Genomic DNA, 57,671 nt, shown 5'->3' with positions numbered 1-57,671 from the left:
GATGTTTTCTCCCCAGCCGCGATTTTCTAAGCGCCCATTGATATGGATCCTGACGTGGTACGTGCCAGGGTGCGGGGTAAGTGGCTGGCTGATGCCGGGCCAGCGTTCTGCGGCCCCGGTCCAGAGGTAGAGATCACCAGTTACCGACGAAACGTAAGTGTCAAAGACCTCGGCCCATCCTTCTGTGGGACGGGCAGGCGCGCTGGCTAGCGTTTCTACGCGTATTGAAACTATACCGCTCTCGGCTCCGGTGCAGACGAATATTATTTTCCCATCCGTAGCGGGCTCAATGCAATCATCAGGGAGGATTGGCCACAATGGCAGTCCGCTAGGTTGATCCATTATTGTAAAGTGTCCCCAAGGGTCACCGCTATCCTCTTGGATTAACTTGTCAAACACATTCACCTCCGAATTCTGGGGCGAATACGACTGGGTGGGCAAAGGCTCCCGGTCATCGGATTCATTGTATCCGCATGCGACCAGAAGTGGAACGATGAAGAACATAATCATGAAAACAAACTTCATCGTTCCGCTTCTAAGGCTTATACTCCTCAGGCCTGCGGGAAATGGCGCCGACAGGGAGGTAGTAACGTTGCCGACGCTCATGCCCGATCGTTACCCTTCTGGTCCGTTTATGCCGAGCAGGAACTATCCCTCTGGCAAGGCGCTGAAATCTGCATCCACATAGAATGTGCCATTCTCAAGTACCCTATTGTATAGAACCACAATTGGTCCCGCGTCCGGACTGGTTGTGAGAGGTGACGAGATAGCAGGCTGTATCCGGCGCAGTGATATTCGTTGGGATAGCGCAATGCTGCAGCTAGTGCGGGATGCTTGAAAAGCCCGAGACTATTATGAGCACGAAGATCGATGTTCCTGCCACCCCAGCAAGCAAGGACCATCCGAACGTCGCCGCTGGTGGAAGCCAGCGCTTCACACCGAATGCGATAAGCCCAGCGCTAATTGCAGGCAGAGTGAACAATCCGTACCAAGGCATCACCATCCCTGACTGGACGAGTATCCGGATGAGCAGCGTCCAGAGGATGACTCCTGCGAATAATCCCAGCAGGACTTGAGCTATCCGACCGGGATAATAGGAATGACTGTTGCGTGCGCCATCTGTGGTGCTATTCAAAAATCACTTCCTTCACTCAAATTGGTTGCCGCGCAATGGTTCAGTGACAGCCGCTCCGCTTGCTGAGGCGCTGAGCACGTGAAGTTTTCATTGGGGCCGCCGGCGCGGCGCTGTGTTTGTTGAGGACCTGGCGGGTGGCTGGGTTTGTGGCCTCATCCGGGGCCCGTTGCGTCAACCCACCCCCGGGCGCTGTCGCGCGTCCCCCAATTTCTTCCGCTCCGCTCCCTGAAATTGGGTTCTGGCGAGCTTCTGGTTCTCGCCTCCACGGTTGTGGCCCTCCGTACGGCGTACATCGCGCTGGAAACTGCGCGAACTAACCGAGGCGACACTCGGGAAGACCCGCCGCACGAGGGCAACAACTAAACACCAGGGCTGGGTGCGGAACAACAGTTACATGCCCGGCCCGCCTCCATCGTAGGACAGCACGGGAAGGAATGCGGGTTATATGGGAGCGGATGACACGCCGCGATCAGCCCTGGGTACTTCGCGATCCTAAGACCCGACGCAGCAAGGAAGAGCGCAGGGGGAACCACGCGACACGGCTGCTGTTAGCCTCCACTCGTGAACTCACGCGAATCAGCCCTGGCGCGGTTGCGCGGAGCCTTCGTGGGTTCATTGTCCGGGGCAGTGAGTATCGGCGCGCACGGGGCCGGCGGCGGTGGCATACCGCCCACAACTACTGCGATCCTCCTGCTGGTGGCGGTTAGCGCAGCGTTGGGCGCGGTGGTCAGCGCGCTGCGAGTCACCCAGTGTCAGCGCAGTTGTCTGGTGGCTGCGATCGCGGCCGGTCAGGCGATCGGGCACGTCACGCTGGCGACCGCCGACCATGCGGCCGTCGCGCACCAGCACGCGCACACGCTCGTCCCATCCATGCCGATGATCGCCGCGCACGCGGCGGCCATCGCGCTGACCGCCTTGCTTGTTCGCTTGGCAGAGCGGGCGTACCTGACGGCGTGCGCTCTCTTTTTGCGCATCGTTCTGATCGTCGCGGCCCCACCCAGTCCGGACGCCCAAGCGTGGACTGCGAAACCCACGCATCGCGCGACGCTTCAACCGTGGTTGCTCACATGTGCTGCCGGTGGGACACGCGCCCCTCCGTCTGTGGTCTGAAAACGTCTTCGACGCTGCGAGCCCAGCAACACGATGCCTCGTTCGGGGCGTGGCTTTGTCAACGGCACTGCGCGAGCGGCAGTGCGCGGGTGCCGTTCCGCGAACGACGTGCGCACATGGCGCTGTGTCCGGCGCTCATGTGGTGCACGACGACTGATCCAGAAGAGAGACCACGGATGTCTTTGCATGACGTGCAACAAACAACGGTGACAGCGGCTGAGCCGTCACCAAAAACCACGAGAACATTACCGTTGCGGGCGCTGATTCTCCGCCTGCACTTTTATGCCGGAATTCTCATTGCTCCCTTTCTGCTCATCGCCACGATCACTGGAGGTTTGTACGCGCTCGCACCCGCGCTCGAGAAAGTGCTCTACCGGGATTACCTGACAGTTGACTCGAGTGGCCCGGCTCTGCCGCTGCACGAACAAGTGGAGGCCGCCCAGCGGAGCGTGCCGAACCTCACGGTGAGTGCGGTCCGTCCGGCGGCAGCTCCAGAACGAACGACCTGGGTGCTGTTCGACGATCCGGAACTCGGTGAGTCGGAACGCCGGGCCGTGTTCATCAATCCGGGCACCGCCGAAGCCACCGGGGAGTCGGTTGTGTATGGCAGCAGCGGTGCACTGCCCATGCGAGCCTGGATCTCCCAACTGCACCGGCACTTGCATCTCGGCGACCCGGGCCGGATCTACAGCGAACTGGCCGCATCGTGGCTGTGGGTCGTCGCTTTCGGTGGTGTGTATCTGTGGGTAGCGCGGTACCGAACGGAGCGGGCACGCAATCGTGAGACTGCGCGGTTGCTGACGGTTGACCGCGGAAGCGCCGGGCGTAAGCGCACCCTGAACTGGCATGGCGTCGCCGGAGTCTGGATCGCTGCGGGTCTCGTGTTTCTCTCCGCCACCGGGCTGACGTGGTCGAAATACGCTGGCGAGAACATCGGTGACTTGCGCACGGCTATGAGCTGGACCACCCCACAGCTCGACCGCACACTCACCGGCACCGACGACGTGGTCGCCGGCGGTGGCCACCACCACGGGCACGGCGGCGGTTCCGCGACGGATGCTGATCCGGGGGTGCTCACCCACAGCCTCGAGAACCTGGACTCCGTCCTGGCGACAGCGCGAAACAACGACATCTCGGGCCCGGTGGAAATCGCGATCCCTGGGGCCGCAGACACTGCATTCAGCGTTACTCAAACGCGGCAGCCGTGGCGGTTCGCGACGAGCGCGGTAGCTGTTGATGGCGAAACCGGGGCGGTGACAGATGTGAACCGTTTCGAGGACTGGCCGGTCGCCGCGAAACTCACGGCCTGGGGTATTTCGCTTCATATGGGTCTGCTGTTCGGGCTGTCGAACCAGAGCGCACTCGCGCTTCTGGCGGCGGTGCTGGTTACCGTGATTGTGCGGGGATACGCCATGTGGTGGCAGCGGCGGCCGACCCGTGGCAACCGTCGTTTCGGCAAGGCACCGGCGAGGGGTGGACTGCGCGGAGTCTCACCGGTCGTCGCGGTGCCGCTGGTGGTATGCGCTGCACTGGTCGGTTGGTTTGTGCCATTGCTCGGGGTGAGCTTGCTCGGCTTCCTCGCCATCGACGTCCTGCTGGGCGCTGTCAACCGTCACGAAACCCGCCGGGCGGAATCCCGGCGAAACGTCACCAGCGTGTAATAACCCATCACTAGATTCATGGGTTATGGCGGTGACGAAAGTAATCCGGGGTGCCCACATCGTGACAATGGATCCTGGGCGGCGTGAACTCACAGGCAGCGTCGTCATCGAGGGCAACCGCATCACGGCAGTGGGGGAAGAACCGGAGCTTCCGGAACGCACCACCGTCATCGACGGCCGCGGTTGCGTCCTCACCCCGGGACTGGTCAACACCCATCATCACCTCTATCAGTGGCTGACGCGGGGCCAGGCAGTCGATCACGACCTGTTCAACTGGCTGGTCTCGCTGTACCCAGTGTGGCGCGGTATCGACCCGGACATGGTGTACACCGCGGCGGTCGCTTCGCTCGCCCAGTTGGCGCGCACCGGTTGCACCTCGACCACGGACCACCACTATGTGTTTCCGAAGACGCATCCCGGCGACATTCTGGGCAGCGAAATCACCGCAGCTGCGGCGGTCGGCGTGCGTTTCCACCCGACGCGCGGATCCATGGACCTCGGACGCAGCGACGGTGGCCTTCCGCCGGACGAGATCGTGCAGGACACCGACGAGATACTCGAGGCCAGCGAGAAAGCGATCAGCGATTGGCATGATCCCGCACCCGGCTCGATGCTCCGGATCGGGCTGGCGCCGTGCTCGCCATTCTCTGCGAGCGCTGACCTGCTGCGGGAATCTGCGATCCTTGCGAGGGAGCGGAACGTCCGCCTGCACACGCACCTCGCTGAAACACAGGCTGAAGTCGAATTCTGCGAGGCCCACCTTGGCGGGAGCCCACTCGAGTATGTGAGCAGACTCGGATGGACGGGTCCAGATGTCTGGTTCGCGCATGCGGTTCACCTTGACGATGAGTCCATAGCGGCCCTGGCCGAAACGGGGACAGGTGTCGCTCACTGCCCCACGTCAAACGCGCGGCTAGGAGCCGGAATCGCGCGCGTCCGTGAACTGCGGGCTGCGGGTGTTCCGGTAGGACTCGGCGTTGACGGTGCCGCGAGTAACGAGGGCACGTCGATGATCGAGGAGGTGCGGCACGCGCTACTGTTCGCCCGGGCACGTGATGGCGCCGACGCGATGACGGCACGGCAGGCGCTCGAACTCGGCACCCTAGGAGGTGCGGCGGTGCTGGGCCGGTCGGCGGAACTCGGCTCGATAGAACCGGGGAAACTCGCGGACCTCGCGCTGTGGCGCATCGACGGGCCCCTTCACACTGGCATCGAGGATCCTGTTGTGGCGCTCGTCATGGGCGCTCCGCCACTGGTCGAGCGGCTGATTGTCGACGGGCGTGTCATTGTAGAAGAAGGCAACGTGGTGACGGCCGATGCCGAGAAGGCTGCGAAAGTCGTGATCACCGCGCAGAAGGTGCTGTGGCAGCGGGCGGGGGCGGGCTGATGGATCTACCGACGATCACGACAGTCGAACAAGCTCGCACTCGGGCCGACCTGCGGGGTATGTCGCCGGACTGCGCGTTCCTCGCAGGTGGTACGTGGCTGTTCTCCGAGCCGCAAAACCAGCTGAACAGGCTCATCGATATCACGACGATGGGCTGGCCGCCGCTCACCATTCGCGACGATGGACTGGAAATCGCTGCGACGTGCACCATCGCACAATTGGTCGCGCACGATTATCCCGCGGAGTGGGCGGCAGCGGTGTTGTTCCGGCAGTGCGCGGACTCGCTGCTCGCATCCTTCAAGGTGTGGAACGCCGCGACGGTGGGCGGCAACATGTGTATGGGCCTGCCTGCGGGGTCGATGATTTCGCTCGGCGCCTCGCTCGGGGCAACACTGCGCATTTGGTGTCCGGACGGGGCAGAGCGGACAACCTCGGTGCTCGAGTTCGTCACCGGTGTGCAGACGACGTCGCTGCGGAGCGGGGAAGTGCTTCGCAGCATTCACATTCCGGCTGCTGCGCTTACCAGCAGTGTCGCGTTCCGGCGCATTTCGCTTGCGCCGCAAGGCCGGGCCGGCTCAGTTGTCATTGCGCGGGAAACGAGCGACGGACCGGTCCTGTGCATCAGTGCTGCGACGAAACGCCCGTACCTCATCCCGGCTCGGAGCGGCGTTGACGAGGCTGTGCCCGAGTCAGCCTGGTATGAGGACGCGCACGGCGCCGCTGACTGGCGGCGCAGCGTGACCGCACTGCTTGCCGCGGAAGCACTCGCGGCGCTCGGCGGTGCAGAATGATTACTGTCAACGGGCGTGGTGTGGCGGATGAGCCGCGGCCGGGGCAGTGTTTGCGCACGTTTCTGCGGGAACACGCGCAGTTCGACGTCAAAAAAGGTTGTGACGCAGGCGATTGCGGAGCGTGCACGGTGCTCGTGGACGAGCAGCCCGTCCACTCCTGCATCACTCCTGCCTACCGGGCTTCCGGTAAGACTGTTACCACGGCGGCCGCACTGAACCATCCCATCCAGAACCAGTTTCAGGAGGCGATGGGATTCCAATGCGGCTACTGCACTCCGGGCATGGTGGTAACAGGGAGTGCACTGACACCGTCGCAATGTGCTGATCTGCCGCGGGCACTGAAAGGAAACCTGTGCCGCTGCACCGGATACCGATCCATTCGCGATGCGTTCGCGGGAAAGGTCGCCGAATCACCCCGGCCGCCCGCAGCCGCCCAGATCGTCACTGGTACCGAGCCTTATACGCTCGATACGAGCGTGCCGGGTCTGCTGCACGTCGCGATCGTCGCGAGTCCGCACGCGCATGCGCGGATCACCGAGATTGACACTGTCCAAGCCGAAGCGATGCCTGGTGTTGTCGCCGTGCTGACGTACAAGGACAGCCCCGCCACGCGCTATTCCACTGCGCGCCATCACTTTTACACCGATGATCCGGAAGACACGGTTGTTTTCGATCGCGTCGTCCGCCACATCGGTCAACGCGTCGCTGCGGTCGTCGCGGATTCTGTGGGCGCCGCGCAGCGTGCCTGCGCCGCGATCCGGGTCGAGTACCACATCCTCGACGCGGTATTCGACCCAGAGGAGGCCTGCGCAGCGAACGCGCCACAATTGCACGCGGACATCGCCGCCCGGAATACAGTGGCGGAGCTGCACGGCGAAACCGGCGACGTCGCGGCAGCCCTCGCGGAGGCACATGCCGTGGTGCGCGGAACATGGCACACGGCGCGGGTGCAGCACGTGCACATGGAAACTCACGCATCAATTGGCTGGCTCGATGACGCTGGGCGGCTCGTAATCCGCACAAGCAGCCAGGTGCCGTTCCTGACACGAGACGAGTTGGCGCGCATCTTCGGCCGAACCAGGGAGTCGGTGCGTGTGTTCACCGAACGGGTAGGTGGCGGCTTCGGCGCGAAACAGGAAATGTTCACCGAGGACGTCGTTGCGCTCGCGGTGCTCAAAACGGGGCGGCCAGTCCAATACGAGTTCACGCGCACTGATGAGTTTTACCGCTCCGCCTGCAGGCACCCGATGCGGGTCACTGTCACCGCTGCTGCAGACGAAAATGGAACGCTGACAGCACTTTCCGCGGAAGTGCTGTCCGATGCCGGAGCGTACGGCAATCACAGTCCGGGCGTCATGTTTCACGGTTGCAGCGAGTCGATCGCGCAATACCGATGTGCGAACAAGCGGGTCGACGCGCGTGCCGTCTACACCAACAACCCGCCCTCGGGTGCGTTTCGGGGTTACGGCCTCGGACAGTTGATGTTCGGAATTGAATGCGCCCTCGACGATGTGGCGCGCAAGCTGCGTATCAATCCATTCGAGTTCCGGCGCCGCAACGTCGTCCGTCCCGGTGATTCGTTCGTTGACGCTGTAGTACACGACGACGATTTGATGTTCGGCAGTTATGGCTTCACAGAGTGCCTTGACCTTGCGGAGCAGGCATTGCGGCGCAAGGATATTCCGGAGCTTCCCCAGTACATGCGAGTGGGCGAGGGGATGGCCGCCGCCATGATCGCGACGATTCCGCCCCGCGGACATATTGCGGACGCGTCGGTATCGGTTGAAGAGGACGGGACGGTTACGGTGCGCGTTGGCACCGTAGAGTTCGGCAACGGCACGACCACTGTGCACGCCCAGCTGGCGGCCCGCGTTTTCGGCATCACCCCCGATGCGGTTCGTATCGCGCAGAGCGACACTGATGTGGTCGAGCACGACACGGGAGCGTTCGGCTCAGCCGGGATCGTCGTCGCGGGCAAAGCGGTGTATCAGGCAGCGCGTCACGCTGCGGATCAACTGTGCAAGGCGGCGCGGGAACTCACTGCGGCCAGTGACGTGCGGATTGAAGGCGGCGCCGTGGTCTGTGATGGGCACGCGATGCCGTTAGGCGAGGTCGCGGCACGGTACGGCAGAATCGAGGCGTCCGCGCGACACGACGGCACACCGCGCTCCGTCGCGTTCAACGTGCACGCGTTCCGGGTCGCCGTCGACACACGCACCGGCATCGTGACGATCCTGCAGTCCGTGCACGCGGCAGACGCGGGAACCGTGCTGAACGAGGAACAGTGCCGCGCGCAAATTGAAGGTGGTGTGGCGCAGGCGCTCGGCTCGGCGCTATGGGAAGAGATTCCCGTTCAGGAGGGACGGCCGCTCGTTGATACGCTGCGGAACTATCACATTCCACAGTTCGCGGACGTGCCAGAAACTGAGATCTATTTCGCTGACACGCATGACGAGTTCGGCCCGCTTGGTGCGAAATCGATGAGCGAATCGCCATATAACCCTGTCGCGCCTGCCCTCGCGAATGCTATTCGCGATGCTATCGGGGTGCGGGTGCGGGAGCTGCCGATGAACGCGGTGCGGGTATGGCGCGCTTTGCAGGAACAGGCGCCCCATGAGTAACGAGGGGTAGGTAGTGCTTTTCAGTGACCAGGTGCAAAACGTACAGTTTGGGCATCGATTTGTACGATTCGTACCGGGGTCTCGAACAGCTATATAGGGGTCGACTCACGTCCGTCATGCTTTCGACCTACGCGGTGGACGCGAGACCCGTGGGAGGACGCCCACACCGTCAAGTGGTGATATGTTTTCCGGCGCAGGAATGGCGGCGGCTCGAGTACTAGGTCTACCCCTCTTGTGATCGTTTTCTGCTGTCAAGGACTGCAGTGCTGTTACTTAGTAATCCACAGGCGCCCCATGAGTAACGAGGGGTAGGTAGTGCTTTTCGGTGACCAGGTGCGAAACGTACAGTTTGGGCATCGTTTTGTACGATTTGTACCTGGGTGTCGAGCACGTATATAGGGGGTACTGGGGCAGCGCGATTACGTCGGGGGCGGCGTCATCGGCCAACGCGTGATCGACTTCGGCCGCGGAGCCGCGTAGCTCCGCACCTTGCTCGTTGACAGGCGCAACGCTACAAGTGTTTCAGCTAACTTCACGGCTGCGGCAACGCCATCCACGACGGGTACTGTGGTCGCCTCCCTGATCGCGTGCTCAATTCCAGCCATTCCGCCACACCCAAGGACAATCACCTCGGCGCGGTCGAACTCTACAGCCGCTTTTGCCTGAGCGACAACGGCGTCGATCGTGCGCGACGGCGCCTCATCCAGGTCCAGAACGCCAAGTCCGCTCGCTCGCACCGATGCGCACCGGCTTGCCAGTCCAGCGAGTTTCAGCCTGTCCTCGATCATCGGTACCGCACGATCCAGCGTCGTCACCACCGAGAATGTCCGCCCAATAAGGCAAGCGGTGTGAGCTGCGGCTTCCGTGATGTCGACGACGGGAACGTCAAGAAGTTCCTGCAACCCTTCGCGGCCATGCTCACCGAAACCGGCGAGGATCACGGCATCGTATTCGCCGCGGTACGAAACCACACGGTCCATCACCGCCACCGCTGCCAGGTAGCTCTCGAAGTTACCTTCGATTGAAGGTGCCCCGAAATGTGGAGTGAGAGCGATTATTTCAGTACCAGGCGCGGCAGCGCTGCGTGCTTGTTTGCCGATCATTTCAGTCATCGCGTCGGTTGTGTTGACGTTGACCGCGAGAATTCTCATCAACTCTCCAGGCTCACGGCAGCGCTCTGCTCGTCAGGGGTGAACCGGCGGCACGCTGGCCACCATGTCATCACAGCGTAGTAGCACACTGCGGCTGGGACGAGACCGGCGTAGAACGAGAAATCAGGGAACGAGAAGGCCGCGACGATCCCGGCGGCGACGGCCACGAGCGCACCGTAGTTGACGCCGCGGAAGGGGCCAGACCCGTTGTAGAGCAGCCGCAGATCAAGTGTCCGCTTCCTGATGACGTAGTAGTCCACCACCATAACCGCGAAGATCGGTCCCAGGAACGCGGAATACGTTTGCACGAAGATCTGCAGACCAGCAGCTGATTCGTCGCGCACCAGCAGCCAAGGGAACGTCGCAAAAGCGAGCAGGCCGACCAGGATCGTCGCGACACGAAACGGCACCTTGAAGATGTCCATCAGCACGTATGTCGGCGGGACGACGTTGTTGAGGACATTCGTGGTTACCTGCGCGAACGCGATGAAAATCAGCGTGATGACGAGCAGGGGAGTGTTATCGACGGCGTTGGCGAAAACCTGAATCGGATCGACCACGCCGGTGGCCCCGGAGACCATCAGCCCGATCAGGCCCATGAACAGCGTTACGGGCAAGATCGCTGCCGTGTAGATCGTCAGCATACGGCCGGGCCCGGTGCCGGGAGTGTGTTCCCGGGAGTAGTCGCTGACATTGAGCATCATGGTGGCGTAAATCCCGAGGAACAGCATGGTGGCACCCCAGAATGGTGTGCCCCACGTCCCCTCTGCGGAAAGCAGATTCGACTGGATTTCCGCACCGTAGCGGTTGATCACGCTGAAGAACATGTAAATGAGGGCGCCGAGGATGAAGATAGAGCCCACGTTCTCCAGCCATTTAATGCCTTTGAATCCAAATACCGAGAGTGCAATTTGCAGGAACTGAAAAGCGATGAAGAAGAACACGAGGTTGTCGAACCCGAACAGTACCGCTGATACTTGGTTGAGAGCCGCTGCGCCAATCCAGCTCTGAAAGCCGTACCACACTAGGGCGGGTACCGCTCGGATGATCCCTGGTATGCGGGTTCCACTGAAACCGAAGGAACTCCGCGCCTGGACCATGAACGGTATGCCGTACTTGTATCCAGCCGCGCCGTTGATGACGAGTCCTGCTCCGATCACTAGGCAGCCGAGTGAAATCGCAAGTACCAATTGCAGCAAATTTAGTGTGCCGACGAGGCTTGAACCCATGGTAAAGGTGCCGATCGATACACAGCCGCCCATCCACATCAGCAGGTACGACGTGCGACCCACAATGCGGACTTTCTGCGGCGCCAGCGTTTCCCCGCCTGCAGTTTTTTCCTGCACTGCGGCGGGATAGTTTGCATCCTTTGCTGGTTGTCCAGCGGTGTCGGGAATCAGCATTTTTCACCTGCTCGCTCGGTGCTGTGGTGGAGACCTCGGTATCTCACCGTAAGAAAGGCGTGTTGCGCCGGCGTGCCCGAACGTCACGTGTGTGTGAAGTGCCGAATATATTCAGACTGGGAACTCTTTCTCGCGGATGCGCGTTCCTCAGTGGCCACGAACGGAAGGGGACCACGTGACCACATCCGCCCTGACAAGAATGGATGCCGAGAAAGAGTTCGACCGGCAGCGCGCCGTTCTCCACGACCTCCTCGTCGCGGAAGGACAATCAGCCGATGTTCTCGACGAGTTGAACGCGGTGCGCGAGGCGACGATCGACCAGGTGACAGGCGCTCTGGTGCCGGAATCTGCACGCGTTCCTTTTGCACTGGTACTCACCCGCGAGGTGCTGCCCGTCTCGCTGGCGGTGCCGCATCTGCGTCTCGGAAAGCAAGAGGGCTTCCTCTCCGCGGACACCGCGGACATCGACACGTTCAGCCCGATCGAGCAGGTCGGCATCCCGGAGCGCCCGGTGTATGCCGTCATTGACATCGATCGTGGCGCAGCGACCCGCAACTGGACACCTGACGAGGCCATGGCTCAGTTCGCGAAGGACAACCGCAGCCCGCTCACCGTGGAAGAAGGCACCGCGTTCCTGCTGCACTATCCGAAATCGCTGGAGAAGAACAATTGCTTTCAGATGCCCGGGTCACGATGTGGCGATCGCCGCGTGCCTGGTCTCTGGATTAGCAACCGCAAACCGAAACTTGGGTTCTGCTGGGCTGGCAACCGGCACACGTGGCTAGGCATCGCCTCCTGCGCCACGAGAATCTAACGTCTCACGACGCCGGGTGTACCCGCCGCCAATGCTCCGCGATATCGATGCGGCGGGCCACCCACGCGTCCGCGTGGTCCTGCACGTATTCGAGGAACCGTTCAAGCGCGGCGGCACGCGACGGACGGCCAACGAGCCGGCAATGCAAACCCACCGACAACATCTTCGGTGCCCCCTCCGCGCCTTCGCGGTACAGCACGTCAAACGCGTCGCGCAAGTGCGCGAAAAACTCGTCCCCATTCGCGAACCCAGCCGGTGACGAGAATCGCATATCATTCGTTTCCAGCGTGTACGGCACCACCAGATGGTTTGAGTAATCCTCGCCGACAGGTACTTTCACCCAATACGGCAAATCGTCCGCGTAGGAGTCCGCGTCGTACACGAACCCGCCGTGCTCAACAACCAGCCGCCGGGTGTTCGGTGAATCGCGACCGGTGTACCACCCGAGCGGCGCATTGCCGGTCAGCCGCTTGATGATCTCCACGGCTTCCGACATGTGCTGGCGTTCGGCGTCGATATCGGAATCCTGGTAGCTGATCCATCGCAGACCGTGACTGGCGACCTCATGCCCGAGTTCCCCAAACGCGGCCGCAGCCTCAGGGTTACGTTCAAGCGCCCGTGCCACCGCGAAAACCGTCAACGGCAGGCCGCGCCGCTCGAACATGCGCAGAACGCGCCATACGCCCGCACGTGAACCGTACTCGTACAGCGATTCCATACTCATATGCCGGTCTGGAAATGACTGTGCTGGAACGATGTCGGACAGGAATGTCTCGGAGCCAGCATCCCCGTCGAGCACACAGTTCTCGCCGCCCTCCTCATAGTTGAGGACGAACTGAACCGCGATCTTCGCGCCGCCCGGCCACTGCGGGTGTGGCGGATGCGGTCCGTAACCGATCAAATCACGAGGGTAAGCCACCACGTCACCTCGATTCGGCCAGGGCGGCGAGCCCGGCGGCTGTCAGTGTTCCCCACGCGCGGAACCTGCTGAGTCCGCCATCTGGGAAGATATCGAGCCGCAGGTCGGTGACTTTCGGGGCGTCGTGGACACGGAAGCGGTGGCGGGTATCCGGCTGCAACGTGACTCGGGGCAGCACGTCAACCCATTCGCCATGTGAGAGTCCCTGGACCGTCGCCGCGCCTGGTGCGTTGAAAAGGAAGCAGGTGGTGTCGAGTTCGAGGACGCGCAGTTCGCCCTCTCCCGCGAGGTGAATTTCGACCCAATCATTACTGGACTCCCATTCACCAGGGGCGAATCGCCGCCGCGCAGTTTCCCAGCCGTCGCCCATCACCCGTGCGTAGCCGGGCATCAGGAGGTTGTGCGGGGAACTGTAAAACCAGTTCGAGCAGCCGGTGACGTACGCGCCGTTTTCCAGAGCAGCGAGATCTACGGGTCCCGCCCGCAGAAACTCTGGGTCAGGCCGTCCATATCCGTGGACGCGCAGGCGCGCAACGCCACCGTCCGGGTACATCGTGAGCTTGACGTGCGTAAAGCGGCCCTCATTGGAAACTGCGAACAGGTTGGGCGAGTCACCCCGAACCGCAGCGCGGGGCACCACGGTTTCCCACGTCGAGTCGGTGCTCAGTTCGTCCGCGCTCGGGTAACCGGCCACCGTCGTTGCTTCAACGGAAATCTCGGGCGGATAATTGCCTTTGAAGAACGCGGTATCGACTACCACTCCGTGAATCACACCAGGCACGCCGAGGCGAACAATTGCCTCATCCTGCCCGGGCTCCCGCCGCCTGCGCGTCTCCCAGCCGTCGTACACCTGGCCCTTGTGGCCGAACGTCGCTGGGGAGAACCCTGGCGCGGTGGGGCGTATCAGGTTTTCTTTCTCCGCGAACGATTCGTCCGTCGCCCACACCACGGAGCCTCCCAGTGTCCGTGCCGCGAGATCAGGGAGTTGGGTGAACTCTGGCGCCTTTGATGGTGCGCTTCCCATGTTGTTCAAAAATCCTCCGGTACCGCAAAGTGGCGCTTATCTGGAAATATCGGGCAGCGTGCGCTGCACCAGCCCTTCCAGTATCTCTGTGCTGCTGTGTGGGCTCAGCGCGAGCACATCAGCTTCGCCGAACGCCCCGCAATCAAGACCCCGCAGAATCACCGTCGCAAGGGCCTCGGCAGTCGCTGGTTCGTCGACGACGCCGCCTGATCGGCGCTGCAAGTAGCTTTCGAGCCGTGGCGCGGCGACTTCGAGTGATTCCCAATAGAAATCGAACGTGGCTAGCCAGCGGGTCGCGAGATGGCCCGGGTGCATATCCCAGCCCTGCAAAAACCCGTACGCAAGCGACCGCTGCACGAGCCTGTGGTGGTTTCGCAGCGCCCCTGCCTGCTGCGCGGCATCTCCTGCCGGGACGATCTGAGTCGAACCGTCACAGACCCACACCCCGGTCTGCGCCGCGGCAACGAGCATCGCGGCTTTCGCGTGGTCGGCCACCGGGTGATCGAGAGACTGGTGCTGAGGCGCGATCCCGCACGCCGCACTGTAATCGTAGGTGCCGAAATGCAGTCCCGTGCAGCGCCCTTCAGACGCATGGACCGCGCGGGCGAGCGGCACTGTTCCGTCTGCGGCGAGCACGGCTTGCGGTGACTCGATTTGCAGCTCGAACTTCAGTGAGCCCTCATCGAGGCCATGCACGCGCTCGAACTCGCGGCACAGCGCCACCACTGCCGGCACCTGGTCGGCATGCCGCAACTTCGGGACTGTGAACACGAAACCAGCAGGGACGCCGCCGGCTCCCGCGAGCACCGCTTCGAGTGTCTGCACCAGCCGGTGCCGTTCGTGTGGGGCGAGTCCTTTGGGGCGAATACCGCACGCAAGCGGGCCGTCTGGCTGGCGGCAAAGACTTTGCAAGGCTTCGCCAGCGCGCAATGCGTGCCGATTCTCAATCGCGTCATCGTGCCAGCCGTAACCATCCTCGAAGTCGAACCGCAGATCGTGGATGGGCCGGTCGTTGAGCTGGGTGAGCACCCGCGGCAAGACACCGCGCTGGTCGAGCGAGGCGAGCAGCTCCTGATGATCGTCGGCTAAGCCCTGGGCCTGTGCTCCCCACGCCTGCGGCACACCTGCTGATGCGTCAGCACCGCTGACGTACACGGTGTGCGGTGGCTGGCCGCGCCGGAAGGGGACGGGATAGTGCTGATCGAGAAATGCGTCGACCGGCGCAAGCAAAGCGTCGAGGTTGATCATTTCTTCTGACTGCTCGCTTTCAGCGTCGCCTCAAGGGACGCAAGCAGATCCGAAACATCCTTGTCGAGTTCCTCAGCAGCAGGTTCGGGAGGTGTGTACGACTCGCCCTGAGCGAGCTTGTTCTCGATGAGTTCGCGCAACTTTTCCTGATACTCATCGGTGTGCTGGTCAGGCTCGAAGTCTTTCGTCATGGCATCGACAACCTGTTTGGCCATGTCAAGCTCAGCCTTGCTGATCTTCGCCTCCTTTTCGAGTGACGAGAACTCTGGGTCGCGGATTTCATCCGGCCACAGGAGCGTCTGCACAGTGAGGGTTTTGCCTTTGACGCGCAGAGCGGCAAGCCGTGTTTTGTTACGCAACGCGAAATGCGCGATCGCGATGCGGTCGGTGTCTGCGAGCGTCTTCTGGAGCAGCTGGTACGCCTTTGTGGATTTGCCGTCCGGTTCCAGGTAGTAGGACCGATCGAACATAAGCGGATCAATTTGCTCGGCGGGAACAAATTCCACGACTTCGATCTCTCGCGTGATGTCGGCGGGAATGCTCGCGAGGTCCTCGTTGGTGATGATCACCATCTCGTCATCCTCGGATGTATAGGCTTTGGAGATGTCGCGAAATTCGACCTGTTTGCCGCATTCTTCGCAAACACGGCGGTATCTGATGCGCCCCCGGTCTTCAGCGTGCACCTGGTGGAAACTGATGTCGTGGTCCTCCGTGGCTGCGTAGACCTTCACGGGCACGTTTACGAGCCCGAAAGTCAGTGCACCTTTCCATATAGAGCGCATGATCTTAGTATTGCCCACAACCTGTTCCGGGGACACCCAGCGGAAGGGTCTGAATGTCGAAACTCGTCATCGACGGATACACAATCGCCGTCACCCACCTCGACAAAGTTCTTTATCCGGAAACAGGAACGACAAAAGGTGAGGTGATCGCGTACTACGAAGCGATCGCGCCGGTGATGCTGACTCATATCCGCGACCGGCCCGCAACGAGAAAACGATGGCCTGACGGGGTCGCAGCCGCGCCGTTCTTCGAGAAGAACATTCCGTTCTCTGCGCCGGACTGGATACCGCGGCTACCGCTGGAACACAAGAGCCGAACGGTCACCTATCCACTGCTGAACTCTACGGCCACACTAGTCTGGATTGGCCAGCAAGCCGCGCTGGAAGTGCATGTACCCCAATGGATTGCGCGCGCGGGCAAGGCGGGGCCTGCGAATCGAATCGTATTCGACCTCGACCCTGGCCCAGGCACCACACTCGCCGACTGCGCGGCTGTAGCCCGCCGTATCCGGGAGATCTTCCGCAGCCTCGGCTTGCAGGTCCACCCAGTGACGTCCGGCAGCAAGGGCCTGCACTTGTATGTGCACCTTGACGATCCAGTGTCCTCACCCCAAGCGTCGAAGGTGGCGCAGTCGGTGGCCGCGAGCCTCGAGAAGGAAACACCTGAACTCGTCACTGCGACAATGTCAAAGGCCGCACGGCCGGGAAAGGTGTTTGTCGACTGGAGCCAAAACTCTGCAGCGAAAACGACAATCGCGCCGTACTCGCTGCGCGGTCTGGCCCGTCCGTACGTTGCGGCGCCGCGAACGTGGGACGAACTGGACGATCCGGAGCTCGCGCACCTCACTTTCTCAGAGGTTCTGGGTCGCGTTGACGAGTTGGGTGACCCCTTGTCTGCGGAACCGCACAAAGTGGCAGCTTCAGGTCCTGACCGGCTCGCGTTATACCGCGCGAAACGGGACCGGGCGCTTACGCCCGAACCCGTTCCGGACACCCAGGACGATCCGGGGGAAGAACACGGTGAGCCGGCGTTCGTCATCCAGGAACACCACGCCCGCCGGCTCCACTACGACTTTCGCCTCGAACGGGACGGTGTGCTTGTGTCGTGGGCAGTGCCCAAAAACATCCCCGAATCACCGGATGTCAACCACCTGGCTGTCCACACTGAAGACCATCCACTGGAGTACGGCAGCTTCAGCGGCGAGATACCCAAGGGCCAGTACGGCGCAGGCGAGGTGTACATCTGGGATCACGGGACGTACACACTCGAGAAGTGGCGTGACGATGAGGTGATCGTCGAGCTGCACGGCGAGCGTGCGCAGGGCCGGTACGCGCTGATCAAAACCGGGGGCAAAAACTGGCTGATGCACAAAATGAAAACGGAGGCTGAGAAAGCGGTCCGCGGGCGCGGTGTGCCGCGGGGCCTGTCTCCGATGCTTGCGAAGTCCGCGGCCATCACTGGGCTCGACTCCGCCGAATGGGCCTTCGAAGGCAAATGGGACGGCTACCGGGCGATCGCGGAAGTGGGAGCCGACGGAGTGCGTCTCCTCAGCCGCAGCGGCCTCGACATCACCCGCGACTATCCGCAGCTGCGCCAACTCGCGGATGAACTGCGCGGCCATGAGGTTGTGCTCGATGGGGAACTCGTGGGGTTCGATGCGGGCGGCGTCACCAGTTTTTCGCGCTTGCAGGAAGCGCCGCGTGAAGCCACATATCTCGTGTTCGACGTGCTGTATCTCGATGGCACGATGCTGACGCGGAAGCCCTGGTCGGACCGGCGAAAGGTGCTGGAGGTGATCGCTGGTCTGCTGCACTGTGCAACCGTTCCGCCACTGCTCACGGGTACAGCGGAAGAGGCGATCGAGGAATCGGAGAAGCAGGGCTGGGAGGGCGTCATCGCAAAGCGCCGCGACTCGCTGTATCTGCCGGGCCAGCGCAGCACTGCGTGGCTCAAGCACAAGAACTGGCGCACACAGGACGTGATCGTCGGGGGCTGGAAACCCGGGGAAGGGGGTCGTGGCGGGGGAATCGGTGCGCTGCTCGTGGGCGTGGAGCGTGGCGGTGAGCTTCGCTATGCGGGACGAGTGGGGACGGGCTGGTCCGAGAAGCAGCGGACCGGCCTGTTGCAGCGGCTCAGTGAACTTGAACAGGGTCATAGCCCGTTCGCGGACTGGGACACCGAACCGGAATCCAGGAACAAGCAACTGCGCGACGCGGTGTGGGTGCGCCCCGAACTCACCGGTACCGTTCGCTTCCAGGATTGGACAACTGCAGGACGGCTTCGCCACCCGGTGTGGCTGCGCGGCTCAGTGCCAGGCTGAAATCTCCGGGCGCTCACGCGTGATGTGGAGCGTGTCCGGCGCAGGAGGGTTGTGCGACCGAACCGGCTCGGCGGCGGCCGCGGGCTGGTTCAGATCACCGTCGCGATGTTTTGCTCGAGATCGCTTGCGGAGCGCGCCGGTGAGGAAAACTGCGACGACGATGATAACGATGATGAGATAGACGAGCGGGTAAGCCACCCTGACAAGCGTCACCAGGCCGGGCTGTGGCGGCAACAGCATGAACGTGCCGATCGCATAGAACACACCCGTGGGCTGACGTTCGTCAATGAACTCCTGAATCCAGCACGCAGCAACAAGGTACAGGGCTATCGGCAGTAGCCAGGCTAAACGCGCGGCAACTGCGCGGTGCTGGACTCGCACGGCGTAGTCACACAGGATGATCAGCAGCGGGACGAACCACACCCAGTGGTGGCCCCATGAAAACGGAGACACCATGCATGCGGTAAGCCCAGTCAGAGTCAGCGCTAGCAGTTGGTGCCCCGCCCGATGTGCCAGCCAGATCGCGGTGAGACCGAGGAGCAGCACCACGACGGTTGCCGCGCCGACAGCCGCGAGTGGCGGTTCCGGCACCCGCAAGAGATGGGCTAGCGCGCCCGTTATTGACTGGTTGGCCGGCGAGTTGATTTCGCCGACACGTTCTGATTGCAGCATGGTGCCTTGCCAGAACGTCAGTGCATCGCGCGGAATGACCAGGAATCCGACGGCGACTGTGGCGGCGAAAGCCACTGCTCCCGTGACGAATGCCCGCCACTGTTTGGTGAGCGCCAGATAGACGAAGAAGAAGCCGGGGGTCAGTTTGATCCCTGCCGTGATGCCCACTGACCACCCTCGAAGCGCACTACCGTGCCGGCGGGTGAGATCCCAGATCAATAGTGCCATCAGTATGAGGTTGATCTGCCCATACCAAATGGTGGTTCGAACCGGCTCCAGCCACGTCACAATGAAAGCGAGATAGGTGCTGACTACCAGTAGTTGCCAGCTGACGCGGTATCCCAACGCGCGCCAGGAAAGCACGATGGTCAGCCAGAGTGCGCCGATCGTTGCCGCGGACCATGCTGCGATGAGAATTGTTTTCCCGAAACTGGCGATCCAGGCCACTCCAGTGAACAGCACTGCAGCGAACGGCGGATACGTGAAGGGTAAGTCTGTGAGGACGTTGCCGTCGTAAAGCGGCACGCCCTCGCGAACCCGAACGCCGCCCGCGCCGTAGACGAGAACGTCGACCATGTTCTGGAAGAGTCCCCAATGCTGCGCCGAAATCGGAACGGCACGAATATGGAGCACCACCACGAAGACCGAACCGAGGAGCAGGCCTGCATGTGCCCACAAAGGGATGCGGAACTCTCTCAGATCGCTGTGCGACCGTGTCGCACCCGCAGCGGCGATAGCCATTAAACCCCCTGGACAGAGCTCATTCGCTCAGCATGTAGGTTAACTCCTTAACACGGGAAAACCGAACCCGGAAACGCCGATTTCGTCACTCCCGTACACAATGTGGTGTATGGCAACGACACCTAAAGCCGCAAAGCCGACAACACATCTCACGGATGAACAACTGCGTGAACTCGCGGACACTGTGGCAGCTGGCAAACGCGCCACGGTCTACCTGCGTGAACCGCTGCCGGGACAGGGTCTCGAAGCGGGCGCGTCCGCCCGGGTGGTCGCCGTCGATGGGCGTACGGTGATTGTTCGCCCGCGCGGCGTCGATGACGAGATTCCATTCGAAGCTGAGGAGCTGCGCCGCACCAAGGCGGCCCCCGCTGAACCAAAGAAAGCCCCGCCAGCCAAATCCAGCACCCGGAAGGCGCCCAGCAAACGCGCGGCCGGGGCCCCCGCCGAACCGCCCCGGCCTCCGGAAGTATCAGTGCCGGCACCCGTGCGCCGGCGCGCAGCCAGCAAAGCGGGCCCTTGCGCGCTCATTCTCCGGTCCGATGAATCCGGCGAGTGGACACTTGAGGTGGAGCGGCCGGGTGGGCAGCAGCTCAAGCCCGCACGCATCCAGCCGGATGTTGTGGTGCGTGCGGTGCGCGAGCTGCAAAACCCGGCTGCCGTCAAGACTGTCGAAAACGCCTTAAGCGCCGCGCGTGAGGCCGCTGCCAAGCGCGTCGACGAACTGAAAAGGAAACTCCAGGAAGCGGAGTCCGCGCTGAATTCGCTGGACAGCGACGGCTAGCGGATCCGCTGACTGGACCCGGTTTGCCACCCGAAGCAACTGATCTCGGGCAGTATTGGCGGCATGAGCGCGGAAATGCTGGACGTCGGTGGTACGCAGGTGCGGTTGTCGAATCCTGACAAGATCTATTATCCGCGGCTCGGTGCGTCTGGCGGCACGAAGCGGCATCTGGTGGAGTACTACCGTGCCATGGCTGATATTTCCGGGCAGGGGCCGATCCTCGCTGCGTTGCGTGACCGTCCGACAAACCTGCAGCGGTTCCCGGACGGCGTCGAAGGCGAGGAGATATACCAGAAGCGTGTACCGGCGCGGCGCCCGGACCACGTGAAGTCGTGCACGGTGACGTTTCCCTCGGGCCGAACGGCGGAGGCGTTGCGCGTGACCGCTGCAGCCGACGTCGTGTGGGCCGCGAACCTGGGGACAATTACCTTTCATCCGTGGCCGGTGTTATGCACTGACACGGACAGGCCCGATGAGCTGCGTGTGGACCTCGATCCTCAGCCGGGTACCGGATTCTCCGAAGCACGGACCATTGCTCGAGATGTCCTCAACCCGATATTAGGAGAGCTGGGGTATGAGGGCTTTGTGAAGACGTCGGGCGGCCGCGGCATACACGTCACGGTGCCGATCGAGCCTCGCTGGGACTTCATCCAGGTACGCAGGGCGGGGATTGCCCTCGCCCGCGAAGTGGTCCGCCGCAGTGACGACCTCGCCACCGCGGCATGGTGGAAGGAAGAGCGCGGTGAACGCATCTTCATCGACTACAACCAGAACGCGCGCGACCGCACCGTTGCCTCGGCATATTCGGCGCGCAAGACGCCAATCGCGACAGTCTCCGCGCCACTGACGTGGCAGGAACTTGATGCTGCGGATCCGGATGAGTTCACGATCTCGACGGTGCCGGGTCTCGTGAGCGAGCGGGGCGATCCGCACGCGAATCTGCACGAGCGTCAGTACTCACTTGACCCGTTGCTTGAGTGGTTTGCGCGCGATGACGACAACGGGGAGGGTGAACTCCCGTATCCACCGAACTATCCGAAAATGCCAGGCGAGCCGAAGCGTGTTCAGCCGAGCAAGGACCGTGACCGGCCGAAGGACTGAATGGGGACCGACTCGCGCACGAAGCGGCCGATTTCGCGAATCGCGCGTGACGATTCCGGGACAAGTCCGGCAGCGGCCTGGAACACGTGGACTTGGCGTTCCCACACCTGCAAGCTGACGTCGACGCCGTAATGCGACAGCCGTTCCGCCATGATCTCGGAGTCGGAGTAGAGCATTTCGGTGGAGCCTACCTGCAGGAGTGTGGGCGGCAGGCCGCTGAGATCACTATCCACGGGGCATACTCGTGGGCCTGGCTCGCCGCCAATGAGCAAGCGCTGTTCCACGCGGTCGGCATACTCCGTGAATACGTTGAGGACATCTGCGGCGAACAGCGCGCACTTGGTCGAGTTTTCGTGCGCCAGCTTCGATGCGGGATTCAGGTTCGTAAGAGGGGACAGCGCAACGAGCCCGGCTGGCATGGGCATGCCTTGCGCCCGCAAGGCCAGGGTGACCATAAACGTGAGATACCCGCCAGCCGAATCGCCCGCGATGACGATCTGGTCGGGCCGGTAACCGCGCCGCAGCAGCCAGCGGTACGCGGACACGCCGTCTTCGATGGCGTGGTTGATCGTGTGCCGCGGCAGCATCCGGTAATCAACGCTGAGTACTGGGGACTGCGCCGACGCAGAGATCAGCGAGACCATGCGCCGGTGGGTGCGGAGGCCGCAGGTGACGAATGCGCCACCGTGCAGATAGAGGACAACGCGATGAGTGTTGACGTCCTCAGCGCGGACCCATTCGGCTTTGCACTGGGGTAACTGGACGGGCCGGTATCGGGTGCCGGGTACCGGAGGCAAGACCGAACCGGCGAGGTCAACGATGCCAGTCGGCCACGGCAGGTGTGGCCATTTCGCCCACACGGACAAGAACGGCCGCACTGTGAGTCGCAACGTCGACGCGAGGGCTACCGCCTGTAGGCTGACGCCGACATAATTCTCGCGCACGATGTGGGAGTGCTGCGGAAATGCCTGCGCGGTCGCGGTGTTCCCCACGAGACGGAGGGGGCGCGTGTGACGCATGTGGTTAGACATCACTCTGTCGCCTCCGTTCGTCGTCGTACGGGTCAGGTCGATGTAATGTACAACGGATCATCGTGAAAAGCATCACTTCGTTACGTAGTTGTTTCTTAAACGTTTCGTATGTGACCAGCGGTCCACGGCGCTCTGGGGGGAAGGCGAACGAATGGCTCTGATGCTGCCGCAAGACTTTATGTTTCTTGCAATTGAGAGTCGTGAACATCCCATGCATGTTGGTGGACTCGAACTCTTTTCTCCGCCGGAAGGTGCTGGGGCCGAGTTTGTCCGCGAACGCTACCAGCAGCTACTCGACACGCCGGAGGTCGCGGATAAATTTCGGCGCCGCCCCGGCACGCCTTTCAATACGCCGAGAAATCTCTTCTGGACTACCGACAGCGATATCGATCTCGACTATCACGTCCAGCTTTCCGCGCTGCCGCAGCCGGGCCGCATACGCGAGCTGTTCGCGATGACGTCCCGGTGGCACAGCTCGCTGCTGGACCGCCACCGGCCGCTTTGGGAAGCGCACGTTATCGAAGGCCTCGAAGACGGCCGGTTCGCCGTCTACACGAAGGTTCACCACGCGCTCATCGACGGGGTGTCTGCGCTCCGGACGCTGCAGCGGGTGCTCCTCGAAGATCCGGAGGCTGTGGGGACGCCGGCTCCGTTTGCGCCGCAGACGCGAAAGCAGAAGGCCGGGAAAACGGCCGTATTCAACCCACTGGGTCTCGCCAAAGCTGGCGCCGACCTCGTTGGTGACGTCGCGGGCGGGGTTCCGGCTGCTGCTCGCATCAGCTGGCAAGCAGTGCGCGAACGCGACATGGTGCTGCCACTGCGCGCCCCCCGCACCATGTTCAATGTTCCGATCGGAGGGGCGCGCCGGTTCGCCGCACAATCCTGGCCGATCGAGCGGATCAGGGAAGTGGGGAAAGCGACCGAGTGCACACTCAACGATGTTGTCCTTGCGATGTGTGGCGGCGCACTGCGTGACTACCTGATCTCTCAGAACGCGCTGCCTGACGAACCTCTCATCGCGATGGTGCCGGTCTCGCTGCACAGCCTCGTCGCTGAGTCCAATGGCGGCAACGCGGTGACAAGCGTTCTCGCCAACCTCGGAACCCACCTCGAGGACCCTATTGACCGTCTCGAATGCATTACGAATTCGATGCGTCAGGCGAAGCGAATGCTTACCGGATTGAGTCCTTTGCAGGCGATGGCTGTGGGTGCTTTCATGGTCGCTCCACTCGCGTTTGCCCCGTTTCCGGGGTATGTTTCGCACGCTCCGCCGCCGTTCAATATTGTGATCTCGAACGTTCCAGGGCCTAAGAAGCCGCTGTACTGGGATGGCGCCCGCCTCGACGGGATCTACCCGCTGTCGATCGCAATGGACGGCTTGGCGCTGAACATCACACTGACCAGCAATGCTGGGAACCTGGATTTTGGTGTTGTCGGCTGCCGGAAGTCGGTGCCGCACCTGCAGCGGATCCTCACTTACTTAGACGATGCACTGGTGTCTCTGGAACAACGAGTAGGTAAAGAAACCGCATAGTTTTCTTTGTGACTTTCACTGCACCGGTCTTCCGCTCTCCGGCCTGGGCTTTTACCCTTTTCTCAGGTCGGAGCGCCGCGATTCACCTGTTTTCCGCGTCGGCGCGCAACTCTCCCCGACTAAAAACAGACAAAAGGGAGATGGTGGAATGCTGGCGTCACCGCAGAAAGGTACCGCACTGGCTGGTTCAGTCGCGGTGTCCGAACCGCGGCCGAGCGGCGCCGGTTCCGCACCCGAGGTAGCTGGCGCGCGCCTGCTCGACGACCGTCAGCCGCCCACGCGCGCCGCCACGCACCACGTGGCGGCGAAAGGGAAACAGCCGCGTGTGCAGTGGGTGGACATCGCGAAAGGCATGACCATCGTTCTCGTCGTGCTGCTGCACGCCGTGAACATGCTCGTCACCAAGGACCTCGCGCCGGATTTCTGGCGCACTATCAACGGCGTGCTGCAACCGATCCGCATGCCGCTCTTTTTTGTGGCGTCCGGGTTGTTCGCACAAGGCATGATCGCGATGACGTGGCCAAAGATGCTGCGCAGTCGCGTCGCCCACCTCTTCTACCTATACGCGCTGTGGCTGGTCGTCTTCTTCGCCGTCCACAACGTTTTGCCCGCTGAAGTCCGGCATGACGGGTACGCAACCCTCGCGAATATCGTGAGCGGGCTATACATACCGAATAGCGCGCTGTGGTTCATCTACGGCCTGGCAGTCTTCGCGGTCGCCGCGAAGCTGATCACCAAACTGCCGGTAGCTGTTCAGCTGGGTGTGGCGGTAGCACTGAATATCTATTCCCAGTACTTCCCGGTTGTCAGCTGGTCGTGGAACAACCTGGCTGAGTACTTCGTGTACTTCCTGCTCGGCCTGCACCTGCGAACCGTGATTATCCGGATCAGTAACCGGAACACGCTGCTCTGGATCTCCGCTTCGGTGGCGCTCTACGCAGGCATCTACTACCTCCTCAAGGAAGCCCTGCCCGTCGGAGTACCTGGGCTGAAAGTCGTGCTTACGACGGCGGGTCTCGTCGCGGGTGTGCTCGTCGCGTCACGCCTCGCCGGTACCTGGTTCGGGGGGCTACTCAACACCGTCGGCAAGAACACACTGCCCGTGTATCTGATGCTCGACATCGTGATCGCGATACTCGTTTACGGCCTCATCAAGGTGCCGATCGTCGCAGAGTTGCCCGCGCTTCAGCTGGCGACACCTGCGCTTGTGGTTATCGCCACGATCATGCTGGCGCTGTACCTGCACAAAGCACTTGTTGCGATGCGACTGACGTGGCTCTTCGAACTGCCGCCCAAGCTGCGGGGCACTGCGCCGAAAGGCCCTGCGCTGGCGAAAAGCGCTTAGGCTTCCGGGGCCGAACGGCCCGAGCTTGGGGGTGCAGGCGGACGGCGACGAAATGGGAACCGGGCGACCAGGTCACCCACGGTGGTCCCCGGTGCGACGAGGTCTTGCAGCGTAGCGATTCGGGCGTTCAGCATATCCAGGGCAGGGCCGATGCGGTCCAAGGCCGGCCCTAGGCGATCGAGGGTGTCGGTCAGCGCAATGAGCCGTTCAAGGGTGTCGCGTTCGGTGACTTTCGCGAGTAGGCCTTCGCGTTCAAGGAGTCTGTCGAGCGGACCGTCACGCTCGATGAGCCGCTCGACGACGCCGTCTTCCCGGGCGAGTTGCTCCAGCAGGCCGCCCCGCTGAAGCAACCGGTCTACCGGCCCGTTGGGATCCAGCATGCCGCTTTGCACGATGTGCTGCAGGACGGATAGCTGGCCGCGGACATCGACAGTGTGGACGGTCTCGGTAGCCCGGCTGCTGATGCCGGTAATGGCGTGGGCGGCTGTCTCGCGTGCAGCGGCGGCGATCGATTCCGCGGCTCGCAGTGGCACGCTGAACAGCCCAAACATTGCCACTACCAGATCTTTACGCGCTGGTCAGGATCGAGGAACAGCGCGTCACCCTCCTTGACATCAAACGCTTCGTAGAAGTCGTCGATGTTGCGGATCACGCCGTTGCACCGGAACTCCGGCGGGGAGTGCGGATCCGTTGCCAGGCGACGCTCAGCCTCTTCGTTGCGGACCTTCGTCCGCCATACTTGAGCCCAGCCGAAGAACACCCGCTGCAGGCCCGTGAGGCCATCTAGCACGGGCGGCTCTGAACCATTGGTGGCGATCTTGTATGCCTTCAATGCGATAGCGAGGCCACCCAAATCGCCGATATTCTCCCCGATAGTGAAGTCGCCATTCACTTTCTTGCCAGGCAATGCCTTGGGCTCAAATGAGCTGTATTGCGCAATGAGTTCGGTTGTCCGCACGCCGAATTCTTTGCGGTCCTGCTCTGTCCACCAATTCACCAGATTGCCATCGCCGTCGTATTTTGATCCCTGATCGTCGAATCCGTGCCCGATCTCGTGTCCGATGACCGCGCCGATGCCGCCGTAGTTGGCTGCATCGTCAGCCTCGAGGTCGAAGAACGGTGGCTGCAGAATGGCAGCGGGGAAGACGATTTCGTTCATCCCGGGGTTGTAGTAGGCGTTGACGGTTTGGGGAGTCATGAACCACTCCCCACGGTCTACCGGGCCACCGAGCTTCGCAAATTCACGGTCATGTTCCGCAGCGCTGCCCCGGCACACGTTGCCGTAGAGGTCCGTGCGATCGATGACGACATTCGAGTAGTCCTTCCACGCATCGGGGTAGCCGATCTTTGGTGTGAACTTCTCCAGCTTCCGCAACGCCGCTTGGCGTGTCTCCGGGCTCATCCATTCGAGAGTGGTGATGCTTTGCCGGTACGCTTCGATAAGCGTGTCGACGAGTTCCTGCATGCGCGACTTTGCTGTGGGAGGGAAGTGCTGCTCGACGTACAGCTTGCCGACCGCCTCACCCAGCAGGTGCTCGATGAGCGATACGCCTCGCTTCCAGCGGTCTCTGATTACCTCCGCGCCGCTCAGGGTGCGACCGTGAAAATCGAAGTTGGCTTCGACAATATCGTCGGTGAGATATGGCGCGCGGGTGTTGACAATTCGCCACTTCAGCCACGCTTTCCAGCTGTCGAGCGGCAACGTGGACCATAGTTCGCTCAGTGTGCGCAGGTAATCGGGCTGCCGAACGACGACTTCAGCGAAGTGAGATTCGGTGGCGCTTAGCCCTTGAATCCAGCTCCGCCAGGGAAAACCAGGGGCAGTCACGACGAGTTGATCGAGGGTGAAGAGGTTGTAACTGAGCTCGGCATCCCGCCGCTTCACCACGTCCCAGTGCCCAGCGGCAAGCTGCCGCTCTAGTTCGTAAACCTGCGAGGCGGCCGCCGGTGTCTCACAAAGCGAGAACATCCGGTCGATGTGTGCAACGTACTTGTCCCGGATCTCGGCGTACTGGCCGTCACGGTAGTACGACTCGTCGGGCAGGCCGATGCCGGATTGCGAAAGATAGACGAGGTAGCGGTCACTCTTCTTCGCGTCGGTATTGATGTAATAGCTGATGGCACCGCCCGCGCCCGCGCGCTGCAGTGACCCCATGAGTTCTGCGAGTGCCTCCGGGCTGTCTGCCGCCTCGACCATCTCGAACTCGGCGTGCAGCGGCGCAAGGCCGCGCTCGCCGATGCGCGCGACATCCATAAAGCTCGCGTACAGCCCGCCGATACGGCCCGCGTCGGAGTCTGGCTCTTCCACGGCGGCCGCAGCGTTTTCGATAATCGCGCGCACATTCTCTTCAGCCTCATCGAAGAGCTTGCGGAACGCGCCGTCGAGAGCCCGGTCCGCCGGGATCACGTGCTCCGTCAGCCATTTGCCGTTGACGTGCTCGAACAGGTCGTCCTGCGGGCGCGTCAATGGGTCACGATGGTCAAGGTCGATCCCGGACTTCACGCCGGCCTGGACTTGCGGTTCAAGTGCGCTACTCACCCCACCATCTATACCTGGTTAGCGCAGGCAGCGGCTAGCGGTAATTGGGTTGGTGCCAGCGAATTCTCGTACCAGTTGTGAGGCGCTGCCGAGTGTGCAACGATCCAAACCCGGGGGTAATGGCGCACGGCGGCGCGATGACGGCAGAGGGGGCCAGCACAATGAGCGGTTTGCTGGACGCTGCGTTCAGTTTTCCCGCCGTCATTTTCACCTTCGCATTTTTCGTGGTGGTCGCTTACTGGCTCCTCGTCCTCGTTGGGGGTGCCGGTCTCGACGTCTTGGACGGCGACGCTGATACGGACGCAGCGCCGGGCTGGCAGCAGGGGCTCGGCCTCGGTGGCGTTCCGGTGACGATAGCGTTGTCGTTCTTCGTGATAATTGCCTGGCTGGCTAGCATCGTCGGCGGCGTTCTTCTGATGGACAGCGCAGTGAGCGGCGCCGGCCTCGTGGCCGCTCTGATTGGCGTCCTGGTGTTTGCGCTATGCATTGCCATGGTGGGCACACGTGTGTTGATTGCGCCGCTCAAGCGTGTGTTTCATCAGGTGCCGGCGCAGTCGCGCGCTGATTTCGTGGGGAAGATATGCGTCGTCAGAACCTCCAGTGTGGGGCCTGATTTTGGGCAGGCGGAGGTGACGTCACCGGATGGATCGTCCGCGATCGTCCAGGTCCGTCAAACCGCCGAACATGCGCAGGAGACACCGCTGCGAGCGGGAAGCTCTGCTTTGATTTACGACTACGACGCTGATGGCGAGTTCTTCTGGGTCGCGCCAGTAGATCCCGCGCTCGACACGTTCAGGCCGTAGCGAGGCCCGGAGGAAAGAGGAAACACTGTGGATACGATCGCTGCCGGCTTAGGTGTGGTCATAGCGGCCATCCTGCTCACCGTATTAGCGGTGATCTTCATGGTGACGCGCCTCTACCGCAAGGTGCCGCAAGGCAGCGCATTGATCGTCTCGAAGCTGAAGAAGGTTGACGTCACCTTCACCGGCGCTGTGGTGCTGCCCATCCTGCACAAGGCCGAAACGATGGACATCTCGGTCAAGACGATGGAAATCGAGCGCAGCGGCCACGATGGCTTGATCTGCCGCGACAACATTCGCGCGGACATCAGGATCACGTTCTTCGTTCGCGTCAACAAGACCATCGAGGACGTCATCAAGGTGGCACAAGCCATCGGTACCGAGCGGGCGAGTGACCAGTCCACGCTGCAGGCCCTGTTCAACGCCAAATTCTCGGAAGCGCTGAAGACGGTTGGCAAGCACCTCGACTTCGAAGACCTGTACACCAAACGGGACGAGTTCCGTGATCAGATCGTCCGGGTAATCGGCACCGATCTCAATGGTTACAGTCTCGAAGACGCCGCGATCGACTACCTCGAGCAGACTCCGATGTCCCAGCTCGATCCGAAGAACATTCTCGACGCGCAGGGCATTCGTAAGATCACCGAACTCACGGCGATCGAGAACGTCCGCACGAACGACTACCGGCGCAACGAAGAAAAAGAGATCACCCGCCAGAACGTCGAAGCGCGGGAAGCGATTCTCGAGCTGGAGCGGCAGCAGGCTGACGCGGAAGCGAAACAGCGCCGGGAAGTTGAAACGGCGGTAGCGCGTGAGGAGGCTGAAACACAGCGTGTGCAGGCGGAAGAGCGGCTCAAGTCGGAAGGCGCTCGCATCCGCACCGAGGAACAGATTGGTGTGCAGGCCCAGAACCAGCAGCGCGAGATCGCGGTTGCTGAAAAGAACCGCGAACGCGTCATCGCGGTCGAAACCGAGCGCATCGAGAAAGACCGCCTGCTCGAAGTGATCAACCGCGAGCGCGAAACCGAGCTGCAGCGCATCGCTAAGGACCGTGAGGTCGAAACGGAACGCCGCTCGGTGTCGGAGGCGACACGGGAACGGATCGCCGTCGATAAGACTGTCGCGGAGCAGGAAGAGAGCATCAACCGGCTGCGCGCCGTCGAAGCTGCGGAGCGTGACCGCCAGGCGATCGTCATCCGCGCCGAAGCCGAAGCACAAGAAAACCTCGTTAAAGACATCAAAGCTGCCGAAGCGGCAGAGGCGGCGGCGAAACACAAAGCGAAAGAACGTCTCACGCTTGCCGAGGCAGCCCAGCAGGCTGCCGAGCTTGAAGCGCGCGCCAAGATCCGGCTCGCTGAGGGACAGCAGGCCGAAACAGCGGCCCAGGGTCTCGCTGAAGTTCAGGTGCGTGAACGCGATGCGGACGCGATCGAAAAGGTCGGCCGCGCGGAAGCCCAGGTTGACCGCGAGAAGGCACTCGCCGCTGCCGACGCTGTCCGGGAAAAGCTGAAAGCCGAGTCGGAAGGTCTCACTGAGAAAGCTGACGCGATGGCGAAGCTCGATGCTGCGACCCGGGAGCACGAAGAGTACCGGCTGCGACTCGAACTCGAGAAGGACGTTCGGCTCGCGGGAATTGATGTGCACAGGCAGGTCGCTGAACACCAAGCCGCTGTGCTCGCAGCCGGTCTCAAAGAGGCCGACATCAACATCGTCGGCGGTGAGAGCGTCTTCTTCGACCGCCTCATGGGATCCATCGCGCTCGGCAAGGGCGTCGACGGATTCGTCAACAACTCCGAAGTCGCTCAAGTCCTCGGCAAAGACTGGCTGGATGGGACGCAGAGCTTCGCCGGAGACCTGTCGCGGGTCCTCGAATCGGCCGGGACGGAAGACGTCAAGAACCTCACCGTTTCTGCCCTCCTCTTGAAGCTCATCAACCAGGGCGGCCCGCAGGCAGAAGGTTTGCGCCAGTTGCTCGGCAACGCGCGGAAGCTCGGGCTGGCCGACGTCCCGGTGGCAAACGCTAAGCCATGACGTCGTCCACACCGGTCAGCTCACCCGAAGCCCGGACTGGCGAGGCCGAACTTGAGGGCGGCACTTATGAGGTGCTGCGCAGCCGACTCGCCCAGCACGCGGCAGAACTCGCCCGCCGAGCGGAAGCACTCAACGCGAGACGCGTCGAGGTGTTCGGCGGATCAGAACTCCGCCTGATCGGAACCGAACGCATCCGGACTGAACACAACTGCGTCCCTCGCGACATTGTGGCGCTCCCATCAGGGGGCGAGGGTGGCCTCATGCTGTTCGGCTACAACGTGTTCATTGGCCTGAAGCCGGAAACAACTGTCGACGACGTCTTCTCGCTGCACCGATTCGTACGGGACGGTGATACGTTCCGCTTCGACGAAGCTCCCGACGAGATGCCAGGCTTGTTGCGGGACAGCACCTTTCAGCGGCACTTCGCTGAGCTGTACCGCTACTATCGCGAAACGCGACTGCTGCAGCTTCGACGAGTGGAAGGGAAGCTGCTCGCAATCTTCCAAACCGGTGTGCGCACCGAAGATGTCAAGGTGCTGAGGTGGCGAATCAGCACCGACGGCACCGTCACGTATTTGGATAACCGCGGCGAACGCGATCACGTCTTCCCGGCGCAGCACGACTTCGAGTGGACTGAAACCACCCGCGACGACCACGTTCTGGGCCGCCATCCGCATATCTCGATTCGCGGCCAGGTGTTCGTTGAAACTGTTGGCGGCAACCTCACGATCAAGGTCGAAGACAACTCGGAGAGCGGCGAGGGCATTTATCAGGAGCCCGTTGACGAGCCGCTCCAGAGCCTCGCCGATGCGGACGTCCACTTCGCGGAGGTGGGTCCGCTCATCTTGCTGAAGATCCGGCCCTACAACGAGAAGATCTGGCGCTATCTCGTTTTCAACACCCGCACGAAAGACATTGAGCGTCTCGACGGAATCGGGCAGGCGTGTCGCCGACTGCCCGAGGATCAGGGCCTGATCTTTCCAGGCGGCTATTACCTTGAAACCGGAAGCGCACGCACGTTCGACACCGATACGGCGGACCTCGAGTTCGAGCGTGTGATTCGCTCCGGAAACGGTGAGGATGTCCTTTACGTCTTTCACGCCCGGAAAGAGGGGCGCACGCTGCTGCTTCCCTACAACGTCATCCGGAAAGAAGCCGCGAATCCCGTTCCGTGCCATGGGTATTCGCTGTTCGATGACGGCACGCTCGTGGTGTTCCGGGCAGACTCGGATGAGCCCACTCGCGTCCACCCGATGCAGGTGTGGCAAACCCCGTACGAATCCGACGTCTACGCTGCGGCACAGCCCGCAGGCACGGGACCGCTGGAACGTATCGGCAATGCCGACCTCGTGCGCGGTATCTCCGACTGCCTTTCCCTCGCCCGTATGGTCGGTGAAATGACACCAGCCACAGCGGTGTTCGAAGCGATGATCGCCGCCGCCACGCGGGCAAGCGATCACTATCACTGGCTTGGCAGTGAGGAAGCGGGCGACCTGCTCCAGCCCTTACGTGACCTCAAAGAGACCGCCGAGCGGGTGATCGACGAATTCGAAAAGGTGTCGGCGCTCACGGCTCAGGCAGACCGCGCAGTGGATGAGTCTGAAGCCGAAATCGCCTCACTTATCCGGATCAGCCGGGGGAGCGCGCCCCGGTCAGCCGACGGCTGGGTAACGCTGCTCGCCGACCTCCGCAAACAGCAAGGCCACCTCATCACGCTGCGCGATATGCGCTACGTGGACACAGCGCGTCTCGAGGGGCTCGACGAGCAGCTGTCAGAGGCGCTCAGCGACTCGGGCCGCCGCGCAGTCGAGTTTCTCAGCGGTGACGACGCGTTCGACAGCTTCCACCGCGACATCAGTCAGCTCATCGATGATGCGGACAGCATCGACACCGTCGCGTCGGCCCAGCCGATTACCGCGCGACTCGCGGAGCAAGCTGATGGTCTGCAGGTCGTGACGCAGATTGTCTCGTCACTGGAGATCGGTGACGCGGTAGTGCGCACCCGGATCCTCGAACGAATCGGGGAGGTGCTCGCAGGCGTCAACCGTGCTCGCGCCACGGTTGAATCCCGCCGGAAAGAACTGCTGACGCGCGAAGGCCGCGCGGAGTTCGCTGCCGAGTTCGGGCTACTGGGGCAAGCGATCACGGGAGCACTTGCAGTGGCGGACTCCCCGGATGCATGCGACGAACAACTCGGCCGCCTGCTGCTGCAACTCGAAAACCTCGAATCCCGGTTCAGTGAGTTCGACGAGTTTCTCGACGAACTGAGCACCAAACGCGAGGACGTATACGAGGCCTTCTCCTCACGTAAACAGGCACTGCTGGACGAGCGGTCCCGGCGCGCGGACCGGCTCGCGGACTCTGCGCAGCGCATCATCGCCTCCGTCAGCCGCCGCGTCGCGGGGATGAACACGGTCGACGAGGTAAACACATACTTCGCGTCAGACCCGATGGTGGCGAAACTCCGCAGCCTCGCCGGTGACCTGCGGGAAATCGGCGACTCGGTCCGCGCGGAAGAGATCGAGGGCCGCATCAAAGCCGCGCGGCAAGAGGCCGGCCGGTCGCTGCGGGACCGTCAGGACCTTTACGCCGACGGTGGCGAAACCATCCGATTGGGGAAGCACCGGTTTGCCGTCAACACGCAAGCCATGGACCTCACACTCGTGCCACACGGTGCTGACGGTGACACTCGTATGGCCTTCGCGATCACCGGCACGGACTACCGGGCGGACGTCACAGACCCGGAGTTTGCGCAGACAGCGCCCTACTGGAACCAGCTGCTCGTATCGGAGACGAACGATGTGTACCGCGGCGAATACCTCGCTGCGGCGCTGCTTGCTGAGGCGGAGCGTGGTGGCACGGCCGACGAACTGCGCGAAGCCCTCGTCGCGGACGGGGAGCTAGAGGCCCTCGTCCGGCGCGCTGCGGAGGCACGCTATGACGAAGGCTACGAGCGCGGCGTCCACGACCATGATGCGGCACGCATACTGAGCGAGGTCCTGCGTCTTCATGCGGGTGCAGAGTTGCTGCGATACTCGCCGGGTGCGCGCGCGGCAGCCCAGCTTTTCTGGGCTTATGGGCCGGACGGTCCGGGTGCCGAACAATTCTCGGCGTGGGAGACCCGCGCTGCATCGTTGCACCGGGCCCGCAACGTTTTCGGCCGCACCGAAGCTGTGGACGCACTCGCAGACGAACTATCCGCAGCTGTCACGCGCTTCAGTGCGGCCCACGACATTCTCGTTGCACCGGGTGATCAGGAACTCGTGGGCGAGTATTTGTTTGAAGAGCTGGCTGCTGGTTCCGCGCGCTTTGTCAGCAGCAACGGTGCCCGCACCCTGCTGGACCGTTTCCATCGTGCCCTCGGCGGCGCGGCCGCAAAGTCCAGGATGGATTTCGACGAGGATTTGCGAGCACTGGAAGGCGACGTGTCCGCGCGTCTGCAGTTGGTGCGTGCATGGCTGACTGCATTCATCGCCACGCGCGACTCCGCACCCGATGAAAGCGCCGCAACCGAAGGCGACCTCGCGGAAGCTGTCGCGATAGAAGTCACCGGCACCCGTCTCGACCGGTACGAATCGTCTGCGAGTATCACCGGCACTGCCGAACCGATGCTGGGATCGCACCCCCGCATTCAAGGCCGGAAGCTGACCTTCCGGCTCGACGAATTGCTGGCGAGGACCGGGCATTTCCGCGCGGTTCGCGTCCCGGGATACCGTGCTTTCCAGCGTCAGCGCAACGAGCTGGTCGTCAGGGAACGGAAGCGGCTGCGTCTCGACGAGTATGCGCCCACCGTGATGAGCGGTTTCGTGCGCAACAGGTTGCTCGATGACGCGTATTTACCGCTGATCGGTGACAACCTCGCAAAACAACTCGGAGCAACCGGGGATGGCCGCAGAACCGACCAGTCAGGTCTGCTGCTTCTCATCAGTCCACCCGGGTACGGCAAGACGACGCTGATGGAATACGTCGCTAACCGGCTCGGGGTCGTATTCGTCAAGGTGAACGGCCCAGCGCTCGGACATCATGTCACCTCCGTCGACCCCGCGGAAGCGCCGAACGCGACGGCCCGGCAAGAAGTTGAAAAGATCAACTTTGCGCTCGAGATGGGCAACAACGTCCTGCTGTACCTCGACGACATTCAGCACACCTCCCCTGAACTGCTGCAGAAATTCATTTCTCTGTGCGACGCCCAGCGCCGGATGGAAGGCGTGTGGAACGGGCGTACTCGCACCTACGACATGCGAGGCAAGCGATTCGCGGTGTGCATGGCCGGTAACCCCTACACGGAGCAAGGCAAACGGTTCCGGATTCCCGACATGCTCGCCAACCGCGCTGACGTATGGAACCTTGGCGACGTCCTGTCCGGCCGGGAGGACTTGTTCGCCCTCAGCTACATCGAGAACGCACTGACGTCGAATCAAGTGCTCGCACCGCTCGCGGCGCGTGAGCGCTCAGATATCGACCTGATCGTCCGTCTCGCCCGCGGCGACAGCACCGCCCGGCCAGATCAGCTGCAGCACCCGTATTCGGCCGCGGAAATGGACGAAGTGCTCGCTGTGATGAAGAAAATGCTGCGCGTTCAGCAGGTCGTGCTGGCGGTCAACCAGGCATACATCGCGTCCGCGGCAACCGCTGATGCTAACCGGACAGAGCCGCCGTTCCAGCTGCAGGGCTCATATCGCAACATGGGGAGACTGGCGGAGCGCATCGCCCCCGTCATGAACGACGAAGAACTCGAAGCCGTCATCGACGACCATTACCTCGGTGAAGCGCAAACGCTGACCTCGGGCGCCGAATCCAACCTGCTCAAGCTCGGCGAGATCCGCGGTCGGCTTACTCCCGAACAGCAGCGGCGCTGGGAAACTGTCAAGGAAGGCTTCCGGCGTGCGCAGGCACTCGGCGGTGCGGAGGACGACCCGGTCACACGCGCGGTCGGGGCAGTCGGCCTGCTTGCGGACCGCGTCGGCGGAATCGAATCGGCTATTCGAGAACGGTAACGGCGCCGTGTGACACGATTGCTGAGTGGAAGTCCACATTATCGAGCTTTTCCACGGCCTCGCCGCTCAGCATCCCGCACTCGTCGCGGTGATCTTCGCGGCGCTCATGCTCGTCCACACCACGGCCTTCGTTGGGCCGTTCGTGCCAGGCGACATCACCGTGCTTATCGCTGGCGTCAGCGTCGATCACCCAGCACAACTGGTAGCGGTGATTTCAGCGGGGGTGTTCGGCTGTATCGGCGGAGCCACGATCGGCTACGGCCTCGGCGCGCTCTTCGGTGCCCGGATCAAAGGGTGGGCACAGCACCGTCCCCGCTGGCACTCAGTGTGGCAGCGCACGGAAAAATATCTGCACAGCGGCGGTGGTGGACCGGTTATCGCGCTCGCGATCGTGCTCCCGCTGATGCATGCGTTTGCCCCCTTCATCGCGGCCGCGCACGGCATCTCCTACCGGCGCGTCATGCTGTGGTGGGGCGTCGGCGCCGCAGCGTGGATCGGGATATTCGCGTCGTTCGGCGCCATCGCAGGAGGTTTGGTGCGCAGCGATCCCGGAGCAGCCGCCGCGGTGGCGGGCATCGTCGCGGTAGTAGTGGTTGCCGTAGTTTTTGGCCTCCACAAGTTGATGCAGCGCAAGCTGGCCGACTAGTGCGCTGATTGTTCGGGCCGTTGCCGTCAGCGCATCCGGGCGTAGCACGCGCTCACTAGCGTTCGATCACCGCCAGTCCGTGCGGATCTGCTGCGGAAACCTCGTTTCCGTCGACGTTCACCGTGTTGGGGTTGTCTTCCATAGTGAGCAGGTCGTTTTCGGTCCACGTGAAGGTGCGGCAATCGTCGCTGACGGTGAGGACTGCCACGCCAGGCGTACGATCGGCATCGACCAGGCTTGTGATGGCTGTCAGCGGCTCCGCGCCGCGCAGGCTGACGTAGATCTTTCCGTCTCTGTGGTAGGCGAGATCAGGAGCAGGATTAGGGCTGAAGCCAGTAGCCATCGATTCTGTCGCGACAACTTCGCGTGCTTCGATGTCAACGACATTGATGTCGTTGCTCACGCGCATGAAGGTGAGCGCGTACTCCCGCTCGTCTGCATCGGTGCAGAAGGCTGTGCCGTGGGTATCCTCCCCGGGCAACTCAAGTGTGAAGGGTGCAGGGAAGTCCCCGTCGTTGACGCCACTGGTGTTGTGGAAGAACAAGAAATCGTCACCTCCGGAGGCGCCACTTTCCCCGTTGGTGAGCATCACGTCATCCGAGACAGGGAACGCACCGCACCCGGCACCCGGCATAGTGTCCGCCGGATGTACTCGCACCACCTCCATGGGCGTGCTTCCGTCAGCAGTCCCGGTATCCACAATCACGAGGCCGCCCTGAGCCAGGGTGACGTAGGCGAAACGCCCGTCAGAGGTGAACTCGTGGCAGATCGGACGAACAAAGTCACTGTCGAGTTCAGCCGCGTAATCCTCCAGCACAAGTGTTTCGATGAGTTCGTAGGAGTCCGAACTGAAGTCCGTCTGGATCTTGTGGAGAAAGCCGGAGTCGTCACCGTGATTCATGTCAGCAACGATGACGAAGCTGTCATCTGGGCTCGCGACGCTCGCATGCGCCGCGTGCGAGCCGCCCGCACCGTCAAACCCTTCAGCCGTGTTGACACAGCCGGTGATTTCGCGGGTCTCGATGTCCATGAAGTGAGTATCACCGGACGCCACATTGGAGATGATCATGTGCGTCGGTGGCGTTGAATTGTTTGGCAGAACCATGTGCGGCCGCTGCGCGAGTTCGCACCCCGCGGCCTCCGCGGCGGCCCCAAGATCGATGACTTCAGCGGTTGCGTCTGAGGGCGCATCGCTGCCCAGTTCGTCCCCGTTCCAGATGTACAGCAGCCCGCCGCCGTCCTCGACGGTGTCAGCCTGGTCGAGTGCCCACACTTCGAAGCTCGCGGCAGTCACCTCGTCATCCGGGCCAGCCGCAGGCGGGGGAGCGGTCTCCTCATCCACGGGGGTCGACTGGCAGGCGGCGAGAAGGAAAGCCGCGGCGACGGCGGTGGTGATAGCGGCGCCTGACTTGCGGGTGTAAGCGAGCACGATTAAAGCCCTTCGCAGGAAGTCGCGATTAGTGGCCGCATGAGCGGCGCCTACGAGCCTAAACGCGAAAGCGCCCAAAATGCGGCTTTTGGGCTAGCGTGCGTTGAGGATTCTTGACACCGTCAACGCGTCGCGTTCAGCACTTCTTCGACCGGCGGATAGTGCCCGAGTGTATGCCCGCGGTGAAGGTATTTGATCGTGCCGTCAGTGGCGAGAATTGCGAGTCCAGGTGATTGGAGCGGATGCGCGGTGATGCGCCCTTGCCGTGCTGTCCGAGCTGCCTTGAGGTAGCGCCACCAAGTCTCAGGGGTAAGTAGCCGCCACCAGGGGAACCGCTTGAGATCCAGGGCGTTGTAGAGGCTGTGCGAGGGATCGAGCAAGAGGGGGAAGTTCACACCACTTTCGGTGAGATGCCTCGCCTGGTAGTCAGCGGCACCGCCGACCCCGATAACGGCGGCCCCTGCGGCAGTGAACTCATTGAGATGTGCACTTATCTCCTTCAGATACGCCTGGCACGGCATGCAACCGAAGTAGCGGACGAGTACAACGACCGTGGGACGCGTGAGGAGCGAGTCCAGTTCCACCGGCTCACCGTCCGCGGTCTTTAGGGTGATCGATTCGAGGCGGTCGCCGACCTCAGCTTGTACTGCCATCACAACTCCTAATCAATGGGATTCGGGACGGGAACTCAGTGGCGGTGTCTGATCATTCCCGAACGGGGCTTCTTCCGGAATCACGTGTCGTGCCGCCTGCGGGATGTGCAGTGAAACGCGTGAACCTGGTGGCAGATGCAGCGTTGGAGGAGCTTCCGCGCAGACAGTCACGTTCGCGCCGTTTATGTTGATGTGCAGCCGCTGCCGTGCGCCGATGACTTCCATCCCGGCGACGACCCCGGCGAGGTCCCCAGGCTCTGACGCCTCGGTGACGCCCACAGCTTCATGGCGGAACACGAGTGTGCCGGCTCCGGAGCTGGTGTTGACGGTCAGGACACCGGCCTCCGAGTGGTGCTTGCCGTATCGGACATCACCGAAGATCTCGTTGATACCGCCCATCATCCGGTGCACAGAGAGCGACCTGGGACGGGTGTAAATGTGGTGCGGGGTATCGATCTGTGCGATGGTGCCGTCGAGCAGTATCGCCATCCGGTCGGCGAGAACTGCGGCCTCATGCTGATCGTGGGTGACGAGGAGAATGGTCGGCGAAAGCTCACGGCGAATCTGGCGCAAGAGGCTGTGCATTTCGCCTCGCAACTGGGGGTCCAGTGCGCTGAACGGCTCGTCTAGCAGTAGAACGCGAGGTTCGGCGGCTAGCGCACGCGCGAGTGCTACCCGCTGGGCCTGACCACCGGAGAGTTCCGTGGCGCGGCGGTACGCAAAATCGCCAAGCTGTACCAGCTCAAGGTAGGACTGCGCATGCAGTCGGGAGGAACGTTTCGACTTTCCGGACGACCGGGCCGAAAACGCAACATTGTCCAGAGCGTTGAGGTGAGGAAAGAGCAACGGCCGCTGGAACATCAGGGCGACACCGCGTCGTTCCGCGGGAACTCCATCGACATTGCGGTCACCGAGTGCAACCGTGCCTGAAGAAGCTTGCTCCAGCCCTGCGATGAGGCGCAGGATCGTGCTCTTACCAGCACCGGAAGGTCCGAGGACGGCGACACATTCACCGGCGGCGACTTCGAGGTCGATGTCCCGGATCACGGCACCTTCATTGAAGGCTTTCGTGAGTGAGCGAAGCGAGAGCGCACTCATGGGGCTCTCCTTCCTCGCAGGCGCCATAACAGCAGCAACAATACGAGTGGCGGTGCGATCGCAGCGACAGACAGCGCCGCTACCACCGGCTGGTTGCCTGATCCGGCTGCGAATGCACCTACAAGAACAGGAACGGAAACCAGTCGGCCTCCGCCGACGAGGAGCGTCACGACGTAGTCAGTCCACCCGACGAGAAATGCGAGGAAGCCAGCCGTGGCGATCGCGGGTGCCAGAAGGGGCAACTGAACCCGCCAGAAAACCACCCAGCGTGACGCTCCCAGCGTCCGGGCCTCCTCTTCGAAGCGAATGTCGTAGGCACCGAACCCCACGCGCATGATGTAGGTCGTATACGGGATCGCCACCACTGTCAGGATCAGTACTGCCCCGATCAGATTGGGGATTCCTGCGCGCAGGATCAGAACGTCTAGCCCCATCGCCACCGCGAACGGCGGGAACGCGAGGGGCGCTACCAGTAGGACGGCGGCAGCGCCGCGGAAGTGCACCCTATGCAGAACCAGCGCCCTGGCCGCCAGCGCACCCGCCGGGGTAGCCAGCACTGCGACACTCATGCCAAGTGTCGCCGACGTCGCGAAGGCGTCGATAGCACCCGCTGAGAGCGCGCTCCGGAGTCCCGTGAGCCCCCATTCCTGCGGGGACAGCGCGGGAAATCGCCACTGGTTCGCCACAGACCACAGAAGAATCGGGACGAGCGGCAGCAAAAACCACAGTACGAGGAGCGCTCGCCCGGCCCTCGCCATCGTTCTTACCGCCACAGCGACGACCTCCTGAGGACGAACAGCGCGGCGGCGAGCGTCACCAAGCAGAGTGCAACCGAAACGCTGGCGGCCGCGGCGGCATTGGGTCGCGCGGCTAGGTCGATAGCGGAGAAGAGCCGCACTGCCATCACCGGCAGCGGTTCAGGATGCGGACGGCCTAGCAGCCGCGCCACCTCGAATGAGCCGAACGAGTAGACGAAAGTGATCATGGCCGCAGCGGCAAGCGCGGGTGTCGCGAGGGGCAATGTGACGAGCCGGAACCGTTGCCATCGACCAGCGCCGAGCACCGCGGCTGCCTCCGAATAGCCGGTCACGCGCGTCGCGAGCGCTGCAGCAACAACGAGCGCAATGAACGCGGATTCCTTCCACGTGAACTCCGCGATCACAGCGATCCACCAGCGCCCGCCGACCAGCTGCGGCCACGTTGCAGAATCCATCCTGAATATGCGGGCAAGGAGTCCGGCGTCGGAAAGGAGCAGCCCGATCGCAGCGGCGCCGATCAGGTGCGGTATGGGAATGGTCAACGTCGCGAGCGCCGTGACGACCCTTCCATTCGCGACGATCGCCAGGGCGGCGGCAAGCCCGATGAAGGACGCCAGAATTGTCGACGAGGCGGCGATCGCCAGTGACAGCAGAGTCGCCGTGATCAGGTCATCGCCCTGCGCCGTGAACGTCTGGGTACTGAACGCCGGTTCGCCAACAAGCGGCATCAATCCGAATGCCTGGAGGGCAACGGTGCCAAGCCCCGCGATAAGCACGATTGCCGTCGGGACGAGTGCAGGGAGGAGCAGCGCTGTCGCTCGTAACCGTGCCGCCCGCCTTGACATCAGCGTCCCGCGAGGACTGTGCGCCGCCAGCCTTCGTCGAGTGCAGGCACCCAGGCAGTGCCGAGTTCAGGGCGCGCGTTGCGAGAAAGCTCTTCGTAGGCCGGAACGACCGGTGACTCTGGCAGCGCATCGAAAGCGGCGCGGTCTTCGTTGCTCAGCCGGTCTGAGTCGAGGACGGTGAACTGTCCCCACACATCCGGTTTCGCCTTCTCGAGTTGTTGCTGCGGCGATAAGGCGAGGTTCGCGACGACACGGGCCCCCGCCGAGTTGCCGGAAGTCGACGGCACGGCGAGAAAGCTGGCGTTGCCGACGGTACCTTCATCGAGAATAAGTACCCGCGTGGTTTCTGGGAATGTTCCGCGCGCCACCAGAGCTGTGAGGGTCGCCGGCCCATACGTCATCGTCATGTCGACCTGACCGTCCGCAAAGAGCTGGTTCAGCTCCTCGACGCTCTGTGGGTAGGTGCGCCCTGATCTCCAGAGGGCGGGAGCGAGGTCAATGAGAGCGTCAAACAAAGGCGCGCTGTGCTCCTCGTAGGCGTCATCGCTGTACTCGAGTGGCACGTCGTCAGAAACGCGGGTGAGGACTTCCCGGATGAAGACCGACCCAGTGAAGTCGGGGGGCGCCGGGTACGTGAACCGGCCTGGGTTTTCTTCGGCCCAGCGAAGGACGCCTTCCAACGTGGATGGCGGGTCGGGTATCGCGGCTTCGTTGTAAACGAGGGTGAACTGCGCCTTGTGCCAAGGAGCTTCACAGCCATCCACTGGTGTGCCGAAGTCGGACAGCAACAGCGGATCGTCCGGATCGGTGTACTGCATATTCGGCAGCTGGTCAGTCCAATTGCATAGCCACGCGCCAGCCTGTTTCCCGGTTGCGAAGTTGTCGCCATTCACCCACACGAGGTCGACGTCCCCATCGGTGATGCCTGCCTGACGTTCAGCAAGGATCCGGTTGACGGCCTCGCCCGTGTCGGCGATCGGAACGCGCCGCAGGGTCACTCCTGCTTCTGCCGCCGCTGGTGCCAGCACCGAATCGACGTAGCGGTTACCCTGCTCGTCCCCGCCCCACATCCACAGCGAGACTGTCTGGCCGACTGCCGCCGCTACGACCTCCGCCCAGGATGTTTCAGATGGTTCAGGGGCTTCCGGGGAGGGGGCTGAACAGCCAGCGAGTGTCACAACAGCCACAGCTGAAGTGGCTAGTGCGCGTCCGAACCGTTTCGCTGCCATCACATCTCCCTCGTCCAGCGTTCGAAGTTTCGCACAGTTTCTGTCCGGTTCGTGGCGGTACCACGCTGCAGCGGGAACACTGGTGGCTACTCAAAGCCCGCCAGTTCTGATGGAGGTGCTGTGCACCAGGACGAGAGCAGCCGGACGTTCTTCACTCCCTTGGTGAAGCTCGCGGTACTCGCGTGCATCCTCGTCGTGGGCGGAGTGGTGGCGCTCGCTGTTGATGTACCGAGTGTGGAGGAAGTCCGCTCGCAGGTCGCCGGCGCTGGATTGCTGGGCGCACTAACTTTCGTCTTGGTCTACGCGGCGCTGAGTTCGATTCCCGCGCCAGCGAGTGTCCTCAGCATCGCAAGCGGTGTGCTATTTGGGTTCGCTGGGGGAGCAGCCGTCGTGTTTATCGGCGCCATGATCGCCGCGACCGTTTCCTACCTGCTTGGCAAGCACCTGGGTGCGGAAGCTGTCGTCCGCTACGGAGGTGCGAAAACTAACCGCGTTGTCCAGTTTCTGCGCAAACGCGGGTTTGTTGCTGTCTTGCTCGTCCGTCTCGTGCCGCTGTTTCCATTCTGGCTCGTCAACTATGCCGGCGGGATCAGCGGTATCAAGGCCAGAGACTACTTCTTCGGGACTGCGCTGGGAATCGTCCCCGGCGTGCTGAGCTACGTCGCTCTCGGCGCGTTCGGAACCCAGCCGCTCTCGTGGCCGTTCGTGGCTGCCATCGTGGCGTTTGTCGTCCTCACTGCCGGTGGCGCCTACTACGCTCGGCGTATGAGAGCAGCCGAGCCCGAACTCACCGACCGTGTTTGATGCGCAACTGCGAGGCGTGCTCGACGCACCACTGAAACGCGCTGCCGCGGCTATCGACAAAGGATGGGTTACTCCCGACCGGCTTACTACTGCCGGGCTGACTCTGGGACTGGCAAGTGCGGGAGCTGCGGCACTGCAATGGTGGTGGCTAGCGCTAGCGATGTGGCTTACGTCGAGGCTCGCGGACGGCTTGGACGGTCCGCTTGCCCGGCGTCGCGGCACGAAGTCTGGGGCGGGTGGTTTCTACGACATCACTGCCGACTTCATCGTGTATGGCTCGACGGTTGTCGGTGTTTCACTGGGAGTCGCGGCAGCTTACGATGCGCCCCAATGGCCATTTCTGCTGGTACTGCTCGCTTACTACGTCAACGGAGCGGCATTTCTGGCGTTTTCGTCTATAGCCGAACGATATGGGAAGACCCTCGACGACGGCCGGTCTCTCTCGTTCCTCGGTGGACTCGCAGAGGGGACGGAAACAATTGTTGTGCACAGCCTGTGGCTGGTGTTCCCCATGTTCGGCTGGCAGATCGCACTCGTGTGGGCGGTGATCGTGGGGGTGAGTGCAGCGCACCGTGTGTACGCGGGGTACCGGTCGCTGCGGTAGGAGGAGCACCACCCTATGTACGCACTCCAGCGGCCACGGTCAATTCGTTCGTTTCTCAGTGCAAATGCGTAGGTTTGTACACGGCCGCTGCAAAGGTATATAGGGGGAGGGGCTGGCGTTGGTGTACAGGGAGGCCATTCGGGTAAGACTTCTGGTATGCCCTCGCATCCGGAAGTCACGTTTCTCTGGCGCCAGCACTGCGGGTACTGCCGGAGGCTTCGCGAGGGACTCGCCGCCGCGGGTGTTTCGCTGCGAGAGCGCAACATCTGGGAAGACGCCGACGCAGCCGCCACCGTCCGCAAAGTGGCGCGCGGCAATGAGACCGTCCCAACGGTAGTTGTGGGCGGCCGGGCACTCGTCAACCCGTCCGTTGAGCAGGTGATCGCAGCAATTCACCGTGAGTTTCCCGGTCAATTCCCGCAACTGCCAGACGGTTCACCCAGAAGGCGCTGGTGGCGGCGCTTGATCGGTGATTCGTGAGCCGTGGCGCATGCCATCGCGGCCGCTCTGCCCTCAGCTACCGCCCCGGTTCGCCGCGTCGAGCAGTACTTGCTGAGGGTCCGCTGTCCAGATGTCCTGCGACAGCGTATGCATACCCGCCGACGGTCGGGGGGAACACCGGCGGGCATGCGCGCTGCCGCCCGCCAGCTAGCGGTGGGCGAGCGATTTGCGGGCCACGGGGATGAGTAGCAGCCCGATGACGAGGCCGAACAGGATATGTTCGGCGATGAAGGTGGGGTAGCCGACCATGGTCGGCATGTCACGAATCGGATCTCCGCCACCGAGGATCGAGGCGGTGAGGGGCAGCAGTACCCAGGAACTCACTACGAAGACGAGGAACCCGTACACCGCGCCTGCGGCTGCGAGTATGGCAGCGCCCTGTAGTTTGACGAGTTTCGCGAAGGCGGCAAACACGATGCCATATCCTGCGCCGATCATCATATGAACGAGGGCGCCCACAATTGCAGGGCCAGCGATGAAGACGAAGTTGTCACCAGCCATCCCTGCTTCCATCGATTCCATCATGGCTTCGCCGGAGATCACCGACGATGCGATGTGGTAGAGCGGGGTGAAGAAGCCGACTCCCTGATACGTGGCGGCAGCGATCATCGCATACATCGCCATCACGAGTGATGCAACGATCCCTGCGACTGCGCCCGCCACCCCCCAACGGGTCCAGTTCGCGGTTTGGACTGCGTGACCTGGAGCATTGGCTGCGCTCGTGCTCATGGTTATCTCCTTGGTTCAGGCGCCAGGTCAGCTGAATGCTGATAAATGGAGCCGGTATCCGTACGTGGAGGCAACCCGGTGGCAGGAACGAGGCATTCCCGAAATTGCGAGGAATGTCCCTAATCTTGGCGCAGGCGCAGCCACATGCTCCTTGCGCTCGTGAGTCCCCGGATCACACGCCGCGCTGACCGTGCATTGAGCTGCTCGCGGGTATCCGCGATCGCCGCGTTCCATGCGCCGTCGGAGAACGTAGGGTAGGGATGGATCGTGCCGGCGAGTTCACGCCCGCGCAAGCCTAGCCGGATCGCTAGTGTCAGCTCGCCAATGGTCTCCCCGGCACGTGGGCTGACCACTGTGGCCCCGACTATGCGACCTTTCCGATCGAAATGAAGCCGCGAAAATCCGCGTCGTTCGTCTTCGGTCACCGCGCGATCAAGGTGATCATGTGTGATCGTCTGCTGCCGAGTTCCGTGAGCTGCGCTGGTGAGGCCCACAGAGGCAACCTCGGGGTCGGTGAAGGTCACTTGCGGGATCGCCGACGTCGTTGCTTTGCGACGTAATCCGAGAATCGCATTGCTCGCGGCGATGCTCGCAAAAGCGCCGGCGGTGTGCGTGAATTGCGGCAACGGCGTGACATCTCCGGCAGCCCAGATTCGCGGATTCGATGTTCGCATCGAACGATCGACGACAATGCGTCCCTGTTCATCGACAGCCACGCCGACGTGCTCGAGGCCAATCTTGGCTGTTCGCGCGCGGCGCCCGACAGCGATAAGGAGCTGATCGAACTCGACGCGGGTGCCGTCGGCGAGGACAGCAGTGTTTCCAGTCAGCTCCGTGAGCGCACGCCCAGTCAGTATGTTCACACCGTCTTGTCTCAGTGATTCAGCGATTATTGTCGCGGCATCCGGAGATTCCGCTGGGAGAATCTGGTCAGCGGCTTCGACCAGTGTCACCGTAGAACCCAGTCGGGCGAAAGCCTGCCCGAGTTCGCAGCCGACGCTTCCACCGCCGAGGACGAGGAGTCGGGACGGGAGATCACGGAGATCCCACATCGTTTCACTGGTCACGAAGTCACGCAGACCGGGAATACCGGGAACGATGGGTGAGGCGCCCGTAGCGATAACCGCCTGGCGGTACGCAACACGGTCACCATCTATCGCGGCTTTTCCGTCGCTGAGGAAGGCGGCTGTACCCTTCGCTACCCGAATTCCTTCTGCTTCCAGGGTCTCGGGAGCATCCACCGGCTCGATGGTCCGGATTGCTGAGTCAATGTGCCGCCTGACTGCGGCGAAGTCAACCGTCACGGACTCGGCTTGCACGCCGAGTCCGGCTGCTTTTCGGATACCAGCACGGTGATGAGCTGCGGCAAGCAGCGATTTTGAGGGGACGCAACCAGTCCACAAGCAGTCGCCGCCGGGGCGCTCCTGTTCGGCAAGCAGCACGGATGCGCCGAGTTTGACGGCGGTCTTCGCCGCCACGATTCCTGCTGATCCGCCGCCGACGACGAGTAGATCCCACATGTCAACTCCCTAGTCCGTCGCTACCACAGTCTCCTCGCGTCAAGCAGCTGAGTGTTCTGTGCATGCGCCGTAACGTTTCTTCTTCCGGCAGAGTGGACTCAGCTAGGGACCTCAGCACACAGCTGAGGAACTGGTAGCTCTCGAGCTTATCCCGGCAGCGTGCGCAGTCAGTGAGGTGCACTTCGAGTAGACGTGCTTCGGCGGTTGTGAGCATCGCTGCAGGGTCGCGGTCGAGGTAGCGTTGCATACGACGGGCTGACCACCGGCAGGTCAGCATGGTCCGCAATGTACGGATCATCGCTGCCGAATCTGGATTGGTTCTTGCAACTCTTTCACAGCGTCGGAACCCAGTTGGTGCTGCGAATACTTCCCGACTTGAGGAGAACGATGGCGGCTGACAAGTTCTTGGGCCAGACGAAGTACACGATGTCAGCACGGGTATACGACGTGATCTCGGCGGAGTGGCCGATTTATCGTGCGGGCAGGGTCGCTGCCGTGAAGATGTTGAGCCTCGAGCCGGGGATGAAGGTTCTCGATATCGGGTGCGGAACTGGACTGAATCTGCCATTGGTGCTCGAGAAGATCGGACCCAAGGGAATTTACGTTGGGCTTGATAAGAGCCCGGAGATGCTGAAACAAGCACGTCGGAAGGGCCGACAGTGGGGGCACCCGACCGTCGCGCTGGTTCGAGGGGACGCGACCGAGGTGACGCGAGACGACCTTACGCACACTATATATGGCGCAGCCTTCGACGCCGTGATAGCGACCTACGCACTATCGCTGATGCATCACCCCGAAGCTGCATTCGAATCCGCGGTTGGCGCATCACGGCCTGGGGCGCACGTGGCGGTTGCAGATATGCAACCGCCAGTCGGGATGGCACAAATCTGCAGTCCACTGGCTCGTCTCGCCTGCTACCTCGGCGGGGCAGACATCACAGCGCGGCCATGGACGCTCGTCGAGGACCGGTGTCGTGACGTTGCGTCGGCGAGTTTGCGGGGCGGGCACATCCAGGTCCGTGGGGGCCGCGTGGATTAGCCTGCTTAGCGATCTTCGAGGTCGCCCGGATCGCGGACTGTGAGGTCATCGAGAAAACCCTGAACCCGCTGCACGGCGCCCTTATCGGGCAGCGTTCGGCGGGCCCAGACGTCGAGGAGGCTCCGCAGGCGGTGGTGTTCCTCAGCGAGCGCCCTGCACTTATTACATTGCGAAAGGTGCGCCTCCAGCCGCTGAATGTCTTCTGAACTTAGCGGCGCGGCGGGATCAGCGTCGAGATAGTGCTGTATTCGTTTCGCGGACCAGTGACAAGTGATCATCATCCGAAGCATTCGGATCATGCCGCGTCCCCTTGTGTGACAAGTCCCCGTGCGCGTAGCGCCTTACGCATCCGGTCTCTGGCACGGCTTAACCTGGACATGACTGTCCCCACTGGCACCCCCAGGGCTTGCGCCGCCTCTGCATATGTCAGTTTATCCACGTCGACGAGCAGTAGGGTCGTGCGGAAGATTGGGTCGAGTTCGCTGAGTGCAGCTCCAACTTCGGCGCTTAGAGTGTTGTCCATGACGGAGTCTTCCGGAGACTCGCTGGGTCGCGCGCCGAAGGCTGGCCGAGCGCCCTTCGCGCTGGCAGGATCCTCGATAATGTCGGGCCGCATTCGCCGGTGCATGCTGGAGTGCGTGTGGCGCAGGATCGTAAGGAGCCAGGCGCGTGGGTACCTGCCGTCGAACTGTCCGACGGCCCGCCAGGCCCGGATAAGGGTCTCCTGCACAAGGTCCTCGGCATCAATCGAATTGCCGGTGAGGGTGCGCCCCACACGGAGCAACACCTCAATTTCAGGTTCGACGTAGGCGCGGAAGGCCGCTGCCTGCGGAGGGACAGCACTCATGACGGCTGCCTTTGCTTCGCCCGACGCCTCCGCACGTAAGCCCCGCCCCACGAGATGCCGATGACGACCGCGAATGTGGTGAGCACCCCTGCAACACCGAGTCGCTCAACGGACAGGGCAAGCGTCTGCTGGAAACGCAGGGCGGTATCCACTATCGGATCTATTACGCGCCCGTCCGAGTAGTGGAGGCGAAGTTCCCAAACACCGTAGTAGGCGACGTACGCCCCGGCGAGCAGCATGAGGGCCCCTGCGGCTCGGCTGACGTACGGGAGTACCCGGCGTATCCGCGACACGAGGGTATTTCCGGCGAGCGCGATCGAGAGCGCGAGGACACCCACAACGACTGCCATGCCTGCGCCGTAGGCAAGAAAAGCGGCGAAGCCGTCGACAAAGGACCCGCTGCGGAAGGAAACGGCTGTGACGGCCAAAAATGGTCCGATTGTGCAGGAAAGTGATGCTGTCGCGTAAGCGAGACCGTAACCGAACATCGAACCGATGCGAGAGGCCGGTGCGCCCCCTCCAGGCTTCGGCAGCATTACCGTGAGTTCTCGGCCAGCGAGCAGCCAGCCGCCCAGCGCAACCAGAGCCAGTCCAATCACAACTGTGACAAGCGGCAGTACGCGACCCGCCTGATTGATGATTGGCGTCAGCACCAGGCCCGCCGCGCCGAACACGAGGATGAACCCCGACGCCATAGCTGCGGTCGCACCGATGGCCCGCTTCACGGTTTCGCCGACGGGGGGCTGGTGATCGCTGGGAGTTTCGCCAGCGATCACCAGCGTGAGGTAAGCCGGAAGCATGGCGAATCCGCACGGATTGAAAGCTGCGACCGTTCCGGCTGCGAGCGCGAAACTAAGTGCACTGATGTCCACGGCTGCTATCCAGAAAGTTCGCTAATGCGGATGTCGAGTTCGTCGGGTGAGAGGGTCCCGCGGACGACTTCTAGTTCGCCCGATTCACTGAGGAAAGCAAACGCTGGCTGTTGGGTGACGCCGAACTTCGCCCACACTGCGGCATCAGCGTCGTTGAGGTGAGGGAAGTCGCTAACGCCGTACTGATCAACGAAGCCACGCATGGCGTCAGGACTGTCCTGCGCCGCAATCCCGAGGAACTCTACCGAGTCGCCATAGGAGGCGGCTGCGTCTGCGAGATTCGGTGCTTCGCGATGGCATACCGCGCACCACGGAGCCCAGAACCAGAAGACGGCAGCGTGTCCGGCGTAACCCGTGCCGTGAACGGTTTCGCCGTTCAGTGTCTCAGCTGTGAACTCGAGTGCAGATGGAATAACCGCGACGGAGTCTTCCGTAGCCGTAGTGTCATCTGAATGTTTCACAGGCGAAGCGTTGGGTGAATCGGACGCGCGCTCGCGAGGATCTGCCGCGCAGCTCGTGAGTACGAGTGCTGAAGCTGTGAGTACTGCACCAGCTGTGGTTTTCCAGAATGCCATGGTCACCTTTCGCGCATGCCGTCTACGTCGGTATATCGATCACGCTAGGCATCGTGGGCAATGGCCACAGCGTGGCTGTCACCGAGGTGACAATGTTGCGGTACAAGCGAAATCGGTTGAAACCGGGCACGATGACCATATGGGAATTTCGGACATCACCGCTGGTTCGTTTAGCCGGGCAACCTCCCTGCTGGGGAGCGACCCCGAGGCCGATGCCGCTCTCCGGCATGCGGCCTGGGTGGCTCGCTGCGTCGGCAGGGGTGACCTTGTGCCGCTGCGGCCGGGTGATGTCGACGCGCTGGCCGCGCGAATTCAGGCGCGCTCCTACGATTTCGCGGAACGCATCTTCACTGGTGGAGAGGCTTCGGCCGGGGTCTGGATTGTGAAGAGTGGCCGCGTCGAGCTGACGGTCGGATCCGGTAAGCGGCGAGTCGTGGTGCAGATTCTGCGCGGTGGCGACGTTGACGGGGATGTGCAGCATTTCCTCGGGCACCCGATGCCGTACTCGGCCCATGCGCTCGAAGACGCGACACTCTTGTTTCTTGAGGTCAGGGATTTCGAAGATCTGCTCTCGCAGCACCCGGCTGTGGCCAGACGATGGCTGCAGACCGTCGCACAGCGTGTTGCTACCAGCCAGGACCGAATAATCGGCCTCCTGGGGTGTGGGCTGGTGGAGCAGGTAGCGCGGATGCTTATCGATGAAGCTGTCGATGGGGTGGTTGAGCTACCGCAGAAGACACTCGCGGCGATGCTCGGCGTACAACGGCAGTCACTTAATCGCGTGCTGAAGAAGTTTGAGCGGGCGGGCTTTGTGAGGGTCCGTTACAGCGCTGTAGACATACTGAACATGCACGGACTCGCCGCCGCGGTGACGGCCTGAGGCACGAGCTTTAGCGGCCCGTGAGGCTGGTGTGCATTTCCCAGATCAGCACTTCGGCATCGCTGCTGGTGTGCAGGCGGTGCCCACCAGTGCTGGTAAGGCGAGCAGAATCGCCCTCATGTAAGTCACCCGCGCCCTCCATGTCCAGCGCGCCGCGCACCACGTGCACGTGCACGAACGGTGCTTCGGGAACGTGCACCACCTGACCTGGCTGTAGCCGTGCAGCGTGGAGCGCTGCGCTGCGGTTTCTGATCCGGACAGCTGCTCCGTTGCGGTACTTCGGCATGCCTGATGCGACGGGCACTAAAGTACCTGCGCTGAGGTCAGTGTCGATCTCGGTCTGATCGTAGTCCGGCGGTTCGCCGGTTTCGTCTGGCAGCACCCACATTTGGATGAAGTGCACCGGTGCGTCGTGCTTGGGGCCAGCGAGCCGCCACGAGTCATTGCGCTCCGAGTGCAGGACGCCGGTGCCACTGCTCATGCGTTGCGCGAGGCCTGGATACACGATCCCGGCGTGGCCCATCGAGTCCTGATGCAGCAGGGAACCTTCGAGCACCCACGTCACGATTTCCATGTTCTGGTGCGGGTGCGTATCGAACCCCGCCCCGGCGGTGACTCGCTCTTCATTGTTGGCGAGCAGCACACCATGATGCGTGTTCTCCGGGTCGTAGTGCGGGCCGAATGAGAATGAGTGGCGCGACTCAAGCCACGCGACGCGCGTACGGGGGCGATCACCAGCTCGCACCACTTCCACGCGAGGAGAATCGGCGGTACGCATCGGTCACCTCCCGTTCAGCTCAGCACACCTGGTCCCTTCCACGTTAGCGGTAGTCAACGTGGGTCGCGCGGATACTCCATGAGTGCGTCCGGAAAGCTGCCAAGCATCACAGCGACCTGCAGCTGTCACGTGGCAGCGTTGAATCTCCGGTCGCGGGCTCTAGAATCGGCGGCGTGGAGCACTCGGAATCGTTCTTTCGCGGCGTGTACGGAACACGGATCAACTACAGCGTGTGGAAGCCGGACGGTGAGCCGTCCGGCATCATGGTCATCTCCCATGGGCTGGGCGAGCACGCCGAGCGCTACGCGCATGTAGCTGAAGCGTTCACTGGGCTCGGGCTGGTGGTGTACGCACCCGATCATCGCGGCCACGGCCGCTCTGGGGGCCGGCGCCTTGGGTTGCGTACGTGGGGCGATTTCACGGCTGATCTGCACACGATGTTCGCGATCGCGCGGCGGCATAATCCTGGCTTGCCGACGGTGCTCTTGGGGCACAGTATGGGCGGCACGATTGCGCTGACGTACGCCCTGGAGCACCCAGAGGGGCTCAGCGCGGTTGTGCTCTCCGCTCCGGCTATTCAGCTCGCGACAGGCACCCCGAAGTTGATCGTGGCGCTCGGCAAAACCCTCGGCCGGTATTTGCCGTTCGTGCCGGTCGAAAAGATCTCCGCCGACGACGTGTCCCGGGACCCCGTGGTTGTGGAACAGTACAAGAACGATCCGCTCGTTCACCACGGCTTTGTGCCGGCAGGAATCGCGCGACAACTGGTGCTGACGATGGAGTCGCTGCCGCCGCGCCTCGGCCGCCTCCGTGTGCCACTGCTAGTTCTGCACGGCACGGAAGACAAACTCACCGCCGTGGCGGGCAGTCGCTCTGTGCCGGACCTGGTGTCGAACACCGACTGCACATTGCACGTCTACAGCGGTCTGTACCACGAGCTTTTCAACGAGCCAGAGAAGAAGCAGGTGCTCGATGACACTGTGGAGTGGCTGCAGCCAATACTGGCGGCGGCGCGGACATCGAGCTAGCGGCCGTTAAAGAGCGCCCGCACCTCCTCTGAGTCCACGAACGGGGCGAACTGGCGGCGGACGAAGCTTTCGAGCATGCCGTTCTGGGAGACGAGATCGAGGATCGGGGGAGCGAACCGCATCGCTTCCTCGATCATGTCTTCCCGTGTCACGCCCACTTCTTCGAGAATCTCGTACAGCGTGTGGTCCGAGTACTTTTCGAAGAAGTAGCGGATCCCTTCGCTGACGATCGTCCGGAAGTACGTCGTCTTCCGGAAATCGCGCCAAAACTCGAAGCCGAGGATCAGGAAATCTTCGATGTCTTCGGAATCGACGGCCGAACCTAGTGAACTCAGCGAGTGATGTGCGTGCTCCTCCCACAATTCGAGCGCCGCTTCCACGATCGAGCCCTCAGCCTCTTCGTCGCTGATGCTGTGACTGTGCGTCACCAGGTAATGCGTCAGCCGCTCCGTGAGTTCCCTGAAACGCACGTCAGCCTGGTGAGAGAGTGACGGTACCACCCGCGCTCCGACGGTGGCCGTCAGGCGGAGCAGCGTACCTACACCGGGGAGATTGTCGGCTATTGCCCGGTTGCGGCGCAATGCGTCAAGCGTGACGTGGTAAATGAACCATGCCGCCCACTGCGCGGTGACGGGACTGTGGTAAATCCGGTCAACCACGCGCTGAAATGCAGGCATCGTAGCGATCTTCCGCGTGAGTTCAGCGACACTATCCTCTGGCACGACGTCGCTCAGTTCCTGGCCTGCCTCAGCGAGGGTGCGCCGGTGCACACGGTGTGCGATCTCACCCGCAAGCTCGGGGATCCCGCCGCCGATACGCCACTCACTCGCGTACTTCAGCGCAACCGCCTCGACTTGCGCGCTCGTGATCACGTCACCGAGCTTCAGCAGCCGTGCGGCTTCCAGACCGTAATCGACCTCACGCTCAACCGCTGCCGCGAACTTCTCGCCGGACACCTCATCGATCACGAACTTGGTGAGGGCGTCGAGAAGCTTCGTTGTTTCGGGGGGCGCATCATTGCGTTGCTCGTCCGGGGTCACGCTACACAGAATAGAAGCGTTAGCGCCGTGCGTGTTGCTGGGATTCCCCTGAGAATCGCGGCCCGCCCTGTAGACCACACTATTCTGCGGGCACAATCGGGGCTGTGCGTTTTGTGCCGTCTTCGCTCTCGCAGCGAGCCAGTTTGACGCGCAAGCGCCGGCCAACGGTCGCGCTTGTGCTCGCTGCGCTGCTCGGGGTGACGGTGGTAGTGGCATGTGAAGCTCCGCCGGAGCGTCCGGACGCGCTCGTTTCGATACGAGCATTCACTGATGCGCTTTCAGCCGGTGATGCGGCGCTCGCATCGAGTTACACCGATCAGCCGACGCGCGCACGGGCGGACCTCGAGGCTGTGTTTACCGCGCTCAACCAGGATGGGGCCGAGTTCGTGGTGCAGGCCATGACCGTGGGCACCTCCGCTGCCGGTGCGAGCGCTACTTTCACCCTCGGCGCCGTGTGGCACCTCGGGGACAGCGCCTACGGCGCCAGGGAGTGGGCTTTCTCCACGAGCGGCAAGGCGGTGCGCACTGCCACTGGGTGGCAAATCGAGTGGCGCCCGGATGTGGTCATTCCGGGAATGCAAGACGGGCAACAGGTGCGGTTCCGTCCGCAGCCGCCGGACCCGCCCGAGATCCGTGACCGGTCCGGTCAGACGGTGATGGCGCAGCAGACCCTGAAAGCCGTGACTGTGGACCCTGCGCGAGTGCGGAGCACGGGTTCTGCCGCCACCGATCTTGCTGCACTGCTCGGACCCGTCGACGATGACATCACGCGGTCCTCCATCCTTGACGCGATTTCGAGCGGGCGCGGAAATCCGGTCGTGATCGTGACGCTGCGTGAAGAAGAGTACGAACCACTCGCGTCCAGACTCGCCGCGATTCAGGGAGTCACCGTCCAGGATGAGCCCACGCTCGTTACCGCAACGGCCGCATTGAACTCGCCTGTATTCCCGGTGTTGCGGGAATCGTGGGAGCAACGGCAGGAGGACTCCGCAGGCTGGACAGTGGAACTAGTGGCAGAAGACGGTTCGGCGACCATGCTGGCGTCCGAGCCCGGGATTCCGCTCCATGATGTGGCCACCGAACTCGACCTCAACGTCCAGCTCGCAGCTCAGAACGCCATCCGGAACGTATCTGTGCCCGCCGCTGTCGTAGCCCTGCAACCCAGTTCGGGTGCAGTGCTTGCCGTTGCGCAGAATGCCGCCGCGGACGCTTTAGGGCCAGTGGCACTGACCGGGGAGTTTGCTCCCGGTTCCGTGTTCCAGGCGGTTACCGCGCTCGCGGCGCTCGACGATGGCCTCGTCCACCTAGATGACCTCGTTTCTTGCCCGGACGGAGCGCACGCTGACGCGGTCCCTGTCCCAGTCGAGGCCCCTGAACCTCGCGAAGATGAACAGCGCAGCGAGGAAGTACCGTTCTCGGGGGCCTTCGCGAATTCATGTGACGCGGCGATCGAGGATCTCGCGTTGCGTCTCCCCGACGATGCTCTGCACAATATGGCACTGCGCCTCGGTGTCGGACTCCGCATTGATTCGCCCGGTCTGATAGCTGCGACCGGCAGTGTCCCCATCACAGGTTCGCGCGCGGAGCGCATTGAGGCCGCGCATGGCCAGGGCGACTTGCGGGTGACGCCATTTGGGATGGCACTCGCTGCCGCGACCATCGCCAGGGGCACCGTACCGGAGCCCTTTCTGCTGGGGCGGGGAAACGGCCCTGCCCGTGATGTTGCCGCTCCCACAACTACCGCCGCGGAGGAGGTCGAGGCACTCGACCTCGGGGTTACCAACGATCTCAAACGGATGATGCGCGAGGCTGTCACCGCAGGGGCTGCTGCGAAGCTGGCCGATTTGCCAGGGCTGATCGGAGCTGCGGGCACGGCCGCGACCGCGGGCGAAGGCGACGTACACGACGAGTGGTTCATCGGAATCGATGGTGATCTCGCGTTCGCAGTGCTGGTCAGGCAGGCTGCGAACGCGCACGAGGCGGTCGACTCCGCGGAACGCTTTCTGCGGCCTCTGCAGGAGTGACGCGCGGGCAGTTCGGCCTAGGACGAACGTGCGGTTCCCCGGAACCGCAGCACGAGTTGCACGATCGCCCGCCACCCGACGAGCAATGCGCCGGTGACGAGGGTCGCGGTCGCAACAAACGCGAACGCCGTGCCGGCGCCGGTGAGGAATCGAATCACGACTCCACCCACCATGACCCAGGCCCACAGCGTTACTCCGGCGGGGACGATGCTGAGCGGGTTCGCGTTCTCGTGCGCTTTAAGCACGGTGATCCATCCTGCGGCGAGGCCGACGAGGAAGGGCCATGCCGTGTCGAGAATGCCGGCGGCGTCGGTTCCTTCCGCATGGTGGATTCGCCCGGTGATCGCGAAGGCGACAACGGCGATAACGTCAACGATGACGGCGATGGTGACCACTCGGGCCGCGCTTTTCGTCTGCACGCCCTCAGCGTAGACCCGACTGGCCGCGCCGCCCAGAATCAGCCCAGCAAGCTGCGCTAACGCGGCACCGCCAGCCGAGTGGGGGCGATGCGTCCACGCAGGGTGACTGATGTGGTGGGCAGCCACCGCGCGGATTCGTGCGCGTCGGCTTTCTGCAGGACGTCAAACGACGCGAGTACGCGGCCCGGCCAGGCTTTAGCGAGTTCTTTCAGTCGCGCGGCTTCGTTGACGGGATCACCAATTACCGTGTATTCGAGCCGGTTACGAGCACCGACGTTCCCGGCGACGACGTATCCCGCCGAGACCCCGACGCCAAAATTCAGTGTCGTGGTTGCCTGAATGCGGGGCCGCAATTCTCGGGCCGCGGCGAGTGCCGCACTCGCGACGTTCGGCAGTGACACCGGCGCGCCGAAGACAGCGAGCGCGGCGTCACCTGTGAATTTGTTCACAATGCCGCCGTGGGTGTGAACCGTGTCGACGACGACCTCGAAGAACTCGTTGAGCATTGCCACGACACGGTAGGGGGGCAGCGCCTCGATGCGACGGCTTGACCCCACGAGGTCGACGAACATCACCGCCACGTAACGTGATTCGCCGCCCAGCGATCCGCCACGGTCGAGCACCTCTCGCACCACGTCGGTCCCAACGCGCCGTCCGAACATGTCCGAAAGTCGCTCACGTTCGGCGAGGCCGTGCACCATCTGGTTGAAGCCGTACTGCAGACGGCCGATCTCGGAACCGTCGTAGATCGGCACCGAAATGTCGTACCGCCCGCCCTTCACGGCTTCCATCGCGGCACTGACCTGTTTCACTGGGTCGGAAATCGAGCGTGCCACCACCGCCATGCCAAGGAAGCCCACCACGATAGTGAGGATCCCGAGGATCGCCACTGCCGTGGCCGTCTGGTTCGTGTCGGGAAAGATTGAGGACAGAAAGCGGAATCCCACGACCAATGCGATCCAGAACAGTGGCAGCGCGGCGGTAATGATCCACATCGTCACGAGCCGCATTGTCACGGACGTTGCGGACCTGGACTCGACGCTCACTCCATGCATGGCGTCAGAGATGAGCCGGCGCAGTATTCGTTCCGCCACGAAATAACTAATCGCGCAGCAGGTGAGGCCCACTGAGAGGAAAGTCAGGGTGACCATGAGGACTAGTTGAGGACTGCCCACCCGTGTGACGCTGATCGCAAATGTTGTGGTGACGAGCACCCACAGCGCAGCGATCAGTGCGGTCTGGCGGGCCGGTGCGCTCACTATGAGCGCATGCTGTCGCGGGTTGGGCATCCCGCCCTGTTCCATCCAGCGAAAGATCGGCCGGCCTGCCCAAGCCGAGATCGTAATTCCAAACGCAATGCTCAACGGCAGCACCGTCGACAGCAACACGGTGTTAGAACTGCGAATCTCTGGGGT

49 protein-coding genes (1 of these 49 only partly in view) are annotated in these 57,671 nt (G+C 62.5%); 22 read left to right on the top strand and 27 right to left on the bottom strand.

The genetic code is table 11. The features are described from left to right. Positions 1-820: 820 nt before the first annotated feature. Positions 821-1,135 carry a hypothetical protein gene (locus ONR57_RS21600; protein ID WP_265125770.1) on the bottom strand — a complete coding sequence of 105 codons (315 nt, stop codon included), beginning with the start codon at positions 1,133-1,135 and terminating at the stop codon, positions 821-823. 561 nt (positions 1,136-1,696) lie between these two features. On the opposite strand from ONR57_RS21600, the gene ONR57_RS21595 reads away from it, so the two are divergent. The 5 genes from ONR57_RS21595 to ONR57_RS21575 all read left to right on the top strand — a co-directional run bounded on the left by ONR57_RS21595 (position 1,697) and on the right by ONR57_RS21575 (position 8,705). Then, on the top strand, positions 1,697-2,245 hold the full coding sequence (locus tag ONR57_RS21595; RefSeq protein WP_265125769.1) for a hypothetical protein: 549 nt from the start codon (positions 1,697-1,699) through the stop codon (positions 2,243-2,245). Between the two features lie 176 nt (positions 2,246-2,421). Further along, entirely contained in the window at positions 2,422-3,906 is a 1,485-nt protein-coding gene (locus ONR57_RS21590) for a PepSY domain-containing protein (protein ID WP_265125768.1), read from the top strand. A gap of 25 nt (positions 3,907-3,931) precedes the next feature. After that, positions 3,932-5,293, top strand: a complete 1,362-nt coding sequence (locus ONR57_RS21585; RefSeq protein ID WP_265125767.1) for an 8-oxoguanine deaminase — start codon at positions 3,932-3,934, stop codon at positions 5,291-5,293. After that, entirely contained in the window at positions 5,293-6,084 is a 792-nt protein-coding gene (locus tag ONR57_RS21580; RefSeq protein WP_265125766.1) for an FAD binding domain-containing protein, read from the top strand. The genes ONR57_RS21585 and ONR57_RS21580 overlap by 1 nt, the downstream gene beginning before the upstream one ends. Then, positions 6,081-8,705 carry a molybdopterin cofactor-binding domain-containing protein gene (locus ONR57_RS21575; protein WP_279348069.1) on the top strand — a complete coding sequence of 875 codons (2,625 nt, stop codon included), beginning with the start codon at positions 6,081-6,083 and terminating at the stop codon, positions 8,703-8,705. Before ONR57_RS21580 ends, ONR57_RS21575 begins: the two co-directional genes overlap by 4 nt. A 419-nt stretch (positions 8,706-9,124) precedes the next feature. On the opposite strand, the gene ONR57_RS21570 is transcribed toward ONR57_RS21575, so the two are convergent. Together ONR57_RS21570 and ONR57_RS21565 are read right to left on the bottom strand one after the other, a co-directional pair. Further along, positions 9,125-9,856: an aspartate/glutamate racemase family protein gene (locus ONR57_RS21570; RefSeq protein WP_265125765.1), complete on the bottom strand. Its 732-nt coding sequence runs from the start codon at positions 9,854-9,856 to the stop codon at positions 9,125-9,127. Further along, the gene (locus ONR57_RS21565) at positions 9,856-11,259 is read right to left on the bottom strand and encodes an NCS1 family transporter (RefSeq protein WP_265125764.1); all 1,404 of its coding nucleotides are present in this window, start codon (positions 11,257-11,259) and stop codon (positions 9,856-9,858) included. Before ONR57_RS21565 ends, ONR57_RS21570 begins: the two co-directional genes overlap by 1 nt. A gap of 175 nt (positions 11,260-11,434) precedes the next feature. Between ONR57_RS21565 and ONR57_RS21560 the strand changes: the two genes are divergently transcribed. Beyond that, entirely contained in the window at positions 11,435-12,073 is a 639-nt protein-coding gene (locus ONR57_RS21560) for a DUF5701 family protein (protein WP_265125763.1), read from the top strand. A 4-nt stretch (positions 12,074-12,077) separates the two neighbouring features. On the opposite strand, the gene puuE is transcribed toward ONR57_RS21560, so the two are convergent. From puuE to ONR57_RS21540, 4 genes are read right to left on the bottom strand one after another with little or no spacing between them, the layout of a single operon-like run. Next, positions 12,078-12,992, bottom strand: coding sequence for an allantoinase PuuE (puuE, locus tag ONR57_RS21555; protein ID WP_265125762.1), 915 nt, complete (start codon positions 12,990-12,992; stop codon positions 12,078-12,080). 4 nt (positions 12,993-12,996) lie between these two features. After that, positions 12,997-14,016, bottom strand: coding sequence for an allantoicase (gene alc / locus ONR57_RS21550; protein ID WP_265125761.1), 1,020 nt, complete (start codon positions 14,014-14,016; stop codon positions 12,997-12,999). Between the two features lie 36 nt (positions 14,017-14,052). Continuing rightward, positions 14,053-15,264, bottom strand: coding sequence for an HpcH/HpaI aldolase/citrate lyase family protein (locus tag ONR57_RS21545; RefSeq protein WP_265125760.1), 1,212 nt, complete (start codon positions 15,262-15,264; stop codon positions 14,053-14,055). After that, positions 15,261-16,046: a Ku protein gene (locus ONR57_RS21540; RefSeq protein WP_265125759.1), complete on the bottom strand. Its 786-nt coding sequence runs from the start codon at positions 16,044-16,046 to the stop codon at positions 15,261-15,263. The genes ONR57_RS21545 and ONR57_RS21540 overlap by 4 nt, the downstream gene beginning before the upstream one ends. A 53-nt stretch (positions 16,047-16,099) precedes the next feature. Between ONR57_RS21540 and ONR57_RS21535 the strand changes: the two genes are divergently transcribed. Beyond that, positions 16,100-18,367, top strand: a complete 2,268-nt coding sequence (locus ONR57_RS21535) for an ATP-dependent DNA ligase (protein ID WP_265125758.1) — start codon at positions 16,100-16,102, stop codon at positions 18,365-18,367. Here the strand turns inward: ONR57_RS21535 and ONR57_RS21530 are convergent. After that, the gene (locus ONR57_RS21530) at positions 18,353-19,780 is read right to left on the bottom strand and encodes a glycosyltransferase 87 family protein (RefSeq protein ID WP_265125757.1); all 1,428 of its coding nucleotides are present in this window, start codon (positions 19,778-19,780) and stop codon (positions 18,353-18,355) included. The genes ONR57_RS21535 and ONR57_RS21530 overlap by 15 nt on opposite strands. A 109-nt stretch (positions 19,781-19,889) precedes the next feature. Here ONR57_RS21530 and ONR57_RS21525 point away from each other — a divergent pair, with 109 nt between their 5' ends. After that, on the top strand, positions 19,890-20,561 hold the full coding sequence (locus ONR57_RS21525) for a hypothetical protein (RefSeq protein WP_265125756.1): 672 nt from the start codon (positions 19,890-19,892) through the stop codon (positions 20,559-20,561). Between the two features lie 63 nt (positions 20,562-20,624). After that, positions 20,625-21,662, top strand: coding sequence for a DNA polymerase domain-containing protein (locus ONR57_RS21520; protein ID WP_265125755.1), 1,038 nt, complete (start codon positions 20,625-20,627; stop codon positions 21,660-21,662). On the opposite strand, the gene ONR57_RS21515 is transcribed toward ONR57_RS21520, so the two are convergent. Beyond that, complete coding sequence (locus tag ONR57_RS21515) at positions 21,626-22,693, bottom strand: alpha/beta hydrolase (RefSeq protein WP_265125754.1); 1,068 nt, start codon at positions 22,691-22,693, stop codon at positions 21,626-21,628. The two genes, ONR57_RS21520 and ONR57_RS21515, sit on opposite strands and share 37 nt — an antisense overlap. 151 nt (positions 22,694-22,844) lie before the next feature. Here ONR57_RS21515 and ONR57_RS21510 point away from each other — a divergent pair, with 151 nt between their 5' ends. Beyond that, positions 22,845-24,227 carry a wax ester/triacylglycerol synthase family O-acyltransferase gene (locus ONR57_RS21510; RefSeq protein ID WP_265125753.1) on the top strand — a complete coding sequence of 461 codons (1,383 nt, stop codon included), beginning with the start codon at positions 22,845-22,847 and terminating at the stop codon, positions 24,225-24,227. Positions 24,228-24,375: 148 nt separating this feature from the next. Further along, positions 24,376-25,572, top strand: a complete 1,197-nt coding sequence (locus ONR57_RS21505) for an acyltransferase family protein (RefSeq protein WP_265125752.1) — start codon at positions 24,376-24,378, stop codon at positions 25,570-25,572. Here the strand turns inward: ONR57_RS21505 and ONR57_RS21500 are convergent. Together ONR57_RS21500 and ONR57_RS21495 are read right to left on the bottom strand one after the other, a co-directional pair. Further along, a complete protein-coding gene (locus ONR57_RS21500; protein ID WP_265125751.1) occupies positions 25,569-26,129 on the bottom strand; it encodes a hypothetical protein in 561 nt (186 codons plus the stop codon). The genes ONR57_RS21505 and ONR57_RS21500 overlap by 4 nt on opposite strands. Continuing rightward, a complete protein-coding gene (locus tag ONR57_RS21495; protein WP_265125750.1) occupies positions 26,129-28,111 on the bottom strand; it encodes a M13 family metallopeptidase in 1,983 nt (660 codons plus the stop codon). Before ONR57_RS21495 ends, ONR57_RS21500 begins: the two co-directional genes overlap by 1 nt. Positions 28,112-28,272: 161 nt before the next feature. Here ONR57_RS21495 and ONR57_RS21490 point away from each other — a divergent pair, with 161 nt between their 5' ends. Genes ONR57_RS21490 through ONR57_RS21475 form a run of 4 tightly spaced genes read left to right on the top strand, consistent with a single transcriptional unit; the run spans position 28,273 to position 36,585 of the window. Further along, on the top strand, positions 28,273-28,914 hold the full coding sequence (locus ONR57_RS21490) for a hypothetical protein (protein ID WP_265125749.1): 642 nt from the start codon (positions 28,273-28,275) through the stop codon (positions 28,912-28,914). A gap of 27 nt (positions 28,915-28,941) precedes the next feature. Further along, positions 28,942-30,942, top strand: coding sequence for a flotillin family protein (locus tag ONR57_RS21485; RefSeq protein ID WP_265125748.1), 2,001 nt, complete (start codon positions 28,942-28,944; stop codon positions 30,940-30,942). Further along, positions 30,939-35,939, top strand: coding sequence for a DNA repair ATPase (locus tag ONR57_RS21480; protein ID WP_265125747.1), 5,001 nt, complete (start codon positions 30,939-30,941; stop codon positions 35,937-35,939). Before ONR57_RS21485 ends, ONR57_RS21480 begins: the two co-directional genes overlap by 4 nt. A 25-nt stretch (positions 35,940-35,964) precedes the next feature. Continuing rightward, positions 35,965-36,585: a DedA family protein gene (locus ONR57_RS21475; protein WP_265125746.1), complete on the top strand. Its 621-nt coding sequence runs from the start codon at positions 35,965-35,967 to the stop codon at positions 36,583-36,585. Between the two features lie 55 nt (positions 36,586-36,640). Here ONR57_RS21475 and ONR57_RS21470 read toward each other — a convergent pair whose 3' ends face one another. From ONR57_RS21470 to ONR57_RS21445, 6 genes are all read right to left on the bottom strand, one after another. Then, positions 36,641-38,014: a hypothetical protein gene (locus ONR57_RS21470; protein WP_265125745.1), complete on the bottom strand. Its 1,374-nt coding sequence runs from the start codon at positions 38,012-38,014 to the stop codon at positions 36,641-36,643. A gap of 122 nt (positions 38,015-38,136) precedes the next feature. Beyond that, positions 38,137-38,667, bottom strand: a complete 531-nt coding sequence (locus ONR57_RS21465; protein ID WP_265125744.1) for a peroxiredoxin-like family protein — start codon at positions 38,665-38,667, stop codon at positions 38,137-38,139. A 12-nt stretch (positions 38,668-38,679) separates the two neighbouring features. Continuing rightward, the gene (locus ONR57_RS21460) at positions 38,680-39,765 is read right to left on the bottom strand and encodes an ABC transporter ATP-binding protein (protein WP_265125743.1); all 1,086 of its coding nucleotides are present in this window, start codon (positions 39,763-39,765) and stop codon (positions 38,680-38,682) included. Further along, a complete protein-coding gene (locus ONR57_RS21455) occupies positions 39,762-40,538 on the bottom strand; it encodes an ABC transporter permease (RefSeq protein ID WP_265125742.1) in 777 nt (258 codons plus the stop codon). Before ONR57_RS21455 ends, ONR57_RS21460 begins: the two co-directional genes overlap by 4 nt. Continuing rightward, positions 40,529-41,368, bottom strand: coding sequence for an ABC transporter permease subunit (locus ONR57_RS21450; protein ID WP_265125741.1), 840 nt, complete (start codon positions 41,366-41,368; stop codon positions 40,529-40,531). The genes ONR57_RS21455 and ONR57_RS21450 overlap by 10 nt, the downstream gene beginning before the upstream one ends. Then, positions 41,368-42,597, bottom strand: a complete 1,230-nt coding sequence (locus ONR57_RS21445; protein WP_265125740.1) for an ABC transporter substrate-binding protein — start codon at positions 42,595-42,597, stop codon at positions 41,368-41,370. Before ONR57_RS21445 ends, ONR57_RS21450 begins: the two co-directional genes overlap by 1 nt. Positions 42,598-42,717: 120 nt before the next feature. Here ONR57_RS21445 and ONR57_RS21440 point away from each other — a divergent pair, with 120 nt between their 5' ends. The 3 genes from ONR57_RS21440 (at position 42,718) to ONR57_RS21430 (ending at position 44,485) form a co-directional block, all read left to right on the top strand. Next, on the top strand, positions 42,718-43,401 hold the full coding sequence (locus tag ONR57_RS21440) for a TVP38/TMEM64 family protein (protein ID WP_265125739.1): 684 nt from the start codon (positions 42,718-42,720) through the stop codon (positions 43,399-43,401). Next, positions 43,394-44,005 carry a CDP-alcohol phosphatidyltransferase family protein gene (locus tag ONR57_RS21435; RefSeq protein ID WP_265125738.1) on the top strand — a complete coding sequence of 204 codons (612 nt, stop codon included), beginning with the start codon at positions 43,394-43,396 and terminating at the stop codon, positions 44,003-44,005. The genes ONR57_RS21440 and ONR57_RS21435 overlap by 8 nt, the downstream gene beginning before the upstream one ends. 156 nt (positions 44,006-44,161) lie before the next feature. Beyond that, positions 44,162-44,485 (top strand): glutaredoxin domain-containing protein, encoded by a 324-nt coding sequence (locus tag ONR57_RS21430; protein WP_265125737.1) that lies wholly within the window; start codon positions 44,162-44,164, stop codon positions 44,483-44,485. A gap of 168 nt (positions 44,486-44,653) precedes the next feature. Here ONR57_RS21430 and ONR57_RS21425 read toward each other — a convergent pair whose 3' ends face one another. Together ONR57_RS21425 and ONR57_RS21420 are read right to left on the bottom strand one after the other, a co-directional pair. Then, on the bottom strand, positions 44,654-45,235 hold the full coding sequence (locus tag ONR57_RS21425; protein ID WP_265125736.1) for a hypothetical protein: 582 nt from the start codon (positions 45,233-45,235) through the stop codon (positions 44,654-44,656). A gap of 119 nt (positions 45,236-45,354) precedes the next feature. Further along, positions 45,355-46,755, bottom strand: coding sequence for an NAD(P)/FAD-dependent oxidoreductase (locus ONR57_RS21420; RefSeq protein WP_265125735.1), 1,401 nt, complete (start codon positions 46,753-46,755; stop codon positions 45,355-45,357). Positions 46,756-47,142: 387 nt separating this feature from the next. Here ONR57_RS21420 and ONR57_RS21410 point away from each other — a divergent pair, with 387 nt between their 5' ends. Next, positions 47,143-47,793: a class I SAM-dependent methyltransferase gene (locus ONR57_RS21410; protein WP_265125733.1), complete on the top strand. Its 651-nt coding sequence runs from the start codon at positions 47,143-47,145 to the stop codon at positions 47,791-47,793. Positions 47,794-47,798: 5 nt separating this feature from the next. Here the strand turns inward: ONR57_RS21410 and ONR57_RS21405 are convergent, their stop codons facing one another. Genes ONR57_RS21405 through ONR57_RS21390 form a run of 4 tightly spaced genes read right to left on the bottom strand, consistent with a single transcriptional unit; the run spans position 47,799 to position 49,973 of the window. After that, positions 47,799-48,092 (bottom strand): zf-HC2 domain-containing protein, encoded by a 294-nt coding sequence (locus tag ONR57_RS21405; protein WP_265125732.1) that lies wholly within the window; start codon positions 48,090-48,092, stop codon positions 47,799-47,801. Continuing rightward, the gene (locus ONR57_RS21400) at positions 48,089-48,640 is read right to left on the bottom strand and encodes an RNA polymerase sigma factor (RefSeq protein WP_265125731.1); all 552 of its coding nucleotides are present in this window, start codon (positions 48,638-48,640) and stop codon (positions 48,089-48,091) included. Before ONR57_RS21400 ends, ONR57_RS21405 begins: the two co-directional genes overlap by 4 nt. Next, the gene (locus ONR57_RS21395) at positions 48,637-49,512 is read right to left on the bottom strand and encodes a cytochrome c biogenesis CcdA family protein (protein ID WP_265125730.1); all 876 of its coding nucleotides are present in this window, start codon (positions 49,510-49,512) and stop codon (positions 48,637-48,639) included. Before ONR57_RS21395 ends, ONR57_RS21400 begins: the two co-directional genes overlap by 4 nt. Before the next feature lie 5 nt (positions 49,513-49,517). Further along, a complete protein-coding gene (locus tag ONR57_RS21390; protein WP_265125729.1) occupies positions 49,518-49,973 on the bottom strand; it encodes a redoxin domain-containing protein in 456 nt (151 codons plus the stop codon). Positions 49,974-50,226: 253 nt separating this feature from the next. On the opposite strand from ONR57_RS21390, the gene ONR57_RS21385 reads away from it, so the two are divergent. Next, positions 50,227-50,967: a Crp/Fnr family transcriptional regulator gene (locus ONR57_RS21385; protein ID WP_265125728.1), complete on the top strand. Its 741-nt coding sequence runs from the start codon at positions 50,227-50,229 to the stop codon at positions 50,965-50,967. A 10-nt stretch (positions 50,968-50,977) separates the two neighbouring features. Here ONR57_RS21385 and ONR57_RS21380 read toward each other — a convergent pair whose 3' ends face one another. Then, a complete protein-coding gene (locus ONR57_RS21380; protein WP_265125727.1) occupies positions 50,978-51,745 on the bottom strand; it encodes a pirin-like bicupin family protein in 768 nt (255 codons plus the stop codon). Positions 51,746-51,918: 173 nt separating this feature from the next. On the opposite strand from ONR57_RS21380, the gene ONR57_RS21375 reads away from it, so the two are divergent. Further along, a complete protein-coding gene (locus ONR57_RS21375; RefSeq protein ID WP_265125726.1) occupies positions 51,919-52,773 on the top strand; it encodes an alpha/beta hydrolase in 855 nt (284 codons plus the stop codon). Here ONR57_RS21375 and ONR57_RS21370 read toward each other — a convergent pair. Further along, on the bottom strand, positions 52,770-53,813 hold the full coding sequence (locus ONR57_RS21370) for a hypothetical protein (protein ID WP_265125725.1): 1,044 nt from the start codon (positions 53,811-53,813) through the stop codon (positions 52,770-52,772). The genes ONR57_RS21375 and ONR57_RS21370 overlap by 4 nt on opposite strands. A gap of 104 nt (positions 53,814-53,917) precedes the next feature. Between ONR57_RS21370 and ONR57_RS21365 the strand changes: the two genes are divergently transcribed. Continuing rightward, positions 53,918-55,837, top strand: coding sequence for a penicillin-binding transpeptidase domain-containing protein (locus ONR57_RS21365; RefSeq protein WP_265125724.1), 1,920 nt, complete (start codon positions 53,918-53,920; stop codon positions 55,835-55,837). 17 nt (positions 55,838-55,854) lie between these two features. Here ONR57_RS21365 and ONR57_RS21360 read toward each other — a convergent pair whose 3' ends face one another. Then, positions 55,855-56,256, bottom strand: a complete 402-nt coding sequence (locus ONR57_RS21360; RefSeq protein ID WP_265125723.1) for a DUF3054 domain-containing protein — start codon at positions 56,254-56,256, stop codon at positions 55,855-55,857. Positions 56,257-56,312: 56 nt separating this feature from the next. Beyond that, positions 56,313-57,671 carry the 3' portion of an adenylate/guanylate cyclase domain-containing protein gene (locus tag ONR57_RS21355; RefSeq protein ID WP_265125722.1) on the bottom strand. It continues 180 nt past the right edge of the window, so only the last 1,359 of its 1,539 coding nucleotides appear in the window; its start codon lies beyond the right edge, outside the window; the stop codon is at positions 56,313-56,315.

This window comes from Hoyosella sp. YIM 151337 (assembly GCF_026041215.1).
Classification (GTDB): Bacteria; Actinomycetota; Actinomycetes; order Mycobacteriales; family Mycobacteriaceae; genus Hoyosella.
Note: the sequence above shows the minus strand (reverse complement) of the source record. Positions and strands in the feature narration are given on the sequence as shown.

What these genes read in the sequence shown, in the direction of transcription:
- ONR57_RS21445 (WP_265125740.1), bottom strand. Translation starts at nt 42,597, where the DNA reads ATGGCAGCGAAACGGTTCGGACGCGCACTAGCCACTTCAGCTGTGGCT.
- ONR57_RS21385 (WP_265125728.1), top strand. Translation starts at nt 50,227, where the DNA reads ATGGGAATTTCGGACATCACCGCTGGTTCGTTTAGCCGGGCAACCTCC.
- ONR57_RS21405 (WP_265125732.1), bottom strand. Translation starts at nt 48,092, where the DNA reads ATGATCCGAATGCTTCGGATGATGATCACTTGTCACTGGTCCGCGAAA.
- ONR57_RS21520 (WP_265125755.1), top strand. Translation starts at nt 20,625, where the DNA reads ATGAGCGCGGAAATGCTGGACGTCGGTGGTACGCAGGTGCGGTTGTCG.
- ONR57_RS21535 (WP_265125758.1), top strand. Translation starts at nt 16,100, where the DNA reads ATGTCGAAACTCGTCATCGACGGATACACAATCGCCGTCACCCACCTC.
- ONR57_RS21565 (WP_265125764.1), bottom strand. Translation starts at nt 11,259, where the DNA reads ATGCTGATTCCCGACACCGCTGGACAACCAGCAAAGGATGCAAACTAT.
- ONR57_RS21420 (WP_265125735.1), bottom strand. Translation starts at nt 46,755, where the DNA reads ATGTGGGATCTACTCGTCGTCGGCGGCGGATCAGCAGGAATCGTGGCG.
- ONR57_RS21430 (WP_265125737.1), top strand. Translation starts at nt 44,162, where the DNA reads ATGCCCTCGCATCCGGAAGTCACGTTTCTCTGGCGCCAGCACTGCGGG.
- ONR57_RS21530 (WP_265125757.1), bottom strand. Translation starts at nt 19,780, where the DNA reads ATGGCTATCGCCGCTGCGGGTGCGACACGGTCGCACAGCGATCTGAGA.
- ONR57_RS21515 (WP_265125754.1), bottom strand. Translation starts at nt 22,693, where the DNA reads ATGTCTAACCACATGCGTCACACGCGCCCCCTCCGTCTCGTGGGGAAC.
- ONR57_RS21480 (WP_265125747.1), top strand. Translation starts at nt 30,939, where the DNA reads ATGACGTCGTCCACACCGGTCAGCTCACCCGAAGCCCGGACTGGCGAG.
- ONR57_RS21510 (WP_265125753.1), top strand. Translation starts at nt 22,845, where the DNA reads ATGGCTCTGATGCTGCCGCAAGACTTTATGTTTCTTGCAATTGAGAGT.
- ONR57_RS21490 (WP_265125749.1), top strand. Translation starts at nt 28,273, where the DNA reads ATGAGCGGTTTGCTGGACGCTGCGTTCAGTTTTCCCGCCGTCATTTTC.
- ONR57_RS21590 (WP_265125768.1), top strand. Translation starts at nt 2,422, where the DNA reads ATGTCTTTGCATGACGTGCAACAAACAACGGTGACAGCGGCTGAGCCG.
- ONR57_RS21465 (WP_265125744.1), bottom strand. Translation starts at nt 38,667, where the DNA reads ATGGCAGTACAAGCTGAGGTCGGCGACCGCCTCGAATCGATCACCCTA.
- ONR57_RS21580 (WP_265125766.1), top strand. Translation starts at nt 5,293, where the DNA reads ATGGATCTACCGACGATCACGACAGTCGAACAAGCTCGCACTCGGGCC.
- ONR57_RS21425 (WP_265125736.1), bottom strand. Translation starts at nt 45,235, where the DNA reads ATGAGCACGAGCGCAGCCAATGCTCCAGGTCACGCAGTCCAAACCGCG.
- ONR57_RS21570 (WP_265125765.1), bottom strand. Translation starts at nt 9,856, where the DNA reads ATGAGAATTCTCGCGGTCAACGTCAACACAACCGACGCGATGACTGAA.
- ONR57_RS21545 (WP_265125760.1), bottom strand. Translation starts at nt 15,264, where the DNA reads ATGATCAACCTCGACGCTTTGCTTGCGCCGGTCGACGCATTTCTCGAT.
- ONR57_RS21400 (WP_265125731.1), bottom strand. Translation starts at nt 48,640, where the DNA reads ATGAGTGCTGTCCCTCCGCAGGCAGCGGCCTTCCGCGCCTACGTCGAA.
- ONR57_RS21505 (WP_265125752.1), top strand. Translation starts at nt 24,376, where the DNA reads ATGCTGGCGTCACCGCAGAAAGGTACCGCACTGGCTGGTTCAGTCGCG.
- ONR57_RS21410 (WP_265125733.1), top strand. Translation starts at nt 47,143, where the DNA reads ATGGCGGCTGACAAGTTCTTGGGCCAGACGAAGTACACGATGTCAGCA.
- ONR57_RS21575 (WP_279348069.1), top strand. Translation starts at nt 6,081, where the DNA reads ATGATTACTGTCAACGGGCGTGGTGTGGCGGATGAGCCGCGGCCGGGG.
- ONR57_RS21450 (WP_265125741.1), bottom strand. Translation starts at nt 41,368, where the DNA reads ATGTCAAGGCGGGCGGCACGGTTACGAGCGACAGCGCTGCTCCTCCCT.
- ONR57_RS21585 (WP_265125767.1), top strand. Translation starts at nt 3,932, where the DNA reads ATGGCGGTGACGAAAGTAATCCGGGGTGCCCACATCGTGACAATGGAT.
- ONR57_RS21525 (WP_265125756.1), top strand. Translation starts at nt 19,890, where the DNA reads ATGGCAACGACACCTAAAGCCGCAAAGCCGACAACACATCTCACGGAT.
- ONR57_RS21460 (WP_265125743.1), bottom strand. Translation starts at nt 39,765, where the DNA reads ATGAGTGCGCTCTCGCTTCGCTCACTCACGAAAGCCTTCAATGAAGGT.
- ONR57_RS21380 (WP_265125727.1), bottom strand. Translation starts at nt 51,745, where the DNA reads ATGCGTACCGCCGATTCTCCTCGCGTGGAAGTGGTGCGAGCTGGTGAT.
- ONR57_RS21540 (WP_265125759.1), bottom strand. Translation starts at nt 16,046, where the DNA reads ATGCGCTCTATATGGAAAGGTGCACTGACTTTCGGGCTCGTAAACGTG.
- alc (WP_265125761.1), bottom strand. Translation starts at nt 14,016, where the DNA reads ATGGGAAGCGCACCATCAAAGGCGCCAGAGTTCACCCAACTCCCTGAT.